The organism is Micromonospora sp. S4605 (assembly GCF_003176715.1).
GTDB lineage: Bacteria > Actinomycetota > Actinomycetes > Mycobacteriales > Micromonosporaceae > Micromonospora > Micromonospora echinaurantiaca.
The window spans coordinates 113,186-168,949 of record NZ_QGSW01000178.1 but is presented as its reverse complement, the minus strand read 5'-3'; the positions used below and the strand labels follow the sequence as shown (position 1 = coordinate 168,949).

At 72.3% G+C, this 55,764-nt stretch carries 54 protein-coding genes and 1 pseudogene (2 of these 55 only partly in view); 24 read left to right on the top strand and 31 right to left on the bottom strand.

The genetic code is table 11. The features are described 5' to 3' along the window. The 11 genes from DLJ47_RS14140 to DLJ47_RS14090 all read right to left on the bottom strand — a co-directional run. Window positions 1–59 carry the start of a golvesin C-terminal-like domain-containing protein gene (locus DLJ47_RS14140; RefSeq protein ID WP_109900466.1) on the bottom strand. It extends 1,006 nt beyond the left edge of the window, so the window shows 59 of its 1,065 coding nt (coding positions 1–59); its start codon is at window positions 57–59; the stop codon falls past the left edge of the window. 203 nt (window positions 60–262) lie between these two features. Then, the gene (locus DLJ47_RS14135; RefSeq protein ID WP_109900465.1) at window positions 263–3,262 is read right to left on the bottom strand and encodes a family 16 glycoside hydrolase; all 3,000 of its coding nucleotides are present in this window, start codon (window positions 3,260–3,262) and stop codon (window positions 263–265) included. Window positions 3,263–3,464: 202 nt separating this feature from the next. Beyond that, window positions 3,465–6,461 carry a glycosyl hydrolase family 28-related protein gene (locus DLJ47_RS14130; RefSeq protein WP_109900464.1) on the bottom strand — a complete coding sequence of 999 codons (2,997 nt, stop codon included), beginning with the start codon at window positions 6,459–6,461 and terminating at the stop codon, window positions 3,465–3,467. 59 nt (window positions 6,462–6,520) lie between these two features. Continuing rightward, entirely contained in the window at window positions 6,521–8,161 is a 1,641-nt protein-coding gene (locus DLJ47_RS14125) for a DUF4127 family protein (RefSeq protein WP_109900463.1), read from the bottom strand. Continuing rightward, window positions 8,158–8,871, bottom strand: a complete 714-nt coding sequence (locus DLJ47_RS14120) for an N-acetylmannosamine-6-phosphate 2-epimerase (protein WP_109900462.1) — start codon at window positions 8,869–8,871, stop codon at window positions 8,158–8,160. The genes DLJ47_RS14125 and DLJ47_RS14120 overlap by 4 nt, the downstream gene beginning before the upstream one ends. Window positions 8,872–8,891: 20 nt before the next feature. Continuing rightward, window positions 8,892–9,788, bottom strand: coding sequence for an ROK family protein (locus DLJ47_RS14115; protein WP_109900461.1), 897 nt, complete (start codon window positions 9,786–9,788; stop codon window positions 8,892–8,894). After that, entirely contained in the window at window positions 9,785–10,627 is an 843-nt protein-coding gene (locus tag DLJ47_RS14110) for a carbohydrate ABC transporter permease (RefSeq protein ID WP_109900460.1), read from the bottom strand. Before DLJ47_RS14110 ends, DLJ47_RS14115 begins: the two co-directional genes overlap by 4 nt. Continuing rightward, the gene (locus DLJ47_RS14105; protein WP_109900459.1) at window positions 10,617–11,564 is read right to left on the bottom strand and encodes a carbohydrate ABC transporter permease; all 948 of its coding nucleotides are present in this window, start codon (window positions 11,562–11,564) and stop codon (window positions 10,617–10,619) included. The genes DLJ47_RS14110 and DLJ47_RS14105 overlap by 11 nt, the downstream gene beginning before the upstream one ends. 8 nt (window positions 11,565–11,572) lie before the next feature. After that, the gene (locus DLJ47_RS14100) at window positions 11,573–12,853 is read right to left on the bottom strand and encodes an ABC transporter substrate-binding protein (RefSeq protein WP_109900458.1); all 1,281 of its coding nucleotides are present in this window, start codon (window positions 12,851–12,853) and stop codon (window positions 11,573–11,575) included. Window positions 12,854–12,875: 22 nt separating this feature from the next. After that, a complete protein-coding gene (locus tag DLJ47_RS14095) occupies window positions 12,876–14,471 on the bottom strand; it encodes an FAD-dependent oxidoreductase (protein WP_109900457.1) in 1,596 nt (531 codons plus the stop codon). 41 nt (window positions 14,472–14,512) lie between these two features. Continuing rightward, window positions 14,513–15,559 (bottom strand): LacI family DNA-binding transcriptional regulator, encoded by a 1,047-nt coding sequence (locus tag DLJ47_RS14090; RefSeq protein WP_109900456.1) that lies wholly within the window; start codon window positions 15,557–15,559, stop codon window positions 14,513–14,515. Between the two features lie 460 nt (window positions 15,560–16,019). On the opposite strand from DLJ47_RS14090, the gene DLJ47_RS14085 reads away from it, so the two are divergent. Continuing rightward, window positions 16,020–17,378 (top strand): hypothetical protein, encoded by a 1,359-nt coding sequence (locus tag DLJ47_RS14085; protein ID WP_109900455.1) that lies wholly within the window; start codon window positions 16,020–16,022, stop codon window positions 17,376–17,378. Between the two features lie 206 nt (window positions 17,379–17,584). On the opposite strand, the gene DLJ47_RS14080 is transcribed toward DLJ47_RS14085, so the two are convergent. After that, window positions 17,585–18,190, bottom strand: a complete 606-nt coding sequence (locus DLJ47_RS14080) for a TetR/AcrR family transcriptional regulator (protein WP_109900454.1) — start codon at window positions 18,188–18,190, stop codon at window positions 17,585–17,587. On the opposite strand from DLJ47_RS14080, the gene DLJ47_RS14075 reads away from it, so the two are divergent. Continuing rightward, on the top strand, window positions 18,132–19,688 hold the full coding sequence (locus DLJ47_RS14075; RefSeq protein ID WP_233257825.1) for an MFS transporter: 1,557 nt from the start codon (window positions 18,132–18,134) through the stop codon (window positions 19,686–19,688). The two genes, DLJ47_RS14080 and DLJ47_RS14075, sit on opposite strands and share 59 nt — an antisense overlap. Before the next feature lie 48 nt (window positions 19,689–19,736). On the opposite strand, the gene DLJ47_RS14070 is transcribed toward DLJ47_RS14075, so the two are convergent. The 3 genes from DLJ47_RS14070 to DLJ47_RS14060 all read right to left on the bottom strand — a co-directional run bounded on the left by DLJ47_RS14070 (window position 19,737) and on the right by DLJ47_RS14060 (window position 22,953). Then, complete coding sequence (locus tag DLJ47_RS14070) at window positions 19,737–21,026, bottom strand: MFS transporter (RefSeq protein WP_109900453.1); 1,290 nt, start codon at window positions 21,024–21,026, stop codon at window positions 19,737–19,739. Window positions 21,027–21,108: 82 nt separating this feature from the next. Beyond that, window positions 21,109–22,488 carry an MBL fold metallo-hydrolase gene (locus DLJ47_RS14065; protein WP_109900511.1) on the bottom strand — a complete coding sequence of 460 codons (1,380 nt, stop codon included), beginning with the start codon at window positions 22,486–22,488 and terminating at the stop codon, window positions 21,109–21,111. A gap of 150 nt (window positions 22,489–22,638) precedes the next feature. Further along, complete coding sequence (locus DLJ47_RS14060) at window positions 22,639–22,953, bottom strand: rhodanese-like domain-containing protein (RefSeq protein ID WP_088993190.1); 315 nt, start codon at window positions 22,951–22,953, stop codon at window positions 22,639–22,641. A gap of 162 nt (window positions 22,954–23,115) precedes the next feature. Here DLJ47_RS14060 and trxA point away from each other — a divergent pair, with 162 nt between their 5' ends. Further along, a complete protein-coding gene (gene trxA / locus DLJ47_RS14055) occupies window positions 23,116–23,484 on the top strand; it encodes a thioredoxin (protein ID WP_109900452.1) in 369 nt (122 codons plus the stop codon). 46 nt (window positions 23,485–23,530) lie between these two features. Here trxA and DLJ47_RS14050 read toward each other — a convergent pair whose 3' ends face one another. After that, window positions 23,531–23,923 (bottom strand): DUF302 domain-containing protein, encoded by a 393-nt coding sequence (locus DLJ47_RS14050; RefSeq protein WP_109900451.1) that lies wholly within the window; start codon window positions 23,921–23,923, stop codon window positions 23,531–23,533. A 256-nt stretch (window positions 23,924–24,179) separates the two neighbouring features. On the opposite strand from DLJ47_RS14050, the gene DLJ47_RS14045 reads away from it, so the two are divergent. The 8 genes from DLJ47_RS14045 to DLJ47_RS14010 all read left to right on the top strand — a co-directional run bounded on the left by DLJ47_RS14045 (window position 24,180) and on the right by DLJ47_RS14010 (window position 31,165). Further along, window positions 24,180–24,449: a metal-sensitive transcriptional regulator gene (locus DLJ47_RS14045; protein WP_088993193.1), complete on the top strand. Its 270-nt coding sequence runs from the start codon at window positions 24,180–24,182 to the stop codon at window positions 24,447–24,449. A 131-nt stretch (window positions 24,450–24,580) separates the two neighbouring features. Beyond that, window positions 24,581–25,981: an MBL fold metallo-hydrolase gene (locus DLJ47_RS14040; protein WP_109900450.1), complete on the top strand. Its 1,401-nt coding sequence runs from the start codon at window positions 24,581–24,583 to the stop codon at window positions 25,979–25,981. A gap of 87 nt (window positions 25,982–26,068) precedes the next feature. Further along, on the top strand, window positions 26,069–26,668 hold the full coding sequence (locus DLJ47_RS14035; RefSeq protein ID WP_088993195.1) for a rhodanese-like domain-containing protein: 600 nt from the start codon (window positions 26,069–26,071) through the stop codon (window positions 26,666–26,668). After that, window positions 26,665–27,564, top strand: a complete 900-nt coding sequence (locus tag DLJ47_RS14030; RefSeq protein ID WP_109900449.1) for a sulfite exporter TauE/SafE family protein — start codon at window positions 26,665–26,667, stop codon at window positions 27,562–27,564. Before DLJ47_RS14035 ends, DLJ47_RS14030 begins: the two co-directional genes overlap by 4 nt. Window positions 27,565–27,685: 121 nt before the next feature. Then, complete coding sequence (locus DLJ47_RS14025; protein WP_109900448.1) at window positions 27,686–28,438, top strand: DsbA family protein; 753 nt, start codon at window positions 27,686–27,688, stop codon at window positions 28,436–28,438. After that, window positions 28,435–29,802, top strand: coding sequence for a cytochrome c biogenesis CcdA family protein (locus DLJ47_RS14020; RefSeq protein ID WP_109900447.1), 1,368 nt, complete (start codon window positions 28,435–28,437; stop codon window positions 29,800–29,802). Before DLJ47_RS14025 ends, DLJ47_RS14020 begins: the two co-directional genes overlap by 4 nt. Next, window positions 29,799–30,194, top strand: coding sequence for a BlaI/MecI/CopY family transcriptional regulator (locus tag DLJ47_RS14015; protein WP_088993199.1), 396 nt, complete (start codon window positions 29,799–29,801; stop codon window positions 30,192–30,194). Before DLJ47_RS14020 ends, DLJ47_RS14015 begins: the two co-directional genes overlap by 4 nt. Next, entirely contained in the window at window positions 30,191–31,165 is a 975-nt protein-coding gene (locus DLJ47_RS14010) for a M56 family metallopeptidase (RefSeq protein ID WP_109900446.1), read from the top strand. The genes DLJ47_RS14015 and DLJ47_RS14010 overlap by 4 nt, the downstream gene beginning before the upstream one ends. A gap of 64 nt (window positions 31,166–31,229) precedes the next feature. Here DLJ47_RS14010 and DLJ47_RS14005 read toward each other — a convergent pair whose 3' ends face one another. Continuing rightward, entirely contained in the window at window positions 31,230–33,476 is a 2,247-nt protein-coding gene (locus DLJ47_RS14005) for an ATP-binding protein (RefSeq protein WP_233257824.1), read from the bottom strand. Window positions 33,477–33,639: 163 nt separating this feature from the next. Between DLJ47_RS14005 and DLJ47_RS14000 the strand changes: the two genes are divergently transcribed. Next, window positions 33,640–34,095 carry a carboxymuconolactone decarboxylase family protein gene (locus tag DLJ47_RS14000; RefSeq protein ID WP_109900445.1) on the top strand — a complete coding sequence of 152 codons (456 nt, stop codon included), beginning with the start codon at window positions 33,640–33,642 and terminating at the stop codon, window positions 34,093–34,095. Window positions 34,096–34,191: 96 nt separating this feature from the next. Next, entirely contained in the window at window positions 34,192–34,656 is a 465-nt protein-coding gene (locus DLJ47_RS13995) for an iron chaperone (RefSeq protein ID WP_109900444.1), read from the top strand. Window positions 34,657–34,722: 66 nt separating this feature from the next. Here DLJ47_RS13995 and DLJ47_RS13990 read toward each other — a convergent pair whose 3' ends face one another. Continuing rightward, window positions 34,723–35,478 carry a PIG-L deacetylase family protein gene (locus DLJ47_RS13990; protein WP_109900509.1) on the bottom strand — a complete coding sequence of 252 codons (756 nt, stop codon included), beginning with the start codon at window positions 35,476–35,478 and terminating at the stop codon, window positions 34,723–34,725. Window positions 35,479–35,563: 85 nt separating this feature from the next. Between DLJ47_RS13990 and DLJ47_RS13985 the strand changes: the two genes are divergently transcribed. Further along, complete coding sequence (locus DLJ47_RS13985) at window positions 35,564–36,463, top strand: alpha/beta hydrolase (RefSeq protein WP_199235847.1); 900 nt, start codon at window positions 35,564–35,566, stop codon at window positions 36,461–36,463. A gap of 41 nt (window positions 36,464–36,504) precedes the next feature. On the opposite strand, the gene DLJ47_RS13980 is transcribed toward DLJ47_RS13985, so the two are convergent. Beyond that, window positions 36,505–36,843, bottom strand: coding sequence for a MerR family transcriptional regulator (locus tag DLJ47_RS13980; protein WP_109900443.1), 339 nt, complete (start codon window positions 36,841–36,843; stop codon window positions 36,505–36,507). A gap of 53 nt (window positions 36,844–36,896) precedes the next feature. Between DLJ47_RS13980 and DLJ47_RS13975 the strand changes: the two genes are divergently transcribed. Further along, window positions 36,897–37,511 (top strand): RBBP9/YdeN family alpha/beta hydrolase, encoded by a 615-nt coding sequence (locus tag DLJ47_RS13975; protein WP_109900442.1) that lies wholly within the window; start codon window positions 36,897–36,899, stop codon window positions 37,509–37,511. A gap of 145 nt (window positions 37,512–37,656) precedes the next feature. Here the strand turns inward: DLJ47_RS13975 and DLJ47_RS13970 are convergent, their stop codons facing one another. The 3 genes from DLJ47_RS13970 to DLJ47_RS13960 all read right to left on the bottom strand — a co-directional run bounded on the left by DLJ47_RS13970 (window position 37,657) and on the right by DLJ47_RS13960 (window position 40,025). Next, window positions 37,657–38,226: a hypothetical protein gene (locus tag DLJ47_RS13970; RefSeq protein ID WP_109900441.1), complete on the bottom strand. Its 570-nt coding sequence runs from the start codon at window positions 38,224–38,226 to the stop codon at window positions 37,657–37,659. A gap of 145 nt (window positions 38,227–38,371) precedes the next feature. Continuing rightward, entirely contained in the window at window positions 38,372–39,076 is a 705-nt protein-coding gene (locus tag DLJ47_RS13965) for a hypothetical protein (protein WP_109900440.1), read from the bottom strand. 106 nt (window positions 39,077–39,182) lie between these two features. Then, entirely contained in the window at window positions 39,183–40,025 is an 843-nt protein-coding gene (locus DLJ47_RS13960; RefSeq protein WP_109900439.1) for a helix-turn-helix transcriptional regulator, read from the bottom strand. Between the two features lie 50 nt (window positions 40,026–40,075). On the opposite strand from DLJ47_RS13960, the gene DLJ47_RS13955 reads away from it, so the two are divergent. Then, window positions 40,076–40,498 (top strand): DUF2000 domain-containing protein, encoded by a 423-nt coding sequence (locus DLJ47_RS13955; protein ID WP_109900438.1) that lies wholly within the window; start codon window positions 40,076–40,078, stop codon window positions 40,496–40,498. A 40-nt stretch (window positions 40,499–40,538) separates the two neighbouring features. Here the strand turns inward: DLJ47_RS13955 and DLJ47_RS13950 are convergent, their stop codons facing one another. Beyond that, complete coding sequence (locus tag DLJ47_RS13950) at window positions 40,539–40,952, bottom strand: DUF2267 domain-containing protein (RefSeq protein ID WP_199235834.1); 414 nt, start codon at window positions 40,950–40,952, stop codon at window positions 40,539–40,541. A 232-nt stretch (window positions 40,953–41,184) separates the two neighbouring features. Here DLJ47_RS13950 and DLJ47_RS13945 point away from each other — a divergent pair, with 232 nt between their 5' ends. The 5 genes from DLJ47_RS13945 to DLJ47_RS13925 all read left to right on the top strand — a co-directional run bounded on the left by DLJ47_RS13945 (window position 41,185) and on the right by DLJ47_RS13925 (window position 44,397). Next, on the top strand, window positions 41,185–41,628 hold the full coding sequence (locus DLJ47_RS13945; protein ID WP_109900506.1) for an OsmC family protein: 444 nt from the start codon (window positions 41,185–41,187) through the stop codon (window positions 41,626–41,628). A 128-nt stretch (window positions 41,629–41,756) separates the two neighbouring features. Continuing rightward, complete coding sequence (locus tag DLJ47_RS13940) at window positions 41,757–42,188, top strand: hypothetical protein (protein WP_146228088.1); 432 nt, start codon at window positions 41,757–41,759, stop codon at window positions 42,186–42,188. Between the two features lie 256 nt (window positions 42,189–42,444). After that, entirely contained in the window at window positions 42,445–42,846 is a 402-nt protein-coding gene (locus DLJ47_RS13935; RefSeq protein ID WP_109900436.1) for a VOC family protein, read from the top strand. Window positions 42,847–42,859: 13 nt separating this feature from the next. Then, the gene (locus DLJ47_RS13930; protein ID WP_109900505.1) at window positions 42,860–43,201 is read left to right on the top strand and encodes a YciI family protein; all 342 of its coding nucleotides are present in this window, start codon (window positions 42,860–42,862) and stop codon (window positions 43,199–43,201) included. Then, a complete protein-coding gene (locus DLJ47_RS13925) occupies window positions 43,198–44,397 on the top strand; it encodes an RNA polymerase sigma factor (protein WP_109900435.1) in 1,200 nt (399 codons plus the stop codon). The genes DLJ47_RS13930 and DLJ47_RS13925 overlap by 4 nt, the downstream gene beginning before the upstream one ends. Window positions 44,398–44,408: 11 nt before the next feature. Here DLJ47_RS13925 and DLJ47_RS13920 read toward each other — a convergent pair whose 3' ends face one another. Further along, window positions 44,409–45,071 (bottom strand): class I SAM-dependent methyltransferase, encoded by a 663-nt coding sequence (locus tag DLJ47_RS13920; RefSeq protein ID WP_109900434.1) that lies wholly within the window; start codon window positions 45,069–45,071, stop codon window positions 44,409–44,411. Window positions 45,072–45,211: 140 nt separating this feature from the next. Here DLJ47_RS13920 and DLJ47_RS13915 point away from each other — a divergent pair, with 140 nt between their 5' ends. The 3 genes from DLJ47_RS13915 to DLJ47_RS13905 all read left to right on the top strand — a co-directional run bounded on the left by DLJ47_RS13915 (window position 45,212) and on the right by DLJ47_RS13905 (window position 46,979). Beyond that, complete coding sequence (locus DLJ47_RS13915) at window positions 45,212–45,613, top strand: helix-turn-helix domain-containing protein (RefSeq protein WP_109900433.1); 402 nt, start codon at window positions 45,212–45,214, stop codon at window positions 45,611–45,613. 113 nt (window positions 45,614–45,726) lie between these two features. Next, window positions 45,727–46,503 (top strand): alpha/beta fold hydrolase, encoded by a 777-nt coding sequence (locus DLJ47_RS13910; RefSeq protein WP_109900432.1) that lies wholly within the window; start codon window positions 45,727–45,729, stop codon window positions 46,501–46,503. A gap of 50 nt (window positions 46,504–46,553) precedes the next feature. Continuing rightward, complete coding sequence (locus tag DLJ47_RS13905; protein ID WP_109900431.1) at window positions 46,554–46,979, top strand: VOC family protein; 426 nt, start codon at window positions 46,554–46,556, stop codon at window positions 46,977–46,979. Window positions 46,980–47,022: 43 nt separating this feature from the next. Here the strand turns inward: DLJ47_RS13905 and DLJ47_RS13900 are convergent. From DLJ47_RS13900 to DLJ47_RS13870, 7 genes and pseudogenes are all read right to left on the bottom strand, one after another. Further along, window positions 47,023–48,526, bottom strand: a pseudogene (locus tag DLJ47_RS13900) (MFS transporter); the annotation flags it as partial. Window positions 48,527–48,581: 55 nt separating this feature from the next. Continuing rightward, window positions 48,582–50,366: an IucA/IucC family protein gene (locus DLJ47_RS13895; protein ID WP_109900429.1), complete on the bottom strand. Its 1,785-nt coding sequence runs from the start codon at window positions 50,364–50,366 to the stop codon at window positions 48,582–48,584. After that, entirely contained in the window at window positions 50,363–50,932 is a 570-nt protein-coding gene (locus DLJ47_RS13890) for a GNAT family N-acetyltransferase (protein WP_109900428.1), read from the bottom strand. Before DLJ47_RS13890 ends, DLJ47_RS13895 begins: the two co-directional genes overlap by 4 nt. Further along, window positions 50,932–52,221 (bottom strand): lysine N(6)-hydroxylase/L-ornithine N(5)-oxygenase family protein, encoded by a 1,290-nt coding sequence (locus tag DLJ47_RS13885; protein WP_109900427.1) that lies wholly within the window; start codon window positions 52,219–52,221, stop codon window positions 50,932–50,934. The genes DLJ47_RS13890 and DLJ47_RS13885 overlap by 1 nt, the downstream gene beginning before the upstream one ends. 23 nt (window positions 52,222–52,244) lie before the next feature. Further along, window positions 52,245–53,801, bottom strand: a complete 1,557-nt coding sequence (locus DLJ47_RS13880; protein ID WP_109900426.1) for a pyridoxal phosphate-dependent decarboxylase family protein — start codon at window positions 53,799–53,801, stop codon at window positions 52,245–52,247. 93 nt (window positions 53,802–53,894) lie between these two features. Next, window positions 53,895–55,151, bottom strand: coding sequence for an MFS transporter (locus DLJ47_RS13875; protein ID WP_109900425.1), 1,257 nt, complete (start codon window positions 55,149–55,151; stop codon window positions 53,895–53,897). 8 nt (window positions 55,152–55,159) lie between these two features. After that, window positions 55,160–55,764, bottom strand: partial view of a siderophore-interacting protein gene (locus tag DLJ47_RS13870; protein ID WP_109900424.1) — the 3' portion only. It continues 94 nt past the right edge of the window; the window shows 605 of its 699 coding nt (coding positions 95–699); its start codon lies beyond the right edge, outside the window — the gene reads right to left on this strand; its stop codon occupies window positions 55,160–55,162.

Here is a 55,764-nt window from a genome sequence, read left to right as displayed (position 1 = left end):
GCGACGCCGGCGAGGGCCGCCAGCAGGGTGCGCCGCCGCAACGCGGAGTCATCGAACATGTGCACCTCTCAGGGGAGAGTCGGGGAGATCATCGATGCGGGCAATATAGCGAAACATCGATGCACATGAAAGATGTCTACGTCCGGCGGTAGAGTGATGGAAGGTTTCCGCCTAAACCGGGGCCGGTGCGGCCGTCCGGGCGTGCCACCCGGACGGCCGGGCCGGCGAACCGGTCCCGGCCGTCCGCGTTCCGTTGGCGGAACTACCGGTCGAGCGGCTCGATCCAGATGTTGCGGTACTGGACCGGGTTGCCGTGGTCCTGCAGCCGGATCGCGCCCGCCGCCGGCCCCTCGGGGCGGCTGCCGCCGGTGGGGCCGAGGATCTCGACGTCGTCGTGCACCGTCACGCCGTTCCAGACCACGGTGACGCGCGGGTTGGCGACCTTCTGGCCGGCCGCGTCGTAGCGGGCCTGCCGGTAGACGATGTCGTACGTCTGCCAGGTCTCCGGCCGCAGCGCCGCGTTCACGTCGGGGGCCTTCTGGTTGTAGATCGCCGCCGCGTCGTTGACCTGCGGCGGGTCGATGCCGAAGGAGTCCAGCACCTGGATCTCGTAGCGGTCCTGCAGGTACACGCCGCTGTTGGCGCGCGCCTGGCCGGTCACGTCCGGCGGGTACAGCGGCAGGTTGAACTCCACGTGCAGACGGAAGTCGCCGAAGGCCTGCACCGTGCGCAGGTCCCCGTTGCGTACCGTCATCGCGCCGTCGGCGACGGCCCACTCGGGTTCGCGCCCGTCGGTGTGCTGCCACTCGGTGAGGTCGCCACCGCCGAACAGCGTGATCCGCTGCCCGTGCGGCCGGACGGCGAGCACGTCGAGGTTCACGTGCCCGGAGTCCGCGGCCTCCTTGCGGTACTCGACCAGGTTGCGGCCCTCGCGCAGGCGTGCCGTCGTGGTGACCGTGCCCCATTCCTCCCAGGTCACTGTGGAGGGGAAGACCGTCTGCTCCACCCGTTCACCGTTGACGTACAGGCTGAGCTGCTTCTCACCCGAGTAGGGGTTCGGGCCGTTGCTGTAGCGCATCGACAGGTCGTAGGTGCCGCTCTCGCGTACGTCGACGGAGATGCGGGTCGACGAGCCGTCCTGGGCGAATCCGGCGGCGAAGCCGGCACCGGAGTAGGCGGCGTGGTCGGTGGCCATCCCGACGCCGACGGTACGACCCTCCTCGGCCTCGAAGAACGTCTGCGGCTGCACCACCCGACCCGGGATCTCGTTGAGCGTGTACCAGGCCTCAGTGTTCCACAGCTCCTCCCCGTCGGCGGAGGAGAACGGACGCGGCGACCGGACGTGCACCACGCGGTTCTCCTTCAGACCCGGAATCCGGAGCTTCACGGTGCGGCGGTCGGCCGACAGCTCGGCCGTGGCCACGTCGAGCGTCTCCAGGTCGAGCTTCGGGCCGCCGTACTGGCTCGTCGCGCCGTAGCGCCACTGCGTCACCTGGTACGCGTCGGCGAGCTGCTGCGCGGTCTCGGCCGACAGCGGCTCGGTGTACTCCAGCTCGAACCCGACGTGCGAGGCGCGCATCCGCTTGACCTCGAAGACCGAGGTGCCGTTGGGGGTGAGCTTCTGCAGGCCGTAGGTGAGCTTGCCCTCCTGACCCCAGTTGCCGCCGGCGCCGAGGCCGCCCACGTAGAGCGCGCCATCGGGGCCGAGGGTCACCTCGTTGATGCCGGACTCCAGGCCCTGCGTGTGCCGGAACACCGCGCCCTGGTACTGGCCCTCGACCTGCTCCAGGAAGACGCGCTGCAAACCCCCGTAGGTGACGTCGCCGACGACCAGTTGCCCCGCGTACGGCCCCTGCTTCAGCAGCACCGGCGTGGACGGCGAGTTGGCGATCTCGTTCTGCGGGAGCCAGACGACGGGGCGCGTCACCGCCTCGTCGTCGAACGGGCCGGCGGGCGTCGTGTAGTGGTTGTAGAACGCCCCCTGCCTGATCTGGACCAGCTTCGACGCGGGTAGCCAGCCACCCTGGTTGTCGGTGACGAGGACCTCGCCCGCCGGCCCCCAGCCGATCCCGTTCGGAGTACGCAGCCCGCCGGCGACGTACGTGATCTCGCCGGTCCTGGCGTTCACCTTGATCGAGGTGCCGCGGTTCGGGGCCGGCTGGGGCACGGTGGTGGCGCCACCGTAGTTGATGGCCACCGAGAGGTTGAGGTAGAAGTACCCGTCCCGGTGGAGCAGGCCGAACGCGAACTCGTGGAAGTTGCGGCCCCAGGGCCAGGTCGCCACGGTCTGGTAGTCGTCGGCGTCGCCGTCGCCATCGGTGTCGCGCAGGGCCGTCAGCTCGTGCTTCTGGCTGACGTAGACGGTGCCGTCGACCACCGCCACGCCCTGGGGTTCCCGCAGCCCCTGCGCGAACCTGCGGTAGGTCACCTGGTCGGGTCCGGTGGTCCCGGTGGCGCCCTCGACCACGTAGACCTCGCCGGTGGCGTTGTCGGTGCCGCCCCAGGTGGAGACGACCAGGTCGCCGTCGGGCCGGAAGGCCAAGCCGGTGACCTGCGGCTGGAACCCGTCGGGGCGCAGGTCGGTGAGGGTGTAGCCCGGGTGCACCCGGTCGAGCGGCAGGCCGTCGCCGGCCGAGTCGGTGGCGCCCTCGCAGTACTTCCACCCGGGTGCGGTGACGCGTACGACGCCGGCGTCGGTGCTCAGCGCGGTGGTCGGCACCAGCTCGAAGCCGTCGGCGCCGGGGACGCGCCACTCGAGCCGCAGCACCTGCCCGCCACCGTTCTCGAAGAACTCGACGAACAACGGGTGCAGGCCGGCGGTCAGGGTGACCGACCCGTCCTTCGAGGTCTCGCCGTGCAGACCGTCGTGGTCGACGACGAGCTGGTCGCCGATGGTCAGGCGCGACCCGTCGTCGCTGGTCAGCCGGAACGTGTAGGCACCGTCGGCGGGCACGGTGAGGTTGCCGGTGACGTGGCTGATGAAGCGGTCGGCGAGGCCGAACTCGTCCGTGCTGGTCCAGTTGATCTGCGGCATGAGTTTGTCGACGTTCGGGGTCTGCGCGGCCTTGAGGGTGCACAGCGCCGACAGCGGGACGCCCATGTCGTACGAGCGGAGGGTGACGCCGGGCTCCTGCGGCGGGACGTCGGCGGCGACGGGTGCGGCCGTCGCCGGGGTGGGGAGTGCGGCGAGCAGGGTCGCCAGGGCGGCAGCTGCCGCGGTGAGGATCGGGCGGCGTCGTCGCCGTCGGTTCGGTGTGGTCATGGTTCCTCCTCCCGGCAGGGAAGAAGCCGTGCCACTTTCTCCCCCACGACCAGTCACTACGATTTCGCTGCGCGAAAGATCGATCGCAGACACTAGCACTTTCCATCGATCCAAGGAAACTTTTCGATGTTCGGGAGAAAGTCCGGTGTGGGCGCTCCGGCCGGAGGTGGCCGGTGACGTAGCGACAGGTGCCAACCAACGGTCAGCGGAGGCCGTAGACCTCGACCTCGAAGACCCGCGCCAGACCGTCGGTGGGACTGGGCTCGGTGAACACGACGCGGACCTGCTCGACCCCCGTCGGTGCGCCAATCAGGTCGACGTTCGCCGGGCTGGCGACGTTCTGCTCGACCGAACCGACCGGCCGCCAGGTTCCCTCGACCAGGACCTCCACCCGGAAGGCCCGCACCCGCAGCGCGTCGGAACCGGCCACGCCGCTGTAGAGGGCGAGCCGGGACAGCGTCGCGGGCCGGCCGAGGTCGAGGGTGAAGGTCGGCGACGGGTCGCCAGATCCGGAGATCCACCGGGCGCCGGTCCGGTTGCCATCCACCGCGTTGACCGCGACGTTGGTGGAAAGCACCGAACTGGCCGTCACGTCGGCGTCCCGAGCGAGATTGTCCCCGCCCGTACGGACCTGCAGGGTCAGCGGTATCTCCAGTCGGTGCCCGCCCCGCGTGTACGAGACCGTCAGCGGGAGCTGCCCGTCCTGCTCCGCATCGGCGGGCACTCGCACCTCGATGGTGGCCGTGGCCGCCTGCCCGTCGGGCAGCCGCTCGACGTCCTGCCGGGTCCGCGTCTGCCACCCGACGGGCGCCTCGGTGCGGACCGCGAGTCCGGTGACCGGACCGGGACCGTCGTTGCGGACCCGCAGCACGGCGGTGCCCGACCGGCCGGGTAGGACGGTGATCCGGGAGTCGTCCAGCCCGGCGTACAGTCCGGCCGGGGCGGGTGGCTCGTTCGCCGAACCGACGGCCAGGTAGGCGACGTCCAGCTCCGGCACCGTGCGTCCGGTCGCCACGTCGGCGATGGTGGCCCCCCACCTGGTGTTCGCCACGTTGGTGGGGCGGTAACCCCGGGTGCCGCGGATCACGATCCCGCTGCTGTCGCGGATGCCCATCGCGTACGGGTAGGGCCCGAGGACCGTCGCCACCCGGAAGAACACCGTGTTGGCGAAGAGCACGTCGTGGACGTCGTCCAGTTCGACCGCCTGGGAGCGCCACCCGTAGATGTGGTCCTCGGTCTGCAGAGCGTGCAGCTCCCAGTTGCGCACCCGGCGCAGTACGACCTCGCGGTGCTCGTGGTGCTCCACCGACACCTCGTACATGCGGCCCCGGACGGCGGTGTCCTCGACCAGGAACCCGTTGTCGGCCCAGCCCGCCACGCTCCAGATGTTGGCGAAGGTCCCGCCGCCACCCTTGACCCAGAAGCTGTACTTGTGCCGGCCCCGGTACTGGTAGCCGGGGTCGCCCGCGCCCGGGTCGTCAGGGTCGGTCTCCTCCGAAGCCCACTTCACGAACTGGGTCGCGATGTCGGCGAGATGGCTGTGCGCGCCGGACTGCCAGAGCACGTGCACGGAGCCTGCGGTCTGCCGCGCCGAGTCCAGGCCGAGACCGATGACCTGGTTGGTACCGCCGGGCGGGGTCTGGATCATCGGTCGGGGACGGTCGGGGTCGGCGAACGCCGCGTGACCATCCGGCAACGTGAGCCACGTCTGGCGTGGGTGCAGGCCGATCAGGTTGCTCTGCGGTCGCAGCCGCAGCGTGTCCCCGATCAGATACTCGCCCATCGGCACGTACACGGTGTCGTGCTGGTCGATGGCCTGCTGGAAGATGGCGTGGTCGTCGCTGGTGCCGCTGCCCACCGTGACGCCCCTCGCGGCCGCGAACTCGGCCAGGTTGACCCAGTCGTCGCTCGGCGGCGGCAGGGGGATGTCGGAGCGCAGCAACCGGTGGAAGCTCGCCGGTGCGGCCGGTGTCGCCGAGACCAGCACCTGGTCGCTGCGCCGCTCGCCGTCACCGAGCGCGTCGCTGACGCGCAGCCCGAGCGTGGCGTCCCGGACCAGGTAGGACGGGCCGGGGCCGGCCCAGGTGCGTCCGCTCGGGGCGGTGGTGAGGAGGGCACCCACCCCGGCCACTCCGGTCTGGACGACGTTGAGCTGGTTCTGGGCACGAACCAGCTCCGGCTCCTCGGTTGCCGGGACCGAGTCGCTGTCGTTGAGTGTGATCGCCGCCCCGGCGATGTCCTCGAAGACGGAATCCTGCACGTAGAGCCGCTGTGTCTGGCCGGGGGTGGCGACGATGCCGGCGGGCGTGTGGGCGATGCGGTTGCGGATCAGGCTCAACTTGCTGTCGGTGTGCAGCTTGACGGCTGCGTCGCGTTGTCCCTCGAACGTGGTGTCGAGCACTGTCGTCTGCCAGCCCGGTGAGGCGGCGTAGGCCAACATGCCGAACCGGCCGCCGTGGACCTTGACCCGCTGGATCAGGTTGGCGTTGTGGTCGATGCCGGCATAACCGTCGCCGACATGGATGTCGAGGTCCTGCAGGAGGAACATCTGGGCACCGCTGAACCGGACCGCCACGGCCGCCGGGTTGCCCGCGCCGATGCGGATGTCGAGGTTGACCAGGCCGGTGCCGAAGGTGTCGTTGTTGCCGAAGGTGCGGGCCGTGCCGGGCTGGAAGGGCCGGCGCACGGCCGCGAACAGGAAGGACTCGGTGCCGTCCTGGAAGCCCGGGGTCGATTCGCCGAGGTGGAACTCGGGCCGGGTGGCTCCGAAACCGATCACGCGTACCGAGGCGTGCAGGTCCACGCGTCGGGAGAGGCGATAGCGGCCCTCCGGCACGAAGACCACCCCGCCGCCGTCGCCGACGGTCACGTCCCGTGCCCCGCCGACGATGTTGCCCAACCAGTTCTGCCCGCCGCGGCGGGACGCCTCGTCGATCGCCGCCTGCAGCGAGGCCGTGTCGTCGCCGATGCCGTCGCCGTGCACCGGGAACTGCTCGCTGCCGAGGACGACCGCCGTCGGATCGGTCGGCATCGTCCGGTAGACCGACGTCGACGACGCGGGTCGAGCCGCGGCGGCGGGGCCGGTCGGCGGGACCGCCGCCGTCGCGGCCAGGAGGACGAGGCCGGCCACCAGGCCGACCGCCGTCCGTCCGGGCGCGGGTCGGACCGCGACGGCCCGCCGGGGTGGGGATTCGATCATCGGTACGTCTCCCTACGGTGGCTCGGACGAGGAGGCGGACGGCGACGGCGGCCGTCCGGTCAGGACAGTCGTAGCCGGGGCTCCAGCGTCACCTCGAAGAGTCGGTCCCATGGCAGCTCGACCCGGATCGACTCCACGCGCGTCAGGGGTGCGGTGAACGTCTTCGCGCCCCGCCGGCCCAGCGGGACGTGGTGCCCGGCGAAGTGGTCGGCGAAGTAGCGCTCGGTCAGCGGCACCAGCCGGTCGCGTACCCAGCCGTCGAAGTAGCTCTTCTGTTCAGCGGAGAGCGCGAGCGGATTCCAGCCCTGGTCGCGGGCGTGCGCGTACGCCTCGACCTGCAGCACGTTCTTCCACCCGTCGTCCTTGACGAACCGGTAGAGCAGGTACTCGGCGTGCGCCCGGGCGGGTCCGCGCAGTTCGGGCACGCCGTACCCGCTGCCGGAGGAGCGCAGGTGGGCCCAGCGGGCGGTGCCGTGCCCCAGCGCCAACCCGAGCGCGTTGCCCCCGGTGTTCCACCCCGAGTACGACAGCAGGGTCACCAGGTCCAGCCGGGCCTCCATCCGCGCGACCAGGTCGTGGTCCGCCTTGTTCACGATCAGCGGGTCCACCACGATCACCGGGATGCCGGCGGCCAGCAGCGCGCCGATCCGCCCGACGAAGGCGTCCAGGTCGGTGGCCCGTTGCGCGGGCGCCGCCGAGGGGGTGTTCACGGCGAGCACGATGTCCGCGTCGCCGTCCACCACCCGTCCACCGACGGCACTCACGTGCCGGCGGATGTTCTCCGCGAACGGGATGCCCTCCAGTTGGGCGGTCCACTCCTCGCCGGAGATCCCGGCGTACTCGACCCGGTAGGTCGGCGCCGCGCCGGCGGCGAGCACCCGCGCGACCAGCAGTGCGTCGACCTCGTCCGCGCCAGGGAAGATCTCCACCCGGTCGCCGACGCCGAGCCGGGCCACCAGCGCCTCCAGTTCGACCCGCTCCGCCCGGGCCAGGCCGACGGGCGCGGTGTCGTCCTCGGAGAGCACCAGGTGGTCGATGGTTCCGTCGGCGACCCACTCGACCATCAGCCGGTTGACCTGGTGGTTGCGGGCCCGCGCGGCGAGGTAGTCCTCGACCACCTGGTCCGGGATCTGGGCCCGGACGGTGTCGAGCCGGGCCCGCAGCTCCTCCTGCCCGAGGTTGACCACCTGGTCGTGCAGCTTCGCCCACTCCACCAGCAGGTCCCGGTACGTGTCCAGGTCCGTGCCGGTGCTGGTGATGGCGAGCCGCTGGATGGTGTCGTGCACCTCGATCACCGCACCTGGCCGGGTGGCGCGCAGGTTCCGGATCGCGGCCAGGTTCGCCAGCGCGGCGGCCAGGGTCGGTGCGGCGGTGCGGGAGGCGATCAGGCCGCCGTAGGCGAGCATGCTGACCGAGATCACGTACCCGTCGACGCCGCCGATGGCGCCGAGCCAGCGGGCGATGGCGGCGCCGTCGCCCGGGGTGAGGAAGCGGCCCAGCAGGTCCCGGGGCGGCAGCCGCACCTCGGCGCCGGCGCTCGCCGCGGTCAGCTGCGGGCAGTAGGTGTTGACCGGCCGGTCGTCCAGCGGCACCAGCGCCACCGCCCGCCGCCGGTCGCGTCCCGCGGCGGACGCCGGTCCGCCGATCGTCGCGGCGGCCAGCCCGGCGACGCCGGTGGCCAGGAGGGTCCGTCTCTTCATCTGCTCTCCCTGTTCTCCGGGGCGTCCCCCGCGCGAGGGGTCGCCGGTATGAGCCGGCGGGTGATCCACAGCGGCGAGGTGACGGCGTTGCCCGTCACCACCGCGTGGGCGCCGGTCTCGAACGCCCGCCGGATCTGCTCGGTCGTGCGGTACCGCCCTTCGGCGAGCACCGGCACCGGAAGCCGTGCGACCAGTCGCGCCAGGAGTTCGACGTCGGGCTGGTCCGACCGGGGACTGGCCGGGGTGTAGCCGGACAGCGTGGTGGCGACGGCGTCCGCGCCCGCCTCGACGGCGGCGACGCCCTCCGCGACGGTGGAGACGTCGGCGAGCACCAGCGCGTCGGTCCGTTCCCGGACCGACCGGACGGTGTCGGCGAAGGTGCGCCCGTCCGGTCGCGGCCGGTCCGTGGCGTCGACCGCCACGATCTGCGCCCCGGCGAGCGCCACCTCGACCGCGTGGGCGGCCGTCGGGGTGATGAAGACGTCGTCCGTGCCGTGCTTGTACAGCCCGATCACCGGCACGTCGACCAGGGCGCGGACCGCGCGGACGTCGTCCGGCCCGTTGACCCGGACCGCGACCGCGCCGCCCCGTACCACCGACGCGGCCACCCGGGCCTGGACGTACGGGTCCCGCATCGGGTCGTCCGGCTCGTCGGGCAGGGGCTGGCAGGACACCACCAGCCCGCCGGCCAACTCGTCGAGGGCGTTCACCTGTCTGGTCCTCTCAGTCGTCACGGTTCGGCCAGGGCCAGGCGGGCCGCCCCGACCACGACCGCGTCGGCTCCGAGCGCGGCGGGCAGCAGCGGCACGTCGGCCCAGCCCGCCGGCAGTTCGGCCGCGTAGGCGGTGGATGCCGCGGGCAGCAGGGTGTCGGCCGCGCCACCGGCGAGCACGACCGCCTGCGGATCGAGCAGGGCCACCAGCCCGGCCAGGGCGGCACCCAGGGCGGCGCCGGCCCGGTCCCGCACCTGCCGCGCGGCGACGTCCCCGGCGGCCGCCCGTTCCGCCACGGCCTGCCCGGTGACGGGCGAGCCGGTCTGCTCGGCGTAGGCGGCGGCCAGGCCGGTGCCCGAGGCGATCGCCTCCAGGTGCCCGTACCGCCCGCACCCGCAGCGCAGCCGTTCGGCGCCCGGGGCCGGCAGGTGCGCGATCTCGCCGGCGGCGCCGCGGGCGCCGTCCTCGATCCGGCCGTCCCGGACGATCGCCCCGCCCAGCCCGGTGCCGACCGCCACCAGCAGGACGTCGCGGCAGCCCCGCGTGGCACCGGCCCAGCATTCGCCCAGCGCGGCGGCGTTCACGTCGTTGGTTACCCGGACCGGTCGACCCAGCCGCCCGGCCAGGGCGTCGACGACCGGGGTGCCGGTCCAGCCCGGCAGGCTGTCGGTGGCGTACCGGATGGTGCCGGTCGCCGGGTCGACCGTGCCGGCGGTCCCCACCCCGACCGGTCCGGGGCCGGCCGCGTCGAGCAGGTCCGCGGCCAGCCGCGCGGCGGTGTCCAGGACGGCCGCGGGCCCGGACCGGGCCGGGGTGGGCGCCCGACGGCGCGCGAGCACCGCCCCGTCCGGCCCGACCAACGCCGCGGCGGTCTTCGTGCCGCCGATGTCGACGCCGACCACGGCTTCGCTCATCCCTTGAGGCCGGTGTGCGCGAGGCCTTCGACGAACTGCTTCTGCGCGATGACGAAGACCACCAGCACCGGCAGCGCGGTCATCGAGGCCGCGGCGAGCTGGACGTCCCACATCGGGCCGCCGTAGGCGTCGACGAACTGGGTGAGCGCCTGCGGCAGGGTGAACTTCTCCGGCGAGGAGAGGAACACGATCGGTTCCAGGTAGAGGTTCCAGCTGTGCAGGAAGGTGAAGATGGCGACCGCGCCCAGGGCGGGCCGCGACAGCGGCAGGGCGATCTTCCAGAAGGTGGCGAACCGGCCGAGCCCGTCGACCCGGGCCGCCTCCTCCAGTTCGCCGGGAAGGCTGATGAAGAACTGCCGCATGATGAAGGTCGCCAGTACGCTCGGCGCGCCGAGGATCGGCACCAGGATCAACGGCCAGTGGGTGTCGACCAGGCCGAGCTTGAAGAACATCTGGAACAGCGGCACGATCGTCACCTCGCTCGGGATGAGCAGGCCGGCGAGGACGACCAGGAACAGCACGTTCTGCCCGCGGAACCGGATCCGCGCGAAGGCGTACCCGGCCAGGGCCGACACAGCCAGCGTGCCGACGGTGACCACCAGGGCGATGTAGAGGCTGTTCAGGTACTGCTGGCCGAACGGCTGCAACTCGAACACCCGCTGGTACGCGTCCAACCGCGGGTTGACCGGCAGCAGCTGCGGCGGGAAGGCGAAGATGTCCGACACCGGCTTCAGCGACGAGGTGACCATCCACCAGGTCGGGAAGACGAACGGAACCGCCAGGACCAGCAGCACCCCGTAGAGCATCAGCTTGGTCCGCGGCGACAGGTCACGACTCATGGAAGACCCACCTCTTGCGCATCTGCCACTGCAGCACGGTGAGCGCGAGCACGATGGCGAACAGCACGATCGACAGCGTGGCGCCGTAGCCGAAGTGATGGAACTGGAAGGCCTGCTGGTAGAGGTAGTAGACGAGCACCGTGGTCGAGGTGCCCGGACCGCCCTGGGTGAGCACCGCGATCTGCGCGAAGACCTGGAGCGAGCCGACCACGGTGATGATCGAGGTGAGCAGGATCGTCGGGCTGATCAGCGGCACGGTGATCCGCCAGAACTGGCGCATCCGGCTGGCCCCGTCCACCTCGGCGGCCTCGTACAGCTCCCGGGGCACGCCCTGCAGGGCGGCGAGGAACAGCACCATGTTCAGGCCGACGTTCTTGAAGACCTGCACGACGATGACCGACACCATCGCGGTGCCGTCGCCGCGCAGCCAGTTCGGGCCGTCCACCCCGACCGTGTCGAGCAGCCCGTTGACGCCGCCGTCGTCCTGCAGCAGGAAGCCCCACACGATGGTCCAGGCCACCAGCGAGACGACGACGGGGGAGAAGAACAGGGTGCGGAACACGATCGTCCCGCGCAGTCTCTGGTGCAGCAGGACCGCCAGCAGTAACGCCAGGGCCAGGTTGAACACCACCAGGCCGACGGAGAACAGGCCGGTGGCCCGCAGCACCGAACCGAGGTTGGGGTCCTCCGCCAGCGCCGCGTAGTTGTCGGTGCCGACGAACTCGAACGTGCCGGCGAGCACGTTCCACTCGTGCAGGCTGTACCAGACGACGAGGATCAGCGGCAGGATCACGAACACCGCGCTGCCGATCAGTTGCGGCGCGATGAAGAGGTATCCGGTGAGGTGGTCGCGGCGGCGGCTGGTCCAGAACGGCCGCGCCGGGACCAGGGCGGGCCGGGCCTGGACCGGGCCCACCCTGGTGTCCGTACGGGTCATCGGGTTCCTTACTTCGCCAGCAGCGGCTGGATCTTGGCGCAGACCCCGTCCAGGACGGCCTTGACGTCCGCGTCCGGCTTCCACAGCGGGTCCAGTCCGGCGCGGACCTGCTGGCTGAGCTCGGCCTGCCCGGCGTGGCTCGGCTTGACGACACCGCTGGTGATGCCGTCGATGACGACCTTCTGCAACTGCTCCGGCTTCAGCTTCGGGTTCGTCTTGGCCAGCGTCTCCGCGGTCAGCTGGGACTGGCGCGGCGGCGGGAAGAACTGGGCCAGCTTGGCCGAGTTGGTGGGGTTGGTCAGGAACGCGAGGAAGTCGGCGGCGACCTCGGCGTGCGGGCTGCGCTTCATCACCCCGATGCCGGCCTGCCCGACCACCGCGTACGGCCCCTTCGGCCCGGCCGGCAGGGGCACCAGGTCCCAGGCGAAGCCGTCGTCCTTCAGCAGCGAGGCGCGGGAGATCTGGGTGACCGTCATGGCGGCGTCACCGGCGAAGAAGTCGGCGGTCGTGCCCGGGCCGGGCAGCGCCTTCGTGGTGAAGATCGCCTTGTGCAGGGTGGTCATCGCGTCGACCATCTCCGGGCTGGCGAAGCCGCAGGACTTGCCGTCCTCGCTCCAGGCCTGGGCGCCCCAGCCCGTCCAGAAGGTGGACAGGTTGTCCCAGCCCTTGTAGTCGAAGTCGCGGATGACCAGGCCGGCCTTTCCGGTGGCGGTCTGGGTGGCGCCGGCGGCGGCCAGCGCGGCGTCCCAGGTCCACTGGCCGGCGGCGATGAGCTCGGCCGGGGTCTTCTGGCCGGCCTGCTTCAGCAGGTCGTTGTTGACGAAGACACCGAACGGCGAGGTGGAGAACGGGTACGCGTACAGCTTCCCGTCGTGCTGCCAGAGCTTCAGGGTGGCCGGGGAGATGTCGTCGTACTGGTAGCCCTCGGCATTCTTGAGAGTGTCGTCCAGCGGCAGCAGCGCGCCCGAGGCGACGAAGTCGGGGGCCGAGTTCTCGAACACCCACGCCAGGTCGGGGGCGTTGCCGCCGGCGATCTGGGTGGTCAGCGTCGTGGTGTAGTTCTCGAACGGCAGCGGGTCGAACTTGATCTCGGCGACGTCGGGGTGGCTCTTGCGGTACTCGTCGGCGATCTCGTTGAACAGCTTCAGGTGCGCCTCGTTGGCCGACCAGACGGTCACCCGGAGGCTGGCCGGGCCCTTGTCCTCGGCCTCGCCGCCGCCGCAGGCGGACAGAGCGAGGGCGCCGGTCAGCGCCGCGGCGACAACGCGTAGGCCCTTTCCTGTTCTCATATCCTTCTCCTCACCGGGGGTTTCAGTAGCCCGCGATCTGCGGCCAGCGCCGTTCGACGCCGGCGGCCGAGACACGGTCGGTGAATTCGGCCAGCAGGCGGGGGGTGCCGCGGACCGCGCGCGGGGACTCGCCCCGCGCCAGACAGAAGTCGGCGAGCAGCCCGGCGACCTCGCCGACGTTCCACTCGACCGGGTGCAGCCGGTAGCTGCCGTTGGTGATGTGCGTGGTGCCGATGTTCTTGCCGGCGGGCAGCAGGTTCTCCACCCGTTGCGGGATCAGCGCGCCGAGCGGGATCTCGAACGGGCAGGAGCCGACGTCGATGTAGTTGTCGCCGCCGGTCGACGGGTGCAGGTCGATGCGGTACATCCCCACCCCGATCGAGTCGGGGTACTGGACGGCGCCGTGCTGGCCCCGCACGGCCAGCGAGAGGTCCTGCTCGACCACCGTGTACTCGGCCCGGATCCGGCGGGACTCCCGGATGTAGGGCGCCTGCGCCAGGCCGTCCCGGCTGCCGGTCACGTCGCCGCGCAGCCGCAGCCCGGGGAAACCGGTGCCGCCGTCGGGCCGGGGCGCCTCCGTCTGCAGCCAGTACAACACCGAGTACGACAGCTCCCGGGCCTTGGCCAGGTGCCACGACGCGTTCGGCACGTCGATCACCGGGCCCTCGAAGTAGTCGATCATCGGCCAGTTCACCAGGGTGATGTCGCTGCCGTACGACCCGTCGGTGAAGTTGCGTCGGGCGGCGATCCGCCGGAACGTCCACAGGTTGCCGTCGCCGGGGTTGAGGCGTTGATCGGCGTTGACGCTCAACGGGTCGTCGTCCGGGTTGGGGGTGAAGCTGCGCTCGACGATCTCCAGGGTGCGCGGGTGCGGCGACCGCCAGGACAGCAGCCGGTCACCCCAGAAGTCGGGCTTGTAGTCCCGCCAGAAGTCGTAGTCGGCCGGGCGGTCGATGGTGTGGTCGCCGTCGACGTGGTCGATCGCGAAGCAGACCGAGACGGCCTGCATGTTCATCGGCTGTGCCTCGGCGGGTGCGCTCGGTTCCCCGGTCTGCGCCTGCGACTCGAACCCGGTGACGTACTCGGTGCCGGTCAGCGGCAGCAGCTCGCCGGTCTCGGTGGCGTCCAGGATGTACGGCGCGGTGACGTCGATCCGGTCGTCGCGGTCCCGATGGGCCAGCGTGACGCCGGTGACCCGGTCCCCGTCGGTCTCCGCGGCCACCGGCCGGTACGGCTGGAGCACTGTCAACCGGCCGGCGCCGCGGTACGGGGCGAGCATCTGTTCGAGGACGGCGACGGCCACCCGGGGCTCGTGGCAGAGCCGGCTCACCCAGCCGGCACCCGGATTGAGGTCGGTCCAGCCGCGGGAGCGCTCGGTCAGCGGGTAGTAGCGGCGGTAGTAGTCGCGGATGCCGTTGCGCAGGGCGCGGTAGCTGGCGGTGGCCCCGAACTGCTCAATCCAGGAGTGCTCGTCCGGCGGGACGGCCTGGCTGGTGAGCTGCCCGCCAAGCCAGTCGAACTCCTCGGTGAGGATGACGGACCGGCCGGCCCGGGCCGCGGCGAGCGCGGCGGCCACGCCGCCCAGTCCGCCCCCGACGACGAGGACGTCCGCACGCATCTGTACCACTTGCTTCCTTCCAGTTGGACGGCCCGACCGCCTCAGCGGCGGTCGGCCGCCGGATCGGGGGTGCCGAGGGTGTCGCCCTCGACGAGTTCGCAGGGGAGGAGTCGTTGCTGCACGCCGGCGGCGCTGCCGTCGATGACGCCGCGCAACACCTCGACGGCCTGCCGGCCCATCTCCTCGCGGGGGATGCGGAACCCGGTGAACGCGATGTCGGTGGGGACCGGCACCGTCGGGTCGCCGAGCGTGATGACCGACAGGTCGCCCGGCACGGTCAGCCCGCGCCGCCGGGTGGCCGACTCGAGCGCCGCGGCGGTGGCGTAGTCCTCCACCAGAGCGACGGTCGTCCCGTCGGCGAGCAGGTCGTCGAGGACGGTCTCGGCGTCCCGGGCGGTCGCGGTCAACTGCCGGGCGCTCTCCGCTGTCGACGTGGCGGCGTCGAACCCGCGGCGGCGGTCCTCGGAGGACTCGGCGGTGCCGCCCATGCTCAGGTAGGCGAGACGTCGGTGGCCGCGGCGCAGCGCCAGCTCGACGAGCCGGCTCACCGCCGTGGCGTAGTCCGCGCCGACGTAGGGGACCGGCCCACCGGCGTCGTCGCGGCGACCCACGGCGACGTACGGGTATCCGTCGCGGTTGAGCCGCAGCAGCTCCGCGCCGTCGATCTCGCGTCCGAGCAGGATGCACCCGTCGGCCAGGCGCAGCCGGTTGTCCTGGTGGAAGATGCGTCGCCGGCCCTCGACCACCGGTGCGCTGGTGAACAGCAGCAGGTCGCAGCCGACGCGCTCGGCGTACTCCTCGATGCCGAGCAGGAACGGGTGGAAGAAGTCCCGGCTGCCGCTGGGGAACGCGGGCTCGTAGGTGAAGACACCGATGATCCGGTTGAACCGCGCGGCCAGCCGGCGGGCCACCGGGTCCGCGGCGTACCCGGTCTCGGCGATCGCCCGCAGCACCCGGTCGCGGGTCTCCGCGGCGATCCGGACCTCGGCGTCGGCCCGGTTGTTGAGCACCAGGGACACCGTCGCCTGACTGACACCCGCCAAGCGGGCGATGTCACGCTGGGTGACGCGTCTGGGGGGAGTGGCCACGACGGGTCCTTCCGGTGCGGCTAATGCGTATTAGCGCTCGGCGTTGGCAAGGAGCCTGGCTCGCGCCGTCGCCGGTGTCAAGAGGGTGACGCGAGATTTCGACCAGATGAAGTCCCTGGAGTAATGCGTATTAGTGGTTGATGGCCGGTTGGCGGTGGTCCGGCCCGGTCAGCCGGGGGACGACGGCCAAGGTGGAGGGTGCCACCTCTTGACAGGACGCCGTCCGAGCACGCAACATTCGAGAAACATAGATGCTAATACGTATTAGCACCGCGGGCCGGTCGGACGGTCGACGGGTCGGGTCCTCGCACGCCTTAACTCAGCGTCACTGCAGGTCGATCGGCACGTCGCGGCGGAGTGACCCGCCGCGGTGTGGCCGCCGGCGTCGTGCGCCCAGGACCGGGCTCCGGCCATCCGATCAGGACAGTCCAGCGTTCGACCGATCCGAAGAGGAAGAGGCATGACGAGAGCACCTGTCTCATCACCCCGCCGCGCCGTCACGGCGGCGGCCGGCGCCGGCCTGCTCGTCGCCGCCCTGGCCGGCGCCGCGCCGGCCACCGCCGACCCGGCCGTCGACTTCCCGCAGTTCACCTACGCGGGAACCGCCTTCGACAAGAGCACCCACGACTACAACCCGACGAACGAGTTCATCTTCCCGAGCGTCATCCGGGCCGCCGACTACTTCCCGAACCCGCTGGGGACGTACTACATGTACTACGCCCCGCACGAGCGACCCGGCGGGATCGCCCTCGCGTACGCCGACTCGATCGACGGCCCCTGGACCGAGTACCAGGCCAACCCTCTGATCAGCAACACCTGGCTGCCGCACTACCCGACCGTCAGCCACGTGTCCTCCCCGCACGCGGTGTGGGTGGAGGGGGAGGGCAAGCTGTTCCTCTACTACCACGGCGAGAACTCGATCACCCGGTACGCCACCTCCGACGACGGCATCCACTTCAGCTACGGCGGGACAGCGGTCGCCCGGGACGAGACGACCGGTGGCGAGACCTCGTACGCCCGCGTGTTCGAGCAGTCCGTGCCGCGCCTGGGAACCCGCTACCTGATGGTCTTCATGGACAACCCCACGGCGGCCCTGCCCGGACCGACCGGCCCGGTCTCCCGCCGGATCCGCTGGGCCGTCTCCAACGACGCGCGAACCTGGGCCATCCAGCCCGAGCCGATCGTGACCCCACAGGGCATCGAGGGCCCCAACGCGTCCGGACCGTTCGTCCTGCGCTGGAACGGCCGCAACCTGGTCATCTTCCACGCCGCCGACGGCAACATGCACGCCGTCGACGTGGGGGAGAACTTCGACCAGGAGATCCACCTCGGCATCGTCCACGACTCGATGAGCGCCGCACCCGACCTGGGCCGGTCGGCCGCACCGACGTTCTACGTCGACGGACGCACCATGCACATGTACTACGAGGCCGGCGGGCGGCTCACCGCGACGATCGGGCACGCGGTCGCCACGCTGCCCGAGCCGGTGCCGCAACGGCAGCTGGACTGTGCCGTGGACCGGCCGGTCCTGTGGCCGCCGAACCACGAACTGGTCGACGTGGCCGTGACCGTGGACCTGCGCGACGGCGTACTCGGCCCGAACGCGTTCGCCCTCACCAGCGTGACCGGCGGCGACGCCGCGGACGTCAGCGACTTCACCGTGGGCGCACCCGACACCGCCGGCAAGCTGCGGGCGGAACGGGCCGGCAACGGCGGGGACCGGGTCTACACGCTGAGCTACGGCGGCCACGACGAGATCGGCCGGCCGGTCGGCTGCACCGTCACCGTCACCGTCCCGCACGACCAGGGCGTGCGCTAGACCGACCTCGCGTGAGCCGTTTCGGCGCGTCCCACTCTGTGCGATACCGCACAGAGTGGGACGCCGCCCGAACGGGCTCGGCGGTCGGTGCCGGGGCACCGGGCATACGGGCAGTCCCTCGAACGTCTCCGCGAGCTACGCCGGAGGTGACCGACGCGGGACGGACCTCGGCGTACGCCGGCCGCACCGCCCGGCCCCACGCGTGCTCAGCTGGGAACGCGACCTCCGGGCGGCGTGAAGGCGGCCAGGACGGTCGCTGTGATGAACGACGCGGCCTGGTCAGCGTCGAGGCGCCCGGCGTTGATCTCGTCGGCGGCGTTGTGCATGACGCTGTGCATCACGCCGACCAGCCATGACGTGGACAGGTCGCGGCGGAACACCCCTTCCTCCTGGCCGCGCTTCACGAGGCCTTCGACGCGTTCGACCGGGCCGGCGTGCAGGTCGCGGATCCGGCCGGGTGGAAGGACTCCCTGGGCGGCGAGCAGCAGCGAGCGGGACTGGTTGACCAGTTGCCAGCTGGAGTGGACCAGCCGGCCGAGCGCCTGCCGGGTGTCGCCGGTCAGGTCTACCGCATCGAGTGCGGCGTGGCCCTGTTCGATGGCGCTGGCGAGCGCGGCCTCGACGAGGTCGTCCCGGTTCGGGAAGTGGCCGTAGAGGGTGACCCGTCCGACGCCGGCTGCCTTCGCGATCTCGCTGACACTGGCATCCGGGTTGCGGCTCAGGGCGTTCACCGCGGCCTCGAGTATCGCCGCGATGTTGCGCTGCGCGTCCGCTCGCCTGACCGGCGACCTCGCTGGCGTCGGACCCGTCACGCAAACCCCCTTTGTTGAACAGCGCTGTACGAGTTACTGTACCCGACACAAGTCAAACACTGCTGTTCGAATTGGAGGCGACGCCGTGACCGCTCAGGCCGTCGACCAACCGGAAAACACCGTCACCGACCCCCGCCGCTGGCGCATGCTGGCACTGCTCGGCGTCGCTCAGTTCATGCTCATCCTCGACGTCACCGTGGTGGCGATCGCGCTACCGCACATCGGCGCGGACCTCGGCCTGCACCGCGACACGCTGACCTGGGTGGTCAGCGCCTACACGTTGATGTTCGGCGGCCTGATGCTGCTCGGCGGGCGAGCAGCGGACCTGTTCGGTTCCCGGCGCGTGGTGCTGCTCGGCTTGCTCGTGTTCACCGTCGCGTCGCTGGTCACCGGTCTGGCAGCCGGGGCCGCGATGCTCATCGGCGGTCGCGTCGCGCAGGGCGTCGGCGCGGCGATGCTGTCACCCGCGGCGCTGTCCGTGGTGACGAGGATCTTCCACGGGAACGAGCGCAACAAGGCGCTCGGCATCTGGTCGGCGCTGGGCGGTGGCGGGTCGGCGATCGGTGTCCTGCTCGGCGGTGTCCTGACCGCTGGGCCTGGCTGGCAGTGGGTGTTCTACATCAACGTGCCCATCGGCCTGGTCGTGCTGGTGGCACTGGCCCGGATGCTGCCGGCGGAGCTGCCGCACGCGGCGCGGGCGCGCCTGGACGTTCCGGGCGCCATCCTGGTGACGGCCGCGACGGGCACGGCGATCTACGCGCTGATCAACGCCGGCGACCGGGCCTGGTTGAGTGCCGCGACCCTCGGGACGCTGGCCGGTGCGGTCCTCCTGTACGTCCTGTTCGCGGTCCTGCAACGCACCGTGCGGTCGCCGCTGATGGACCTCCGGATCCTGGCTCGTCGGTCGGTCGCCGGCGGCACCTTCCTGATCCTGGTGGCGACCGCGCTGATGATCGCCGTGTTCTTCCTGGGCTCGTTCTACCTGCAGCACCACAAGGGCTACGGCGCGCTGCGGACCGGGCTGCTGTTCCTGCCGGTCGCCGTGGCGACCATCGTCGGTGCGCAGGTCGCCGGCCACGTCGTTGGCCGCCTCGGCGCCCGGCCCATCGCGATGACGGGTCTCGCGATCGCGGCTCTCGGCACCGCGGTACCCGCGTTCTGGGACGGTTCGGCCGTGGTGGTGACCGGGATCAGCGTCGGCGCGGCGGGAATCGGCGCCGCCTTCGTCGCCGCCTCCACGACCGCGCTGGGACAGGTCGCCCAGCACGAGGCGGGAATCGCGTCGGGTCTGCTCAGCACCTTCCACGAGTTCGGCGCCGCCCTCGGCGTCGCCGTGGTCTCCAGCATCGCGGCGGCGAGCATCTCCGGCAGCGGCAGCACCGGCTTCGCCCGTGGCTTCACCTTCGCCGCGATCGTGGCCGCGGCCTCCGCCGTCCTGGCACTGCTCGTCGTCCCGGCCGTGAAACCACCAGCAGGCGTACAAGCCCACGCGCACTGAGCGGCGGCAGCCTGACTCCGTTCCCCTGTATCCCGCCGGTCCGGTCGCTCAGGCCGCTCCGGCGGGCCGGGCGGCGACCCGGCCCACGTGGGTCTCGTACATCCGGACGGCGACGAGCAGACCGGACGCGGCGGTGAGGGCCGCCACCGCCCAGGTGGCCCCCCGGATGCCGACGAGGTCCGCGAGCAGTCCGGCCGTCAGGGCGCCCACGGCGAATCCGGCGTCCCGCCAGAGCCGGTAGACGCCCACGGCGCGAGCGCGCCACGCCGGATGGGCGACGTCGCCGATCGCCGCCAGCAGGGTGGGATACACCATCGCGGTGCCGGCGCCGAGCAGCGCCGCACCCGTCCCCCACGCGCCGAAACTGTCGCCCCCGGCGATCAGCCCGAGCGCACCGGCCTGGATCAGCATCCCGCCGACGATCAGCGGCTTGCGGCCGACCCGGTCGGAGAGCGGACCGGTGAGGAGTTGGCCGAGCCCCCACACCGCGGGGTACAGGGCGGCCAGCACACCGATCCGGGGCAGGGAGAGGCCCGCGGCGGCGAAGAGCACCGGGAACAGTCCCCAGGCGAGGCCGTCGTTGAGGTTGTTCACCAGGCCGGCCTGGCTGGCCGAGCTGAGGGCCGGTTCCCGCCAACTGACCAGCTTCAGGACCTGCCGGGTGGTTAGGCCGCCGTGGTGGGCCCCGCACTGGTGGGTGGCCGCCTCGTGGTGGGCGTGGCCTCGCGTCTCCCGGACGAGCAGCACGGACAGGCCCAGGCCCACCGCGATGTAGGCGGCACCGAGCAGGAAGGGCGCGGGGCGCAGCCCGTACCGCGCGGCGAGGGCTCCGGTGGCCAGCGCCGTCGCGGCCACCGCGAGATAGCCGGCGGCCTCGTTCAGCCCCATGGCGAGGCCGCGCCGGTGCGGCCCGACCAGGTCGATCTTCATGATCACCGTGGTGGACCAGGCAAGTCCCTGGTTGACGCCGAGCAGCACGTTGGCCGCGACGACCCAACCCCAGCTGGGCGCCCAGATGAGCAGCAGCGGTACGGGGATGGCCACCAGCCAGCCGGCCAGCAGCACGGGCTTGCGGCCGTACCGGTCGGAGAGGGTGCCGGCGAAGAAGTTGGTGACCGCCTTGGTCGCCCCGAAGGCGAGGATGTAGGTCAGGGCGGCGGTGTAGGCGGTCAGCTGGAACTCCCGCTCGCCGAGCAGCGGCAGCACGGTGCGCTCGGTGCCGAGCACTCCGCCCACCAGCGCGTTGACCGCGACGAGCAGGAGGAACTGGGCCGCGTTCGCCCGCAGCCCCAGCCTCGGCCCGACGGGGGTAGCCGGCGTACGCAGGTCGCTGCTCATCCGTTCTCCTCAGCCGGTACGGACGGGTGACCGAGGGCCGGAGCCCTCGGTCACCCACATTCCAGGTTGTCCCGCCCGGCGGTCAGACGCCGGCGTGCAGCGTCTGCCAGGCGCCGTACCCGCCGAGCAGGTCGGAGACATCGGTCCGACCCGCGGTGCGGAGCAGGCTGGCCGCGACGGACGAGCGGTACCCGCCGGCGCAGTGCACGACGACCGGGCGGTCGGTCGGCACCTCGTCGAGGCGCCGGGGCAGCTCCGCGACCGGGATGTGCAGCGAGCCGTCGACGGCGCCCTGCTCCCGCTCACCGGCGGTGCGGACGTCGAGCACCACCGGCGGCTCGGGGGTGTCGAGGGCCGTGCGCAGGTCGCTGGCGGTGAGCCGGCTGGCCCGCGCCATGTCGGCGACCATCTCCAGGAAGGCCCCTTCGGGCTCGCGCAGGTAGCCGACGACCTGGTCGAAACCGATCCGGGCGAGGCGTACGACGATCTCCTCCTCGCGGTCCTGCGGGGCGACCACGAGCACCCTGCGGTCCGGCGCGACCACGCTGCCCGCGGTCTCGGCGAACCGGCCGTCGGCCGGGACGTTGATCGCCCCACGCACGTGGCCGGCGGCGAACTCCTGCGGGTCGCGGGCGTCGATCACCGCCGCACCCTCGGCCCGGGCCCCGGCGAACTCGGCGGCGCTGAGCGGCCGGGGGGCCTTGCTGTGGTCGAACAGTTCGCGAGCCTTGCGGTTGAGTACCGCGTCGAACGCGAAGTAGCCGGGCGCGGCCGGCTGCCCGCCGGTGACCAGCGCGAGGAACTGCTCCTCGCCCATCGGGGCGCAGGCGTAGTTGGTGCGGCGCTGCTCGCCGATGGTGGACTGCCGCTCGGTGGAGAGGTTCTTGCCGCAGGCGGATCCCGCGCCGTGTGCGGGGAAGACCCGTACCTCGTCGGGCAGGCCCATCAGCTTGCGCTGCACGCTGTCGTAGAGCATGCGGCCCAGCTCGTCGGCGGTGACGCCGAGCGAGGCGAGCAGGTCCGGCCGGCCGACGTCGCCGATGAACAGGGCGTCGCCGGTCAGCACGCCGTACGGCACGGCGTCGTCGGCCCGCTCGTAGACCAGGATGCTGATGGATTCCGGCGTGTGGCCCGGGGTCTCCATGATCTCCAGGGTCACGTCACCGAGGCTGATCCGGTCGCCGTCGTGCAGCTTGCGGCTCGGGTACTCGGTCTCGGCCCGGTGTCCGTAGCCGATCCAGGCTCCGGTGGCCGCGGCGACCTCGAGGTGGCCGGCGAGGAAGTCGGCGTGGAAGTGGGTGTTGACGACCCCTTCGATGGTCAGGCCGTGCGCCCGCGCGTCGGTCAGGTATTCGTCGATGTCCCGACGCGGGTCGACGAGCACCGCGCGTCCGGTGGTGTCGTCGGCGACGAGGTACGACGCCTGGGACAGGCAGTCCAGGTAGTACTGGGTGAACAACATGGTGCTGAACTCCTTCGCAGTGATGACCGGCGATGCGCCCAACGATAGCGCATACCCCAGGGGGTATCTCCCGGGTCGAAGGTCCCGCCCTTCCGGGGCTTCGCGCCCAGGGTCTGTCAGATCAAGCGGCCCGGCTGGCGGCTCTTCGCCTCACGCGTCCGCCCCGGTCGCCACCGGACGGCCGCTGCGGATCCACCCGCCGGTGCCACCGCCGACGGAACGGGCGTCGATGCCGGCACGGGCCAGGAACTGCGCGGCGGTCAGGCTGCGGTTGCCGCTGGCGCAGATGACATACACCGGGCGGCTGCGGGGAAGGTCCCCGACCGCCGCGGGCAGCTGGGCCAGCGGCACCGACCGGGCGCCCGGCACGTGACCCTCGACGTACTCGAACGGCTCTCGGACATCCACCACGACGGCGCCCGCGGCGTGCGCGGCGGCGAAGTCCGCCAGGTTCACCTCTCGCATCGTGCCTCCTTCTCCGAATACCCCCGGGGGTATGACGTCGACCGTAACTCAGGTCGCCTGCCCGCGCATTCCTTCCTGCTGCACGGGTGGTCAACGGGAATATATACCCCCTGGGGTATGTTGCCGGGGCTGGAGAACGCCGTCGAGACACGGAGGTGGGACATGGCGAGCGTGGCGTTGACCGCGGCCGACTTCGAGGAGACCGTGAGCCGGGACGGGATCGTCCTGATCGACTTCTGGGCGAACTGGTGCGGCCCCTGCCGCAGCTTCGCGCCGGTCTTCGAGAAGGCCAGCGAGAAGCACCCGGACATCGTGTTCGGCAAGGTCGACACCGAGGCGGAGCAGGGCCTCGCCGCGGCGGCCCAGATCCGGTCGATCCCGACACTGATGGCGTTCCGGGACGGCGTCCTGGTCTTCGCCCAGCCCGGCGCCCTGCCGGCGGCCGCGCTGGAGCAGGTGATCCAGGCCGTCCGCGACCTCGACATGGACGAGGTGCGGGCGAAGCTGGCCGCGAGCGCCGCCAGCCGCTGACCCGGCGAATGCGGGGTGCGGGCCGAGGCCCGCACCCCGCCGGGCGTCAGTGCGACACGGCGTCCAGCGCCGCCCGCAGCCGCGCGGCGGCCTCATCCGCCACCGCCGGCAACTCGGGCGCGTCGCTGAGCCGCACCATCACCTGCGGGTCCATGGCCTGCACCAGGGTGCTGTCCGGTCCGTCGGCACGGACGACGACGTTGCACGGCAGGAGCAACCCGATGCCCGGATCCGCCTGCACCGCGCGGTGCGCCAGGGGAGGGTTGCAGGCGCCCAGGATGACGTACTCCGCCAGCTCCACCCCGAGCTTCTCGCGCAGCGTCGACCGCAGGTCGATCTCGGTCAGCACCCCGAAACCCTGGTCCTTCAGCGCCGCCCGGACGCGCTCCAGGGTCGGGGCGAAGCCGGCGGACACTCGGATCGTCATCGCATAGCTCATGGTTCTCTCCTCGCTTGACATCATGCCGGCCGGAGGGGCCGGCCGGCGGCGATGCGCCGATGCCGGGCCGCTCAGGCCAGGCCGCGGAGCATCCCGTGCCGCTCCTGGGTTGACGGGTCGGCCGCCGGCAGCGCCTTCGTCGACGGCGGGAATCCACCGGCGGCCCTCGGGGTTGGGCATACCGTGGGGGGTATATCCGAGCCGGCTGGCGGGGTGGGTACCCCCTGGGGTATGTTGGAGTGCAGGAGGTAGTGCGGTGAAGCTTCGACCTGAAATGACCAGCGAGGCCCTGACCCGGCTCAAGCGGGCGCGCGGCCAGCTCAACGCGGTCATCGAGATGATGGAGAGCGGTCAGGACTGCCGTGAGGCACTGACCCAGCTCGCTGCGGTGTCGAAGGCGATCGACCGCGCGGGCTACAAGATCATCGCTTCGGGCATGCGGCACTGCAACGCCGCGCGCGACCGTGGTGAGACGCCGGAGATGACCGAGGAGGAGCTGGAGAAGCTCTTCCTGGCGCTGGCCTGAACGGAAGATGACCTGACCCACGCCGCGTAGGCGCGGCGTGGGCGGGTAGGCGTCTGCCGGATCGAGTTGGCGCAGAACTCTGTTTCCTGCATACCCCCCCGGGTATCTAGGGATTGGGAAGGAGAACGGCAATGGCAGTAGAGGTGTCCGTCATCGCGACGTCCTCGCTCGGCGACCGCAGCTACCTGGCCTCGGACGGGCAGGTCGGCATCGTGGTCGACCCGCAGCGCGACATCGACCGGGTCCTGTACCTCGCCGGCGCGAAGGGGGTGCGGATCACCCACGTGGTGGAGACGCACATCCACAACGACTACGTCTCCGGCGGACTGGAACTGGCCCGGGTGACCGGCGCCCACTACCTGGTTGCCGCGGCCGACGAGGTTGGCTTCGATCGTCGTCCGGTCTCCGACGGCGACGTGGTGCCCGTCTCGGACGGCCTGCGCCTGCGCGTGGTCGCCACCCCGGGCCACACCTTCCACCACCTGTCGTACGTCCTCGACGAGGCCGTCGACGGTGACTGGCGCCCGGCGGGCGTCTTCACCGGCGGGTCGCTGCTGTTCGGCACGACCGGGCGCACCGACCTGCTCGGCAAGCAGCACGCCCACGAGTTGGCCCACCACCAGCACGCCTCGGCGCAGCGGCTGGCCGACCTGCTGCCCGACGGGGCGCAGGTGTGGCCGACGCACGGCTTCGGCAGCTTCTGCTCAGCGAGTCAGGCCGACGCCCCCGAATCGACGATCGGTCGGGAGAAGCAGGCCAACCCGGTGCTGCGCCTCGCCGCCGACGAGTTCGTCACCGAGACGCTCGCCGGACTCGACGCCTACCCGGCGTACTACGCCCACATGGGCGTGGCGAACTTCGCCGGCCCGGCCCCGGTGGACCTCACCCCGGTGACCCGGGCCGACGCCGCCGCGCTGCGCGAGCGGATCGCCGCCGGCCAGTGGGTCGTGGACCTGCGGCACCGCAAGGCGTACGCGGCGTCGCACCTGGCCGGCACGGTCAGCCTCGGGCTCGACGGTCCGATGTCCACCTGGCTCGGCTGGCTGATCGACTGGGGAGTGCCGATCACCCTGCTCGCCGAGACGCCGGAGCAGGTCGCGGACGCCCAGCGCGAGCTGGTCCGGATCGGCATCGACCGGCCGGCCGCCCAGGCCACCGGCGAGGCCGAGCGGTGGGCCGCCGAGCCCGGGCAGCTTCGCGAGCTGCGGATGGCCGACTTCCCGGCACTGGCCGCCGCCCACGCGGGGGACCTCCCGGCCGGTTTGCCGGCCCCGGACGTGGTCCTCGACGTGCGGATGACCAACGAGTGGCGCGCGGGGCACATCGGGGGCGCGGTACACATTCCGCTGCCCGACCTGCCCAAGCAGCTCGCCGACGTGCCCGCCGGCGCCGTGTGGGTGCACTGCGGCTCCGGCTACCGGGCCACCGCGGCGGCGTCGCTGCTGGCCAACGCCGGCCGCGAGGTCGTCGTCATCGACGACAAGTTCGACCGGGCCGAGGCGGCCGGCGTCGCCATGGCCGACAACGCCTGACCCGTACCCGAGCCCGGCCGGCGTCACCGCGCGCCGGCCGGCACACCCCTGCCGTCACATCCGTCGCTTCTTCCTGAATGAGGAGTCATGAGCACTTCCGAGACCACCAGCCCCGCCACCCTCGACGCCACCAGCCTGCGCGAACTGATCGCCGCCGGGCGGCCGCCGCGGCTGCTCGACGTCCGCACCCCGGCGGAGTTCGAGACCTCCCACATCCCCGGCGCCTACAACGTTCCGCTGGACCTGCTGAAGGAACACCGCGAGGAACTGCGCAACCACCTCGACGAGGACGTCGTCCTGATCTGCCGCTCCGGTGCCCGGGCCACCCAGGCCGAGCAGGCGCTCGCCGGGGTCGGCCTGCCGAACCTCAAGGTCCTCAACGGCGGCATGCTGGCCTGGCAGGCGGCGAACGCCCCGATCAAGCAGGGCAAGCAGCGCTGGGACCTGGAGCGTCAGGTTCGCCTCGTCGCCGGCTCGATCGTGCTGGCCAGCGTCCTGGGCTCCATCTTCGTGCCCGGCCTGAAGTGGGTCGCCGGGTTCATCGGCGCCGGCCTCACCTTCGCCGCCGTCACCAACACCTGCGCCATGGGCATGCTGCTCGGCAAGCTGCCGTACAACCGGGGCGCCAGCTGCGACCTGGACACCATCGTCGGCCAACTGCGGGACGGCACCGGGGAGCGCGCATGAGCGCAACCCTGCTGCTGACCGTCGCGCTGGCCGTCGTCATCGGCATCAGCCTCGGCCTGCTCGGCGGCGGCGGCTCCATCCTCGCCGTACCACTGCTGGTCTACGTCGCCGACCTGCCGGCCAAGGAGGCCATCGCCACCTCGCTGCTCGTCGTCGGCGCCACCAGCGCCGTGGGAATGCTGCCGCACGCCCGGGCCGGCCGGGTCCGGTGGCGCACCGGCCTGATCTTCGGCCTCGCCGGCATGACCGGCGCCTACGCCGGCGGCCGGCTCGCCGAGTTCATCCCGGCCGGCATCCTGCTCACCGGGTTCGCGATCATGATGCTGGCCACGGCGGTCGCGATGATCCGCGGCCGGCGCTCCGCCGAGGGCAAGCCCGCGCCGCACGAGCTGCCGGTCCTGCGGGTGATCCTCGACGGTGTGGTGGTCGGTCTGGTCACCGGCCTGGTCGGTGCGGGCGGCGGATTCCTGGTGGTGCCCGCCCTGGCGCTGCTCGGCGGCCTGCCGATGCCGGTGGCCGTCGGTACCTCGCTGGTGGTCATCGCGATGAAGTCGTTCGCCGGCCTCGCCGGCTACCTCTCCAGCGTGAGTATCAACTGGGGACTGGCCGCCGCCGTCACCCTCGCCGCCATCCTCGGCAGCTTCGCCGGCGGCCGGCTCGCCGGGAAGATCCCCGCGGATGTCCTGCGCAAGGCGTTCGGCTGGTTCGTCGTGGTGATGGGCGTCTTCGTCCTCGCCCAGCAACTGCCCGGCGACCTGCGGAGCAACCCGCTGCTCTGGGCCGGCGTCGGCGTTGCCGCCGCCATCGCCGTGGCGCTCGCCCTGGGCGGCAGGCGCAGGTCGGGACCGCGCGAGCCCATCGCATCGGTGCCGGCGGGATCCTCGTCCCGCCGCTGATTCCCCGGTCACGAGGGACGTCCGACAGCTCCGGACGTCCCTCGTTTCTACTAATTCCTCTAGTACTAGACTGGCTAGTACTAGCTCTAATAGTAGTCGTGATCCCGTGGATGGAGGAGACGTGCCAGGTACGACGAAGCCGTCGCGCAGGAGTGACCGCCGGACGGCCCCGATCCGCCGCGCGGCCGGCTGGCTGGCCCCGGTGGTGGTCATCGCGATCGTCGCCGTGCTGGCGACCCTCGCCCGGCCCGCCGACCAGCCGGCCGCTCCCGCCGACGGGGGCGCGGCCGCCGGATCGGGCGGTGGTCAGGAGGCGAACCCCTTCGCCGCTCTTGCCCGCCGGACACCCGGCGACCCGCTCGCCCTCGGCGAGCCGGACGCCCCGATCGTGATCATCGAGTACGCCGACTTCCAGTGCCCGTTCTGCGGGCGGCACGCCCGGGAGACCGAACCGAAGCTGGTCCGGGAGTACGTCGACAAGGGCCTGGTTCGCATCGAATGGCGCGACCTGCCCTACCTCGGCGCGGAGTCGACCGACGCGGCCGCCGCCGGCCGCGCCGCCGCCGCGCAGGGGAAGTTCTGGGAGTTCCACAGCGCCGTGTACGCCAAGGAGCGCCGGGTGAACAGCGGTTCCCTCGACGAGGGCGCGCTGCGTGACATCGCCACACGGATCGGGCTGAACCTCACCAGCTTCGACGCCGATCGCGGTTCCACCGCAACCCGGGCGGCCGTCCTGCGCGACCAGCAGGAGGCGACCTCGATGGGCCTCACCGGCACTCCGGCGTTCATCGTCGGCGACACCCCCGTCATCGGCGCCCAGCCGTACGAGGCCTTCAAGCAGGCCATCGACGAGCAACTGGAAGGGGTGAAATGAGCGACATCGGCTACCTCGCCGCCCTGCTGGGCGGAGTCCTCGCCCTGCTCAGCCCGTGCAGCGCCATGCTGCTACCCGCCTTCTTCGCGTACGCCTTCCAGCACCCGCGACAACTGCTGGCCCGGACCGGGGTGTTCTACCTCGGCTTGGCGGCGGTCCTCGTACCCCTCGGCGCCGGCTCCTCCGTCGTGGCCGGCGCCTTCTTCCAGCACCGCGACACGCTCATCCTGGTCGCCGGCTGGTCGATCATCGCCCTCGGCGTGATGCAACTGGCCGGCAAGGGCTTCGCCTTCGGGCCGGCGCAACGGTTGATGGGCCGCATCACCGGCGAGTCCCCGCTGTCGGTGCTCGCCCTCGGCGCGGTCTACGGGCTCGCCGGATTCTGCTCCGGCCCGATCCTCGGCGGGATCCTCACCGTCGCCGCCACCTCGACGCGACCCGCTACCGGCGGCGCCCTGCTGGCCGTGTACGCCCTGGGCATGACGGCGCCCCTGCTGCTGCTCGCCCTGGTCTGGGACCGCTGGCGCATCGGCCAGCGGCGCTGGCTGCGCGGCCGTCAGTTCTCGCTCGGTCGGCTGCGCCTGCACACCACCTCGACAGTCTCCGGTCTGCTCTTCGTCGCCCTCGGCGTGCTCTTCCTGGCCTTCGACGGCACGGCGGCGCTGGCCGGCGGCTTCGGCCTGACCGACATCGAGGGCGCCGCGCAGGAGTGGGTCACCGCGACCGTCGGCGGCGTACCGGATGAACTGGTCCTCCTTGTCGCGGGAGCGGCCGCGGTCACCGTGCTGCTGCTGCGCCGGCGTGCTGCCCGCACGCCGGACACCGATGCCACCCCACCGGCCCGGACCGGAGTGGCCGGGCCGACCGTCACCGCCGGCCCGGCGGCCTGGCCGGCGCGACGGTGGGTGGCAGCGGTCGCCGGCGCCGTGACGACGACGGTGGTGATCGCCGTGCCCACCGACCTGATCGACACCCCGTACTTCAGCCGCGACGTGGCCGTCACCTGGTGGGCCTGGCCGGTGCTGGTGGTGACCGCCGCGCTGTCCGGGCTGCTGCTGGCCACCTACGTCGCGGCCCGCGCTGGAACCGGCGAGGCAGCGGCGGGCCGTGGGGAGCCGCGGACCGGCGTGCTCGGGGCGACCCTGTCCCTGTTCGCGGTCGGCTGTCCCGTCTGCAACAAGATCGTCCTGGTCGCGCTCGGCTACAGCGGCGCGATGAGCTGGTTCGCCCCGGCGCAGCCCGTACTCGCCGTGGCCTCCGTCGTCCTGCTCGCCTGGGCCCTGCGGCGTCGGCTCGCCGCCGAGCGGGCCTGCCCGGCTCCGGCCATGTCGGTGCCGACCGCCGCCGGTAGGGTCGACCGGTGAGCCGACCTCGACGGACGGACCCGGGCAACGACCGCCCGCTGGGTCCACTCGAATCCGCGGTGATGAACGCGTTGTGGGAGGCGCCGGGTCCGCTCACCGTGCGGCAGATGGTCGACGCGATGGCGGACCGCGGCCTCGCCTACACGACGGTGATGACCGTCCTGGACAATCTGCACCGCAAGGGCTGGGCGGAGCGCGACCTCGCCGGCCGCGCCTACCGCTACCGTCCGAGGACCAGCCGGGAGGAGCACGTCGGACGGCTCATGGCGGAGGCGCTCTCCTCGGCCGCCGACCAGCAGGCCGCACTGGCCCGGTTCGTCGACGCCATGACGGCCGAGGAAGCCGCCGCCCTGCGCGAGCTGCTTCAGCGGCGCGGAGACACCGACTCATGACCAGCCTGGCACTGCTGGGCTGGGCGGCCGCGGTGGTGACCCTCGCCCGCCCCGTCCTCACCGCACCGTGGTTGGCGTCTCAACCACGGCTCGCGGTGTGGCTCTGGCTCGGCGCGGAACTCTCCGTCGCCGGCGCCGTCCTCGCCGCCGGGCTGCTCGTCGCCGTACCGCCGGCCGCGCTCGCCGCGGGCCTGGCCGGCATCGTCGCGGCCTGCAAGCAGGCGTTGGCGGACCTCGGCGCGCCCAACGCGACGCTCGCCGTGGTCGGACTGGTCGCCACCTCGGTCCTCGCCGCCCGCCTACTGGCCGCGCTGGTCGTCACGTTCACCACCGCCCGGCGCTGGCGTCGTCGCCACCGCGCCGCACTCCTACCGCTGGCCCGGCAGGACGTCGGTGCGGGTTGGACGGTCGTCGAGCACACCGCGCCCGTGGTCTACTGCCTGCCCGGCCGCCCGGGGCAGGTCGTCGTCACCAGCGCCGCGCTCGACGCGCTCACCGAGGCCGAGTTCGCCGCCGTGCTGCGGCACGAGCGGGCCCACCTGCGCGGCCGACACCATGTCCTCGTCGCCCTCGCCGTCGCGTTCCGTCGCGCCCTGCCGGGGCTGCCGATGGCCGATGCGGCCGAGACGGAGATCCGCCGGCTGGTGGAGCACCTGGCCGACGACCGGGCGAGCGAGCGGCACGGGCGGCACGCCGTGGCCACCGCCATCGTTCAACTCGCCGACCGCACTCCTCGGCACGCTCTCGGGGCGGCCGGCGCCGCTGACCGGGTACGGCGGATGCTCGCCCCGCCGACCCGACCCCGGGCCCGTCACCGCCTCGTCGCCGCCGGTGCCATCGGGCTGCTCCTGGCCGGCCCGCCGGCCGTGGCGGTGGCCTCCGCCGGCCTCGCAGTCGAGCACGCGACCTGCTCGACCGGTTCCTCACCGACGGCGGCCGGTCCGGCCGCGAGCCAATCGCCCGGCGGCTGATCAACCCGCCCGGAACCGCTCTGTACGAGTAACGCCGGACGGACAACGGCCCTGCGGCGCTGGCTCAGCGGGCGGCGAGCAGCTCGTCCCGCGCCGCGCCGGCGAGCTTCTCGTCGTAGGGCCGGCCCAGCTCGCCCGCGAGCTCGATGGTCCGGTCGAGCAGCGCCAGCGCCTCGTCAGGGCGACCCGCGACGCGGCACGTCTCGGCGTAGCTGTGCAGGAAGTCGATCTCCAGCTGCACCTCGGCCAGCGATTCGAGCAGCTCGAAGGCCCGCCGGTGGTGTTCGAGCGCCTCCTCGGGCGAGCCCATGATCCGCAGCGCGACTCCGAGGTAGTTGTGGCACAACGCCTGGTTGTGCTGGAGGTTGTGCTGCTCGGCCAGCCGTAACGCGTCGTGCAGCGTGCGCAGCGACTCCGCCGGGTCGTCCGGCGCCAGGGCCAGGCCCAGGGTGACCAGCCCGGTGATCTGCGCGGGCCCGTCCGCCAGGGCGACGGATGCCCGGGCGAGTTCGACGGCTTCACCGCCCCGCCCGAGGTGCAGGGTCACCCATCCGTCGAAGGCCAGCGCCTGGGACTGCCCGGCGCGGCGCCCGAGCTTCTCGAACAGCTCGCGGGCCCGCCGGAAGTGCCCCTGCGCCGCTTCGAGGTCACCGAGATCCCGGCGGGCGAAGCCGATGCGCAGCGCCAGCGCGGCGGCGGTGTCGTCGTCCGGCCCTGACCGCTCCGCCGACTCGTAGGCGGACAGCGCCTCGGTGAGGCGTCCGGCGGCGGCCCGGGCGTAGCCGAGGTCGGCGAGCAGCGCCGCCCGCTGCTGGTCGCGGCCGAGCCGCGCCGCGGCGGCCGCGGCCCCGTCGAGCAGGCGTACCTGGTCGTCGGTGCCGCGATGCCGGAAGAACCAGACCCGCATCGCCTGCGGCAGGTCGGCCGCCACCTCGTCCACACCGAGCCGAACGGCGGCGTCGAAGCAGGCCACCAGGTTGGCGTACTCGACGTCGAACCAGGCCATCGCCTTCGCCGGATCTCCCGGCGCGGGTCGCGGGCGGTGCGGCGAGGGCAGCGTCTGCTCGTACGTGACGGCCAGCGTCAGGTAGTGCCGCAGGACCCGGCGCACGGCCGCGTCGGCCTGTGGCTCCTCGTCGGCGGCGAGGTCCGCCGCGTACTGCCGGATCAGGTCGTGCATCCGGTACCGCCCGGGCGAGGGCTCCTGGACCAGGTGGGCGTCGACCAGCTCGTCCAGTGCCGCGCCTACCCGGCCGGGCGGCAGGTCGGTGAGCGCCCCCACCGCCGACGCGTCGAAGTCGGCCCCCGGCAGGACGCCCAGCAGCCGGAACACGCGGCGCTGGACCGCGTCGAGCTGCCGCAGCGACATCCCGAACACCGAGTCGAAGCGGTTGGCGGTGTCGCTCAGCCGCTCGGCCAGCACCGCCACGGTCCAGCCCGGCCGGTGGCGAAGTCGCGCGCCGGCCATCCGTAGCGCCAGCGGAAGCCCGCCGCACTGCGCCAGCACCTGGCCGACCGCATCCTCTTCGGTCAGCGTGAGCCCGGCCGCCCGGCCGAACAGGTGCGCCGCGTCGTCGTCGGTCAGCGGCTCCAGCGACACCGGCGGCACCCCGTCCAGGCTGACCAGCCGGTGACGGCTGGTGACCAGGACCGCGGACTTCCCGGCCCCGGGCAGCAGCGGGCGCACCTGTTCCGCGTCGACCGCGTTGTCGAGCACGACGAGCACCCGCCGACGGGACAGCTCCGACCGCCACAGCGCCGCGCGTTCGGCGACGCCGGCCGGCGGATGCGTCACCTCCAGGGCGGCCAGCAGCCGGCCCAGCGCGGTCTGCGGATCCAGCGGCTCCTGGCCCGGGGTGAAGCCGTGCAGGTCGAGGTAGAGCCCGCCGTCCGGGTACGTCGCGGTGAGCCGGTGGGCCACGTGCACGGCCAGGCTGGTCTTTCCGACGCCCGCCATGCCGTCGACAGCAACCGCGGCAGTCGTGCGCAGCAGCTCCTCGACCAGCGCGGACTCAGCTTCCCGGCCGGTGAAGTCGAACAGGTCGGCCGGCAGGTCGTTGCGGCGCGGAGCGGGCGCCGCGCCGGCCCTGGACGCCTCGGCCCACACCGCGCGCAGGGGCCGGGGGTCGCGGCCCACGGCCCGGCACAGCGCCACCACGGCCTCCCACGGCGGCACGAGCTGACCGGTCAGGTACCGCGACAGCGACGAGCTGCTCAGCCCCGCCTGGCGGGCGAGGGCACGCAGGCTGAGCGCGCTCAGCTCCTTGATCCCGGCGAGCTGAGCCACCAGTCGCTCCTGGGGGCTGGACACGCGCAACACCGTACCGTCCCGGCCCACGACGCCGGATCTGCGACCTGTCTGTGCTGCTCAACCGGCTTCTGCGTGTCCCACGGTGTCCCACGGACGGCACGCGGTGCGGCCCACCGCTGATCGGATGACTCCCGTCAGCGACACCGACGACGAAGGAGAAGCGATGTCGACCGAGCGCATGCCGAACCCGGCGGTTCTGGTTCCCGAGGCGATGGAGGCCCTGATGGCGGTCAACCGGGCAGTCGCGGGCGTGGGGGTGGACGGCAAGGTGCTGGCCCTTAGCCACCTGCGGGCCAGCCAGATCAACGGCTGCGCCCCCTGTGTCGCCGGGGGCGTCCACCAGGCGCGCCAGGCCGGCGCGAGCGCCGACCAGGTGCACGCCGTCGCCGCCTGGCGGGAGACGCCGTGGTTCAGCGACGAGGAGCGGGCCGCGCTGGCCCTGACCGAGGCCGTGACCCGGCTCGCCGACCGGTCGGACCCGGTGCCGGACCAGGTGTGGGACGTGGCCGCCACGTACTTCGACCAGAAGGAACTGGCCGCGCTGCTGCTCACCATCGCCATGACCAACGCCTTCAACCGGCTCAACGCGCCGACCCGCCAGCAGGCGGGCACGTGGTGATCTGATCACCCGCCGAACAGATCCATGAACCCGGTGGAGTGGGGGCTCCACCGACCAGCACCGCCCGAAGCCACTTACCAGAAAGAGGAAGCCGCGATGTCGACCAGGGCCAAGACCACCACCGCCACCGCCACCGCCAACAAGTACGACGGGTTCACCGACGACGAGCGCAGCGCGATGAAGGAGCGCGCCAAGGAGCTGAAGAGCGCCGCACGGCGGGGCGCCAAGGCCGACCCGGAGACCGACGTGCTCGCCAAGATCGCCGAGATGGCGGAGTCCGACCGGGTGATCGCCGAGCGCCTGCACACCGTGATCAAGGCCAGCGCGCCGGGTCTCACCGCCAAGCTGTGGTACGGCATGCCCGCGTACGCCCGCAACGGCAAGGTGGTCTGCTTCTTCCAGAGCGCGGCGAAGTTCAAGACGCGGTACGCGGTGCTCGGCTTCAGCGACGAGGCGAACCTCGAGGATGGCGTCATGTGGCCGACCTACTTCGCGCTGACCGAGCTGACCGCCGACAGCGAGGCCCGGATCGCCGCGCTCGTGAAGCAGGCGGTGAGCTGAGGTCCGCGCGCTCCGCGGCGGGATGTCGGGCGGGTCTGCCCGACATCCCGCCGCGGCCGGCCGGGCTCAGAGCCAGGGTGGCGGACCCTCGAAGGTGAGTGCGTGCACGTCGAACAGGACCGCCGCCTCGACGCCCAGCGCCGGCCCGCCCTGCCGCGCCGCCCAGGTGAGGAACGGCCCGGGTTCCGGGCCGGCGACGCCCAGACCCCTGGTGTACTCGGCGTGCGCGGCCAGCGAGGCGATCCCCCGCTGCAACGGCTCGCCGGTGACGTCCACGCCGTGGGTGGGGCGCTCGGCGCCGGCGAAGCAGACGTAGCGCACGCCGCCCCAGGGTGGCAGCCCCTCGTCCACCAGCTCCGGGAAGATCCACCGGTTGCCCGCGTCGCGGGCGGCGTCCAGTGTGGCCAGTCCCACCGCCCGGTGGTCGGCCTGGTTGGTCATGCCGCCCACCATCCGGATGGTGAACGCGCCCGAGACGATGACGTCGGGCCGGTGCCGGCGGATCGCGCGCACGATGTCGCGGCGCAGCTCCGGACCGTACTCGACGACCCCGTCGCGGTGGTCGAGGAACTCCACGACGTCCACGCCGACCTCCCGGGCCGCGGCGCGTTGCTCCTCCTCGCGCAGCGGCCCGGCCTGGTCCGGGTGCATCGCGTCGATGCCCGCCTCACCCCGGGTGGTCAGCAGGTAGGTGACCTGCTTGCCCTGCGCGGTCCAGCGGGCGATCGCCGAGGCCGCGCCGTACTCGATGTCATCAGGGTGGGCGGCCACCGCGAGGCAGCGCTCCCAATCCTCCGGCAGTGCCGGTAGCAGCTCATCCACGGTCCACACCGTAGCCGCCGGCGCGCCGGGCCGGCACCGCCCGTGTCGGCACCGTCGGCCTCGGTGGAGCAGTGATAATGATCGCGTGGACCCCGACCGGCTGCACCCGCAGGCGCGGGCGGCGATACACGTCCAGCAGCGTGTCCCGCTGACCCGGGCGACCCTGCCGGCGGCGCGGCTCAGCATGATCCAGGCGACCCCGGACGAGGTGGGCGGCGGACCGCGGATCCGGTCCGTGGTCACCGTCGACGCCGGCGGAGTTCCCGCCCGCCTCTACCGCGACAGCGATTCCGGTGCGCTGCCGGTGGTCCTGTACGCGCACGGCGGCGGGTGGGTGATGGGCAACCTGGACACCCACGACGGGCTGTGCCGGCACTTGGCGGCCGCGTCCGGCTGGGCGGTGCTCTCCGTCGACTACCGGCTCGCCCCCGAGCATCCCCACCCGGCCGCGGTCGACGACATGGCGCGAGCACTCACCTGGGTGCGTGGGCCCGGGGCGGCCCGGTACGGGCTCGACCGGGGCCGGACGGCGGTGGCCGGTGACTCCGTGGGCGGGCACCTCGCGGCGGTGACCGCCCGCCGCGCCCGCGATGCCGGGATCCACCTCGCGGGACAGCTCCTCATCTGCCCGGTCCTCGACCCCGCCGCCGACTATCCCGCGCTCGACGAGTACGGCCTGGACCGGGAGGAGATGCGGTTCTTCTGGGACGCGTACGCCCCACCCGGGGTGGACCGTACCCAGCCGGATCTGGACCCGCTGCGGGCCGACCTCACCGGCCTGCCGCCCGCCGTGCTGATCACCGCCGAGCTCGACCTGTTGGCCGCCGAGGGGGAACGGTACGCCGCCCGGCTGCTGGCGGCCGGCGTTCCCGTCACCGCTGCCCGGTACCAGGGGCTCAACCACAACTTCCCGCGGAAACTGGCCATCTTCGACGCGGCCCACATCGCCCTGGCCCAGCTGGCCGCCGCGTTGAAGCGTTGGTGAGCGGTCGACACCGCACCGGTGCCGAGGCAGGTCATGCTGCCTCACTCCAGGTGTGCCGCAAGCTTGCCGACCTGTTCGGACAGTCGGTGCAGCTGGTTGCTCAGCTCCTCCCTGCGCCGTTGCAGATGGGCCCGGAGCTCGTCGCACATCTCGAACTCCGGTCGGGGGCCACGAGCGCAGGGAAGGAAGCGGCGGATCGCGTCCGAGTTCAGTCCAGAGTCCAGCAGCGCGGTGATCTGACGCACGACCAGCGGCGCGTCGTCGGCGTACTCCCGATAGCCGTTGGCGCTCCGCCTCGGGACGAGCAGCCCCTGCTCCTCGTAGTAGCGGAGCGCTCGCCTACTGACCCCGGTCATCGCGGACAGCTGCCCGATGCGCATTCAACAACTCCCTTCTTGACCTTGACGCCGACGTGAGCCCTTACGGTCTCGCTGTGCCTACCTCAACCTCACCTACCACGTCTGAGCTTCCCGTCCGACGGGTCTTCATCGTCCATGGCTACGGGGCGACGCCCGACGACCACTGGTTCCCGTGGCTACGCGACCTGCTCACCGCCCACGGGGTCGAGGTCACGGTGGTCCGGCTCCCCGAGCCCCAGGCGCCTTCCGCGGCCGACTGGCACAAGGCTGTCAGCACCGCCGTGGACCGGGTCGACGACGAGACCTGGATCGTCGCGCACAGCCTGGGCGCGATCACCGTGCTGCGGCGCCTCGCCGAGTTGCCCGCCCCGTGGTCCCTGGGCGGTGCGGTCTTCGTCGCGGGCTTCACCGGGAGACTCGAGGTGCTCCCCGTCCTGGACACCTTCCTCGCCGACGACGTGGACGTCACCGCGATCGCGCCGAACATCCGACACCGCCACGTGATCCATTCCGACGATGACGCCATCGTTCCGCCGCGCGCCTCGGTGGCCCTGGCCGACCGGCTGCGGGCACGTACCCATCTCGTCCGGGGCGCCGGCCACTTCCTGGGCAGCGAGGGCGTCACCACCCTGCCGTTGGTGGCCGAGATCCTCGAACTGGCCTCAGCGACCACGACGTCGCGGCGCTGAAACTCGGCGGACGCGGGCGAGCGGTCACGGACGCTGGCCGCTGCCCGTCGGGTCGCGTGCGCCGCCGGCGTACACCGCCGGCGGCGCCGCGGCCCGCACCCGGGCCACGTCCCCGGTCAGGTCATTCGCCCAACGGAGCAGCGCGCTAGTGCCACTCCGTCAGCCGGGGGCGCCCGGGCAACTCGATGCGGCCGGTGGACCACTTCAGTGCCGCCCACGGGTCCACGCCGGCCAGTTCCTGCGCCGCCTCCGGAAACAGCCGAGCGAGCACCCGGGCGCACACGTCCCGCGGTGGATCGACAGCGAGGCCGAGGCCCTGTGCGATGTCGTCGCCGTGCAGCAACGCTTCCACGCACCCCATCGCGGCGAAGCCCTCCGGATCGGCCTGACCGCTGGGGTGGTAGGCCCGGACATCCGGCCCGGACACGCGTACGGTGGCCGCCAGCATGCGGCCGCCCACCTCGGCGAACTCCAGTACCTCTGCCGGCGAGGCGTCCTGGTCGGCGTTCGCCATGAAGCGCACGAACCGCTTCTCCGGTCGGGCCAGGAGCTGACCGGCGAACGAGATCAGGCAGTCGCCGAGGTGCTCGGCGGTGTGCCAGCAGTCCCACTCCAGACTGCCGGCCCGCGCGGACCACTCGAGCGCGGTCGCTGGTCGCAGGCTGGCAACGACAGTCGACAACGCCGCGTCGAGATCATCGGCGGTGACCACCATGACTTCCTCCAGGTCTTGCCAGGCCGATGCCGCACCGGCATCAGTCAGTGGCAGGCAGCTTGCCCGAAGGGTGTGACGAACTGACCGGCGGCGGCGGCCGGTGCCCCGAGCCGGCCTTGCCGTCGACGGCAGGTGGCGAGGCTGCTCACGCGTCCAGCACGGTGAGCCACTCGGCGGTTCGGGGGCGGTAGCCGTGCCGGTCTACGAGTCCCCGGACGATCGCCGGCACGTGACCGGCGCCGTAGACGACCGCGACGTCGATCCGCTCCGACGAGCGGGTACGGACCAGTTCGGCGAGCGCGACGAGCAACCGCTCGTCCCGGTCGCCGCCGAACGTGCGCTCGAAATGATCAGCGAAGTCGCTGTCCGAGTACAGCTCGTCCCGCGCGCTGGGTAGGTCGTTCAGCTCGACCTCCGGCGAGAGCAGCCGTCGCGTGCCACCGAAGAACTGGGCGACGGCCACGATCGGCAGGAGGCACCACAGCTGTAACCGGTAGCGCAGCGGCATCGCCCGCCAGCCCTGGGCGAACTCCGCCGTCGTCACGTCCGGGTTGATCACCTCCACGCCGAGCGACCGGTAGGCGATGTTGTCGACCACCAGCCCGGAACGCTTGTTCGCCGGCATGACCCGGTAGGTGAGCGTGACGGCCCAGGCGAGGACCGAGCGCCCCCGGACGCCCTCGACGACGAGCAGGTCACACCGCCGCAGCCGCTGCGTCACCGCCGCGTAGAACTCCGGGCTCGCGACATGGAGCATGGGGAACAGCACGAACTCCAACTGGCTGCCGGGGCGCCGGAGGCGCAGCACCGCAGACCGGGTCCCGATGATGCTGTGCTCGATGATCTGCATGCCGCCACCCACCGTCCGTCGGCACTGCGCTTCACGGTAGGTCCGCGGAACAAGCGGGCAGTCCTCCCGCCTGGACGAGCAGCTGGCAGGAGCGGGACCCCGGGAATCAGGAGTACCGCCGGTCGTCGACGGCGGCGCGCCCGGTCGCGGGAAGGCTCGCGTATCGGGTCGGGCTGACACCGAGGTGGCGCTTGAAGTGCCGGGTCAGGTGCGACTGGTCGTGGAACCCGGCCGCGGCGGCGACCTCGGCGGGGCGCCGGCCGGCGAGCAGCAGCCGGCGGGCCAGCTCGATGCGGCGGCTGGTCAGGTACGAGTGCGGCGGCAGCCCGTACGTCCGGGTGAACGCCCGGACCAGGTGGGTGGGGTGAGCGTGCAGCAGCCCGGCGGCCTCGCGCAGGGTGACGCCCTCGGCGGTCCGGGCGTCCAGCAGCTCGCGCAACCGGACGGCGAGGACGTGGGCGGCCGGCTGGTCCCCGGTCGGGATGTGCCGGCGTAGGTGCAGGTTGAGCCGTTCCAGGATGAACGCGAGGCGGCTGTCCGCCTCGAACCCGTCGCCGGGCCGGGCGAGCGCCTGGTGGAGCTGGTGGATCCGCCGGCGTAGCTGCTGGTCGGGCAGGTTCGGCCGGTCGACGGCCGCGCCGGTCGCCGCCGCGTCGAGCACCGACGGGTCGAGGTAGAGGACCCGCTTGCGGAAGCCGTGCCGCGTGGCGGAGCGGCCGTCGTGCGGCACGTGTGGCGGTAGGAGGGTGACCGACGGCCGCAGGGCGCCGTGCCGATGCCGGTCGAGGTCGAAGCGGATCGCGCCGTCGTCGACGATCAGCAGCGTCCACACGTCGTGCGTGTGTGCCGGGTAAGCGTGGTCGACGAAGTGCGCGTGGAACACCTCGGCGATCCCGGGCACCGCCGGTCGCCAGGCGCTGACGTGCGAACCCGCCGGCCGACTGGCCATGCTAAGAACGTACAAGACGGGGATCGTCCCGGGCGGGCAGCCTCGAAGCCATGAGTGAGCCGATCCGCTTCGACACCAAGATTGCCGTTCTGATCCGGGACGACCTCGCGGCCTGGCAACGGCTGAACGTCACCGCCTTCCTGGTCAGCGGCGTCGCCGGCGCCGCGCCAGAACTGCTCGGCGAGGAGTACCTCGACGCGGACGGCATCCGCTACCTGCCCATGTTCCGCCAGCCGGTGCTGGTGTTCGCCGGGGATCGGGAGACGTTGACCAGTGCGCACGGGCGCGCGCTCACCCGCGGGCTGCGCATCTCGATCTTCACCCAGGAGCTGTTCGGCACCGGCAACGACCGGGACAACCGGGCAGCCGTACGGGCGGTGTCCCGGGAGAAGCTCGACCTGGTGGGGTTGGCGCTGCACGGTCCGCGGAGTGCGGTGGACAAGGTGGTCAAGGGGGCCAGCCTGCACCGATGAGAGCCGACGCCCGAAGGTGGGCCGGACGGCCGGTGGACGATCAGGCGGGCGGTTTCCCCGTGCCGGCGGGCACCAGTTGCCGGATGTCGGTGGGAAGTGCTGCCTGAAGGCGCTCCATGATGCGGCCCTGCGTCGCCTCGCCGACGACTTCGAGCACGACCCGAGCGGCCTCCGCTGCCTCCGGACGGTCCATTCCCGCCCGATCGGCCACCCGCCCGACGAACTCCTCCCGGTCGAACCGGAGTCCGCCGCTGGGCGACTTCGCCGTCTGCCGCAGGTATTCGCCGATCTCGCGAGGAAGTTCGGCGGCGATGTTCTCGGCCAGCCCGTCCGGCACCCGCTCGCCGAGCGTCTGCAGCGTCGCCCGGATGGCGGACGTCGCCGCACCGATGTCGGCGAGTCGCGCCCTCGCCTGGACCTGGCCCACCAGCTCGTGATGTTGCACGTCGGTCACCTCCCACGTCCGCTTCCTGTCGTACGCCCGGACGCCGGGTCGACCGGCGCCGCGGCGTCGGCGGTCAGCGCCCGGCCCCGGTCGTCACCTCAGCCCAGCTTGCGTCGCGGATACCCCCGATGCCGGCCCTGACACCACGAGGCGGCCCGCCTCCAGCAGGCGGAACGCGGTGATCGGTCAGCCAGGCCGGCCGGTGGCGCGGAAACCGGCAGGCGTGGGTAGCGTGCGGGTCATGAGTGAGGACACCTTCCGCTCGGTGAACATCGAGCGCACCAGCGTGGGCAAGTACGTCGTGCGGAACGTCCGTGGCGGATCGCTGCCGATGGGTACGGGGGAGGACGGCGACTTCACGCCGGTGGAGCTGCTGCTGGCGGCGATCGGCGGCTGCACCGCGATCGACGTGGACCACATCACCAGCCGGCGCGCCGAGCCGATCCAGTTCTCCGTCGACGTCACCGGCGACAAGATCCGGGACGAGACCGGCGGAAACCGGATGGAGAACCTCCGGGTCGAGTTCACCGTGACGTTCCCGGCGGGCGCGGACGGCGACCGGGCGCGCGAGGCGCTGCCCCGGTCGCTGCAGCAGTCGCACGACCGGCTCTGCACCGTCTCCCGTACCGTCGAACTCGGCACCCCCGTCGCCACCGTCGAGGCTGCCGGTTCCACCGGGGACTGAGGTTTTCGGACGTCGTCCTGGCTGGCGGTCGATTTGTCACGCGACCGTCACGCCACCGCGCGGGGGCCGTCATGGCGCCGGGCATTCCTGGTGAGAGGAACCTCATCGCCGGGGGCAGGTGAATCATCATGGCCGGCCAGGGCAGGGTACGCCGGGTGGCGATCAACGCCGGACTGGTCCTGGCCGCCTTGCCCTCCGCCGGCTGCACCTGGGACCCGGCGCCACAGCCGTCCCCGCGGCCGGCCAGCACGAGTCCGTCGAGCACCCTGGCCCGGGCCGAGATCGGCGACCGGCTGACCGTCACCGCCGCCGTCGAGCGAGTCGTCGACGACGCCGCCTTCGTGGTCTGGGACGTCGACCTGGCCGACGACTCGCTGCTGGTGCTGACCCGTCAGGTCGTCGAGGCGGCGCCACCGCAACTGGTCACGGTCGAGGGCACCGTCGTCCGGTTCTCGTACCGGGACCTGCTCGGCCGTCCCGGGCTCGGTCACCCGGACGCCTATCGGTCGTTCGAGGGGCGGAAGGCGTTGGCGGCCGATCAGGTGACCGTGTGGCGGTGACCGACCCTGGGTCCCCGGCCGTCGACCACGACAGGCGTCCCGCGCCGGACGTCCAGTGTTGTCGACCGCCGCGCGGCCGAGCCCAACCGTCCGGTGACGGGGGTTCGCCGCTCGTGCTGGTCACCAGCCGTGGTGCCGACGGGCGGACGGCGGGTGCCTCGCCGGGGTCGGCGGAAGAATCCTGGTCAGGTGTCGTATCGGGCCGGCCGCCCGTCGTCTAGGAGGTGGAAGCGCCAACCGATCAAGGAGCGAGCGTATGAAACCGGTCCTGAACACCCTGGACATCGTCGTGGCGGACATCGCCGCGTCGATCGCGTTCTACCGCCACCTGGGCCTGGACTTCCAGGTCGATCCCAGCTACGCCGAGCACGCCGGCTGCGACCTGCCCAACGGCCTGCACCTCATGCTGAACGAGGAGAAGTTCACCTCGACGGCCCGCCCCGGCTGGACCCGGGCCGCGGGCAGCCCGCCGATCTTCCTGGCGTTCCAGTTCGACACGCCGACCGAGGTCGACGCCACGTACGCCGAACTCGTCGCCGCCGGATACACCGGCTCCCGGGAACCGTGGGACGCCTTCTGGGGTCACCGCTATGCCACCGTGCTCGACCCCGACGGCAACGGCGTCGATCTGTACTGTCCGCTGCCGGGCCGTGGCTGAGAAGGTGGATGACATGAGGTACGTGCTGATGTTCGCCGACACCGAGCAGTTCGCCGCCGACCTGGCCGCAATGGACGAGACCGAGCGGGAACGGGCCTACGGGCGGGTGCGGCAGTGGTTCGCCGACAACGCCGACAAGATCAGGGGCCACACCCACCTGATGCCGCCGCACACCGCCACCACGGTCCGGCTGGAGGGCGGCGACCCGGTGATCACCGACGGACCGTTCGTGGAGGGCAAGGAGGTCATCTCCGGGTTCGCCGAGATCGACGTCGCCGACCTCGACGAGGCGCTGCGCCTGGTCAGGTCGTGGCCGGCCTGCCCGCTGGTCGAGATCCGGCCCATCGCCGGGTGAGCGCCGCCGCCGAGGCCGAGCTGGCTCGCGTGGTACGCGACCACGCGGGCCGGCTCGCGGCCTCCCTGGTGTCGCTGATCGGGGACTTCTCCGCCGCCGAGGATCTGGTGGCCGACGCGGTCGAGGCGGCCCTGCGGCACTGGCCGACCGAGGGCATCCCGGCCAACCCGGAGGGCTGGCTCTACACGGTGGCGCGGCGGCGCGGCCTGGACGTGCTGCGCCGCCACGCGCGCTACCGGGACAAGCTCGTCCTGGCGGCGTGGCCACCGCCGTCGGCGGAGCCGGACGACCGGCTCCGCCTGATCTTCACCTGCTGCCACCCGGCGCTGCCGCGCAGCGCGCAGATCGCCCTCACCCTGCGCGTGGTGTGCGGCCTGACCACCGCCCAGATCGCCCGCGCGTTCCTGATCCCGGAAACCACGGTGGCGCAGCGGATCACCCGCGCCAAGCGGAAGATCGCCGACGCGGGAATCCCGTACCGGATCCCGGACACCGATGAACTCGGTGCCCGGCTGGCCCAGGTGCTGGCCGTGGTCTACCTGCTGTTCAACGAAGGCTACCTGTCCAGCACCGGCGACCGCGTGCAGTCGCGGGACCTGGCCGACGACGCCGAGTTCCTCGCCGCGATGCTCGCCGGTCTGATGCCCACCGAGCCCGAGGTCCTCGGCCTGCTGGCCCTGATCCGGCTGCACCGGGCCCGCGCCGCGGCCCGCTTCACCAGCAGCGGCGAGATCGTCCGGCTGCCCGAGCAGGACCGCAGCCGGTGGGACCGGCAGGCCATCGCCGACGCGGCCCGGCTGATCGCCAAGGCCGCCGCGGCCCGGCAGCCCGGCCCGTACCAGCTGCAGGCCGCCATCGTGGCCGTGCACGCCGAGGCACCGAGCTGGGCCGACACCGACTGGCAGCAGATCGTGCTGCTGTACACCATGCTCGACGGCCTGGCGCCGTCACCGGTCACCAAGCTGCACCGGGCGATCGCGTTGCGGTACGTCGCCGGGCCGCGGGACGCGTTGAGCGAGGTCGACGACCTCGCCGACGCGCTGGCCGGCTACCACCTGTGGCACGCCACCCGCGCCGAACTGCTGCGCGACCTCGGCAACGCCGACCAGGCACGCGCCGCCGACGCGCGGGCGTTGGAGCTGACGGCCAACCCGGCGGAGCGGTCGCTGCTGCGGCAGCGGATCACCTGGGCGTGACCGGGTACCGCTCAGCCTGCCTGGGGCGGAGCCGGTTTGCGGGCGTGGATGCGCTCGACCGTGCCCGCCTTGAGCCGTTCGGTCGCCACGACCTCGAATCCGGCGGCCTCCACCAGGGGTAGCTGGCGGCGGGTGAAGTGTTCCCCGGCCGCCCGGATCGTGACCCGCTCCAGCAACCACTGGGCGGCGCGGATCGGCCGCCAGCTGCTACCGATGTGGTCCACCAGCAGCAGCGTGCCGCCCGGCACCAGGACCCGGTACATCTCGGCGATCGCGGCGGCCGGGTCGGGGATGCTGCACAGCGACAGCGCGCACGCCACCGTGTCGAACGACGAGCCGGCGAAGGGCAGCTGCTCGGCGTCGCCTTCGCGCAGGTCCACCTCTCGGCCGAGATCGGCGGCGCGCGTACGCGCGATGGCCAGCATCGCCGGACTCAGTTCGAGCCCGGTGACGGTGATGTCGGGTCGGTAGTGGGGCAGGTTCCGGCCGGTGCCGATCGCGACCTCGAGCACCCGTCCCTGCGCGCGCTGACCGAGCCACTCGCGTCCGCCGGCGAACCAGACCCGCTCGAAGAAGGTGATCTGCTTGTCGTAGCTGGGCGCGGTTTTGTCCCACACCCGCCGCTGCCGCGCGGTCGGGGTCTCGCCCGTCCCGGGCCCTGCCGTGTCGGTCATGACGATCCTCGTCTGTCTGCGGGCTTCCCAAGTTACAACGGCCGTGCGATCAGCACCGCCGGCCGGCGACCGCCGCGGCGGATGCCGTCGGCCGGCCACCGGTTGGCGGACATCCACCGGCGGCGAGTGAGAATGAACCGGTGAACCGTCCGGCCGCGCCGTTGGCGAGACATCTGCTACGGGTGCGCGATCTGATCGACCGCGCGTACGCCCAGCCGCTCGACGTCCGCGCCCTGGCCCGTAGTGCCTCGGTCTCGCCGTCCTACTTCAGCCGCAGCTTCAAGGCCGCGTTCGGGCAGACCCCGTACCAGTACCTGATGAGCCGGCGCCTGGAACGCGCGAAGGCCCTGCTACGCGCCGGGGAGCTGTCGGTCACCGAGGTCTGCCTCGCGGTCGGTTTCACCAGCCTGGGATCGTTCAGCGCCCAGTTCCGCCGCATCGTCGGCGAGAGCCCCACCGCCTACCGTCGGCGCGACGGTCAGCAGACGCTGGCCAGGCTGCCCGGCTGCTACGTCCGTATGTGGACCCGTCCACACCACTGACGGCCGGCGGCGGCAAGTGGGTCGTTTTCGAGAAGCCGGACGAGCCGCTGCCTTCGTACCGTCGTGATCAGGACCGCGGACGAGCCGCGGCGACGGCACGGACGGGAGCCGCGATGCAGAGGACCACGTCAGCGGACGGTACGACGCTCGCCTACGACCAACTGGGCGAGGGCCCGGCGCTGATCCTGGTGGCCGGCGCGGCCTGCGATCGCGGCGTCAACGCGCCGGTCGCCCAGGCGTTGGCCAAGACCTTCACGGTGCTCAACTACGACCGTCGGGGACGCGGCGACAGCGAAGACACACCACCGTACGCGGTCGCCCGGGAGGTCGAGGACATCGCGGCACTCGTGGCGGCGGCCGGCGGAACCGCCAGCGTCCTCGGGTTCTCCTCGGGCGCCGCGCTGGCCGCCGAGGCGGTCGCCAGCGGGCTGCCCATCGAGCGGCTGGTCATGTGGGAACCGCCGTTCAGCACCGACCCCGACGGCCCACGGCGGGCGAAGGAGTACGCCGGCCGGCTCGCGGAGCTGCTGGCGGCCGACCGGCGGGGCGACGCGCTGGCGCACTTCATGACGCACGTGGGTGTCCCGCCCGAGGTGATCGCCGGCGCCCGCCGGTCGCCGTACTGGCAGGCCGGTCTCCGGTTGGCTCCCACGCTGGCCCACGACGCCGCCATCCTGGCCGACACCACCATCCCGACGGCCCGCTACGCCGAGATCGCCGTGCCCACGCTCGTCCTGTCCGGCTCGGCGAGCCCCGAGTTCCTGCGGACGGCCGCCGAACAGACTGCCGGAGCGATCCCGGGCGCCCGGCACGCCGTGCTGCCCGGCCAGGACCATAATGTGGCGGGCGAGAGCCTCGCGCCGGTCGTCGCCGCCTTCGCCGGCCGCTGAGTCATCCGCCGACGCGGCTCGGTCAGCGATCCGTCGACAGGGAGCATCTGGTGATCACAGGTATGGCGTTGGTGTGCGTCAACGTCCTGGACATGGACGAGGCCCGCGACTTCTACGTCGGGAAGCTCGGCTTCGAGATCGACATCGACCAGGTACAGGACGGTTTCCACTGGATGGTCGTCCACGCGCCGGCCCAGCCGGAGGTGCCGCTGATGCTCGTGCTGCCCGGTCCGCCGGTGGTGGACGGTGACGTGGCGAACCAGCTCCGGTCGCTGGTGGCGACCGGGCACATGAGCGTCGGTGCGTTCGCCACGCAGGACTGCTGGGCCAGCTACCGGGACCTGCGGGCCAGGGGTGTCGAGTTCATCGAGGAGCCGGAGGAACGTTTTTACGGCATCGACGCCGCCTTCCGCGACCCGTTCGGAAACCACTGGCGGCTCACCCAGCGGAAACCGATAGTCACACCCCCACGGTGATCCGACGCCGGCTGGTTCCCACCGGTCCGTGCCCGCGTTCCCGCTAGTCCGTGCCCGCGTGGGCCGGGACGGCGGTGGGTGAACCGGACCGCTCGGCCCGGTGCAGCAGCCCGGCGGCGACCAGCCCGCCAGCCAGGACGGCCACCGCACCCACGGTCTGGCCGGTGGCGAGCGCGTCGGCGTAGGCGACGGTGACCGCCTCACGGTCCGGCCCGGCGGCGGCGAGGGCGGCCGGGAACGATCCGGCGCCGGCCAGCGCGGCGGGCAGCAGCGCGGTGAACCGGGCGTTCAACACGGCGCCCAGCACGGCGATGCCGAGACTGCTGCCGACCTCCGTCATGGTGCCGTCGACCCCGGCGCCGGCGCCGGCCTTCTCCGCCGGGATGGCGCTCATCACCGCCTCGACGATCGCCGGGTTGGCCAGCGCACAACCGGTACCCATCACCAGCAGCCCGGCGAGCAGCACCCCGTAGCCGTCGGACGGGCCGTGGGTGACGAGCGCGAGACCCGCCGCGAGCAGCCCCATGCCGACCGCGATGGCGGCCGGCAGGCCGAGCCGGCGGATCGCCACGGCCGCGGCGCCGCTGACGTTGAGCAGCACGATGGACAGGGCGAACGGGGCCATCCGCAGGCCCGCCTCCCAGGCCGGGTAGCCGCGGACGAACTGCAGTTGCTGGGTGAGCAGGAACAGCGCGCCGGTCGCCCCGAAGGTGATCAGGACGACCCCGGAGACCGCGCCGACGAAGCGGCGGTTCCGGAAGAAGTGCATGTCCAGCATCGGGTCCGGGACCCGCTGCTCCCAACGGACGAAGAGCCAGAGCAGGACCAGACCGGCCGCGGCCGCGCCGAGCACCTCGGCCGACGCCCAACCCCGTTCCGGCCCGGCGATGATCGACCAGACGATCGCGGTCAGGCCGGCGACGGAGAGCACCACCCCGCCCAGGTCGAGGCGACCGCCGGCCGGATCGCGGGACTCGGGGACCAGCGCCCGGCCCGCCACCAGGCAGACCAGCACGATCGGGACGTTCATCAGGAAGATGGCACCCCAGGGCAGGTGCGCCAGCACGGCTCCACCGATCGGGGGCCCGGCGGCGAACCCCAGCGCGCTGGTGGCCGCCCAGATGCCGATCGCCCGGGACCGCTCGGCCCCGGTGAAGACCTGCATGGCGACCGCCAGCGTGGCGGTGACCAGCAGGGCCCCGCCGACGCCCATCCCGGCCCGGGCCGCGATCAACTGCTCGGCGGTCCGCGCGAGCCCGGCGGCCAGCGAACCGAGCCCGAACAGGACCAGCCCGGCGAGCAGCATCCGGCGGCGTCCGTACCGGTCGACGGCGCTGCCGGCGGTGAGCAGCAACCCCGACAGCACCAGCGCGTACGCGTTGATCATCCACTGCACGTCGGCGGTGCTGGCGTGCAGTTCGGCGGTGAGCACCGGCACCGCCACGGTGAGGACGGTGTTGTCCAGCACCACGACGAGCTGGGCCAGACAGAGCACGGCCAGGATCAGCCACCGGGTGCGGGACGGCGGTGGCGGCCCGGCCGACCGGACCGGCGCCGCCCGGCCCGTCGAGCCGGGCGGCGCGACGGCAACCGGATCGGCGCTCATCGCTTCGGCGCGAAGCGGGCGAGCGGGTTGGCCAGGGTGCCGGCGAACTGGAGCGCGGCGGACGGATCGGCCAGGTCGACCATCTGCTGGTTGTTGCGCAGTTGCAGGCGGTTGAGGCAGGACAGCGCGAACTCCGCGGCGAACAGGTCGTGGCGGCGCAGCCGGTCGGCCAGGTGGGGCACGCTGTCGGCGTAGTCGGCGGCGCACTCGGCGACCGTCCGCCAGAAGTCGTCCTCGGCCAACACGCCCTCGGTGTGCAGGATGGCCGCGAGGTGGCGCAGGAAGCAGTCGAAGACGTCGGTGAAGATCGACAGGATTCTCTCGTCCTCCGGAATGGCCGCCCGGATCCGTCGTACCCGCTCGGGCAGGTCCGCCTCCGGGTCCATCACCACGATCTCCTCGGCGATGTCCTTGAAGACCACCCGCTCGACCGCGCCGGCGTGCAGGACGAGGATGACGTTCTCGCCGTGCGGCATGAACGCCAGGTCGTAGGCGTAGAGGCTGTGCAGCAGCGGCACCAGGTAGGCGTCCAGGTAGCGGCGCAGCCAGTCCGCCGGCGCCAGGCCCGACTCGGCGATCAGGGCCTCGGCGAGCGAGCGGCCGTCCCGGTCGACGTGCAGCAGCGAGGCCATGGTGGCGAGCCGGCGGCCGGGCTCCAGCCCGCCGACCGGGCTCTCCCGCCAGAGCGCGGCCAGCATCTTCCGGTACGGGGAGTACCGGTCGGTGGTCGTCTCGTACTGGCGGTGCCGGAAGCCGATCGCGGCCCGCTCCCGGATGATCGACAGGCGGGTGCGCTTGAGCACCGGATCGTTGTCGATCAGGTCGGCCAGCCAGTCGTTGATCGCCGGGGTGGCCTCCATGTACGCGGCGGACAGCCCGCGCATGAAGCCCATGTTCAGCACCGACAGGGCCGTCTTGACGTAGTGCTTCGTCGGGTCGGTGACGTTGAAGAACGTCCGGATCGACTGCTGGGCGAGGTACTCGTCCGGCCCTTCGCCGAGGCAGACCAGCCGGCGCCGGGCCACCTCGCCGGCGAAGGTGACGGCCAGCTTGTTCCACCACTGCCACGGGTGCACCGGGATGAGCAGGTAGTCGGCCGGGTCGAGGCCGAGCCCGGTGAGCACGCCGGCGAAGTGCTCGACCGTGTCGGCGCCCAGCTCGGCCCGCACCAGCGTGTCGTAGTCCAGGTCGGCGGCGCAGGTGAAGGTGGTGTGGTCGCGGTGCGCGGCCAGCCAGAGCAGCCGGACGGGCGCGGCCGCCTCCGGGGCGTAGCGGTGGTACTCGTGCACCCCGAACCCGATCCGGCCGTTGTTCGCCACGAAGCACGGGTGGCCCTCGGTCATGCCCGTCTCGATGGCCTGGAAGTCCGCCCGGGCCAGCTCCGCGGCGCTCACCGACGGCTTGCCGAGCTTGTACGCGGTGCCGGCCAGGGTGGAGGTGATCTCCTCCAGGTAGACCGGCAGGATCGCGTCGGTGAGCCCGAGCGCGCCGCGCAGTTCCAGGCACAGGTCGACGGCGTCGAGCGGCAGCTCCTCGCCGTCCCGGTGCCGGGTGATGCTCTCGGCGTCGACCTGCCAGTGGTCGAGGGCGAGCCGCTGGGCGGCGAAGCGGTACGCCACGGCGCCGTCGTCGCTGCGGACCAGCCACCGGCCGTCGTCGGTCGGCTCGGGGACGACGAGGCGCTCGTGGGCGAACTCGGCGAGGGCCTTGCGGACCAGCAGCCGGTTGGCCGTCGCCCAGGCGTCAGGGGTCAGGTGGTCCACGGCGGCGGTCGCGTTCACGCGGGCACCCCTTCTCGGGTCGCGGTCAGGAACTGGTCCCGGGTACAGGCGCTGAGCAGCGCCTCCTTCTCGGGCTTGCGGATCGGGCCGACGACGGTGAAGCCCACCGCGGCGTTGAGCGCGTGGACGGCGGTGTTGTGGACGTCCGGTTCGACCACCACCCGCCGGGTGGCCGGGTCGGCGAAGAGCCACGCCATCACCGTGGTGATCACCGCGCGGGTGAAGCCGTGCACCGGCCGCTCGGTGGGGGCGCAGAGGAAGTGCATGCCGACGTCGCCCGCCGCCGGGTCGTACAGGCCGACGAGCTCGACCCGGGCGGGGTCGTACCGCTCGGCGAGGAAGGCCGGTTCGCCGCGCCACAGGCCCAGGTACGCGTCGTGGTGCGGGTGCGCGGCGATCCGCCGGTACTCGGCCGCGACCTGGGCCACGTCGGCGTCCTGCATGAGCCAGAACGCGGCCTTGGGGTGGGTGACCCAGCGGTGCAGCAGCGGGGCGTCGGCGTCCGGGTCGAGGGGGCGCAACGCGAACTCGCCGAGCCGGGCGTCGACCCGGGTGAACACGGCCATCACGCCACCCCCGCCGGCGCGCCGAACTCCTGGAAGGCGATGCTCTTCTCGATCGGGTAGTGCTCGCGCCCGGTCAGCTCCCGGATGATCCACGAGTTGCGGTACGGACCCATGCCCAGGTCGGGGGAGGTGATGCTGTGCGTGTGGGTGCCGGCGTTCTGCAGGAAGATCTCCCGGCCGGTGTGGTCGATGCTGTAGTTGCGGGCCACGTCGAACCGGCCGTGGCCGTCCCACCGGATCCGGTCGCGGATCGGGGCCAGGAACTCGGGAACCCGGTAGTGGTAGCCGGTGGCCAGCACCAGCCCCTCGGTGTCCAGGGTGAAGTCGCGGCCCTGCTCCACCTGGCGCAGCCCGAGGGTGTACGTTCCGGTCGCGGCGTCGTGGGTGGCGCTGGTCAGCTCGGTGTTGGTGAGCAGCCGGGTCGGCACCGGCCCGTGCACGCTGTGGGCGTAGAGCTGGTCGTAGATGTCGTTGATCAGGTCGGCGTTGATTCCCTTGAACAGCCCCTTCTGCTCGGCCTCCAGCCGGTAGCGGGTCGGCTCGGGCAGCGCGTGGAAGTAGTCCACGTAGTCCGGTGAGGTCATCTCCAAGGTCAGCTTGGTGTACTCCAGCGGGAAGAACCGGGGCGAGCGGGTGACCCAGTTCAGCTGGTAGCCGTGGCCGCCGATGTCGCCGAGCAGGTCGTGGTAGATCTCCGCGGCGCTCTGCCCGCTGCCCACGATCGTGATGCTGCGCTTGGCCCGCAGCGCCGCCCGGTGCTCCAGGTACCGCGAGTTGTGGATCAGGTCGCCGCCGAGGCCGGCGCAGGCGTCCGGGACGTACGGCGGGGTGCCGGTGCCGAGCACCAGGTGCCGGGCCCGGTGGGTGACCGGCCCGTCCGCCGTTTCGGCGCGCACCACGTAGCGGCCGTCGGACTCGTCGTACTCGACGGCGGTGACGGCGTGTCCGAAGCGCAGGTTCGGCAGCTTCCCGGCGGCCCACCGGCAGTAGTCGTTGTACTCCGCGCGCAGCGGGAAGAAGCTCTCCCGGATGTAGAAGGGGTAGAGCCGGCCGGTCTCCTTCAGATAGTTGAGGAAGGAGTACGGCGAGGTCGGGTCGGCGAGGCTGACCAGGTCGGCGATGAACGGCGTCTGCAGCCGGGTCGACTCGAGCAGCATCCCGGGGTGCCAGTCGAAGCCGTCCCGGGCCTCCAGGAACACCCCGTCCAGGTCGTCGATCGGTGCGGTCAGGCAGGCCAGGCCGAGGTTGTACGGGCCCAGGCCGACGGCGATGAAGTCGTGGGTCGACATGCGGTTCTCCAAACGGCGGGGCGTCAGCCGACCGGGCAGGACAGCTCGGCGGCGGAGCTGGCGCGGGCGTACCAGGCGGCGTGCTCGGCGATCAGGTCGAGGACGTGGGCGATGTCCGCCACCGTGGTCTCGGGGTTGAGCAGGGTGAACTTCAGGTAGTGGGCACCGTCCACCTTGGTGCCGGCCACCAGGGCGGCGCCGGAGGCGGCCAGCGCCTCCCGGGCGTGCAGGTTCGCCTCGTCGGTCAGGCCCGGGCCGGCGCCGTCGGGGAGGTAGCGGAACACCACGGTGCTCAGCTGCGACCGGGCGGCCACCTGGAAGCGGGGATCGGCGTCGAGCAGGTGCCAGGCCTCGGCCGCGAGGTCGACCACCCGGTCGAAGAGCGCGCCGATGGCGTCCGGGCCCATGATGCGCAGGGTGAGCCAGAGCTTGCACGCGTCGAACCGGCGGGTGGTCTGGATGCTCTTGTCGACCTGGTTGGGGATGCCCTGCTCGGCGGCCCGGGCGGGGTTGAGGTAGTCGGCGTGCCAGGTGGCGTGCCGCAGCATCCGGCCGTCGCGGACCAGCAGCGCGCTGGAGCTGACCGGCTGGAAGAACGACTTGTGGTAGTCGACGGTCACCGAGTCGGCCCGCTCGATGCCGTGCAGCAGGTGCCGGCGGGTGGGGGAGACCAGCAGGCCGCAACCGTAGGCCGCGTCGACGTGCAGCCACACCCCGGCCGCCGCGCAGATCTCGGCGATCTGGGTCAGCGGGTCGATGGTGCCGAAGTCGGTGGTGCCGGCGGTGGCCACGACGGCCATCACCACCAGGCCCTCGCGCCGGCAGCGGTCGATCGTGCGGGCGAGCTCGTCGGTGCGCATCCGCCGGCCCGCGTCGGTGGGCACGGTGAGGACCGCGTCGCTGCCCAGCCCGAGCAGCTTGGCGGCCTTCTGCACGCTGAAGTGTCCGGCGGCGGAGGTGACGATCCGCAGTCGGGCGAGCACCTCCGTCCGGGCCGGGCGGGTCGCGGCGGCGCCGACCACCCGGCGGTACGCCTCCTCGCGAGCCAGCAGCATCGCCTGCAGGTTCGACTGGGTGCCGCCGCTGGTGAAGACGCCGTCGGCGGCGGCGCCGAGGCCGATCCGCCCGGCCGTCCACTCGATGAGCCGCCGCTCCATCAGGGTGGCCCCGGCGCTCTGGTCCCAGGTGTCCAGCGAGGAGTTGACAGCGCTCAGCACCGCCTCCCCGAGCAGCGCCGGGATCACCACCGGGCAGTTGAGGTGGGCCAGGTAGCGGGGGTGGTGGAACCACACCGCGTCGCGCAGCCAGAGCTCGTTCAGTTCGTCGAGGGCGGCGTCGGTGTCACCCAGCGGCCGGTCCAGGTCGATGCCGGCGATCAGGGGGGCCAGCGCCTCCGGCGTGACGCCGGTGAACGGCCGGTCCGCGCCGGCCACCCGGTCGGCCACCCGGTCCACGCCCTGGCTCAGCACGCGCTGGTAGCGCGCGACCGAACCGGCGTTGAACAGGTGGGCCCGGGCGGCGGACAGGTCGGGGACGGCCCCGGTCGACGAGCTGTCGAGCGTGCTTCCGGTCAGGCTCATGCAGGTCCTCAGGTCGAGGTGGACATGATGGGCGCCGAGCGCCGGAGTTAGGTTAGCCTAACCTAATAGCTCGTCAAGCAGGGGGTCGGCGGTTCATCCCACCGGGGCCACGTCACCCACGGCCGGGCGCTGGTCGGGCGCCTCGACCAGCAGCCGGCGGGGGCGGTGTCGCCGCTGGTGTGCGATGCCGAGTACGACGCCGGCGGCCACCAGCACGATGGACGCGACCGCGACCGGGGCGTAGCCCACGCGTTCGGCGGCTGCCAGCCCGACCGAGGACGCCACGAACGAACAGACCAGCCCGAACGACGACAGCACGGTGAAGTCGGTGCCGCCGGTGTCGGGCCGCGAGTAGTCCATGTTGACCGTGTAGAGCACCACGTTCGCCACCGTGTACGCGGCCAGGAAGCAGCAGAGGGCGACCACCGTCCCGGCCAGCGGTGCGCGTCCGTTCATCAGCGGCAGCAGCAGCACCGTCGACAGCCCCAGCGTCACCCCGCCGGCCACCAGCATCCAGCTCCGCCCGAGGCGGGCGATGCCGAAGCCGGCCAGCAGACCGGCCACGATCGCCGGGGCGCTGGTCACCACCCCGGTCACCACGCCGATCCGGCCCAGCGACCAGCCGGCGTCGACCAGGGCCGGCGTGACCAGCGCGTACGCCATCCCCGCGCCGACGTAGACCAGCGGCACCACCCCGAAGGTCCACCACCGGCAGCCGGGCTGGCCGAACACCGACAACAGCGCCCGGTAGGCCGCGCCGACCCGGGGGACCCGGTCGGTGCGGGCGGGCTCCCGGAAGCGCCACACCACCAGCAGCCCGACCGTGGTCAGGGCGGCCAGCAGGCCGATCGCCGGTACCCAGCCGAACCGGTCGTAGACCAGTACGCAGGCGCCGCCGCCGAGCAGGTTGCCGAGATAGCTGGCGGCCACCTGGATGCCGTTGCCCACGCCCCGGGCCGACTCGGTCAGCAGCCGGACGGCGACCGCGTCCACGGCGATGTCCTGGGTGGCGGAGAAGAAGACGTACGCCGCGCAGATGGCGACCACCGGGCCGAGTTGCTCGGCGGGACGGGTGAACGGCAGCAGCGCCACCAGGGCCAGCACCAGGGCGGCCTGGAGCACCAGCAGCCAGGACCGGTAGTGGCCACGGTGGCGTGACCCGTAGCGGTCGAGGATCGGCGCCCAGAGGACCTTGATCGGCCAGATCAGGCCGACGACCTGCAACAGCGCCAGGGTGTCCAGCGACGTCCCGCCGTCGCGCAGGATGGCGGTCAGCCCGACGGTGATGAAACCGATGCCGAGGTACTGGGTGACGTACAGCGCGGTCAGCGTGCCGAGGCGGCCCCTCACGTGGCTCTCTAGTAGCCGAGCGAGGTGAGCTGGTGCTTGTCGACGCCCAAGGTGCGCCGGATGTGCCGGGTGATGGTGCGGGTGCTGGCCGCCTCGCAGGCGACCCAGTAGTGGGCCGAGTCGCTGGCGGGCAGCGCGGCGCAGACCGCGTCGACCAGGTCCTGTCCGGTGTCCCGGCGGGGTATCCAGGTGACGCCGTGGTGCGCCCGGGTCCGTGGCGCGAGCGCCTTCTCGCCCTCGTGGGCGTACTCCAGCCAGACTGTCGCCGGGATGTCGGCGCCGGCGTCGAGCAGGCTGTTCACCGCCGGCAGGGACGCCGCGTCACCGATCAGGTAGAGGTGTTCGGGCGCGGGGTCCGGCAGCCGGAACGCGCTGCCCTGAACGGTCGCGTCGATGGTGTCGCCGACCTGCGCCGTGGTGGCCCACCGGGCGGCGCAGCCGTCGTGGAGGGCGAATTCGAGGGTGAACCGCCCGGTGGCCGGGTCGGGGTCCACCAGCGTGTAGGCGCGCTGGTGCGCCCGACCGTCGTTGTCGAACCACAGCCGGATCCACATCGTCGGGTGGACCCCGCACGCCTCCAGCAGGCCGCCGTCGTCGAGGAGCAGCCGCTGGT

Excerpts from the sequence above, each read along its gene's own strand:
- DLJ47_RS13910 (WP_109900432.1), top strand. The coding sequence starts at position 45,727 with ATGCAGAGGACCACGTCAGCGGACGGTACGACGCTCGCCTACGACCAA.
- DLJ47_RS13940 (WP_146228088.1), top strand. The coding sequence starts at position 41,757 with ATGGCCGGCCAGGGCAGGGTACGCCGGGTGGCGATCAACGCCGGACTG.
- DLJ47_RS14110 (WP_109900460.1), bottom strand. The coding sequence starts at position 10,627 with ATGAGTCGTGACCTGTCGCCGCGGACCAAGCTGATGCTCTACGGGGTG.
- DLJ47_RS14115 (WP_109900461.1), bottom strand. The coding sequence starts at position 9,788 with ATGAGCGAAGCCGTGGTCGGCGTCGACATCGGCGGCACGAAGACCGCC.
- DLJ47_RS13890 (WP_109900428.1), bottom strand. The coding sequence starts at position 50,932 with ATGGCCGTGTTCACCCGGGTCGACGCCCGGCTCGGCGAGTTCGCGTTG.
- DLJ47_RS13935 (WP_109900436.1), top strand. The coding sequence starts at position 42,445 with ATGAAACCGGTCCTGAACACCCTGGACATCGTCGTGGCGGACATCGCC.
- DLJ47_RS14075 (WP_233257825.1), top strand. The coding sequence starts at position 18,132 with ATGTTGCGCTGCGCGTCCGCTCGCCTGACCGGCGACCTCGCTGGCGTC.
- DLJ47_RS14070 (WP_109900453.1), bottom strand. The coding sequence starts at position 21,026 with ATGAGCAGCGACCTGCGTACGCCGGCTACCCCCGTCGGGCCGAGGCTG.
- DLJ47_RS14085 (WP_109900455.1), top strand. The coding sequence starts at position 16,020 with ATGACGAGAGCACCTGTCTCATCACCCCGCCGCGCCGTCACGGCGGCG.
- DLJ47_RS14125 (WP_109900463.1), bottom strand. The coding sequence starts at position 8,161 with ATGAAGAGACGGACCCTCCTGGCCACCGGCGTCGCCGGGCTGGCCGCC.
- DLJ47_RS14020 (WP_109900447.1), top strand. The coding sequence starts at position 28,435 with ATGAGCGACATCGGCTACCTCGCCGCCCTGCTGGGCGGAGTCCTCGCC.
- DLJ47_RS14135 (WP_109900465.1), bottom strand. The coding sequence starts at position 3,262 with ATGACCACACCGAACCGACGGCGACGACGCCGCCCGATCCTCACCGCG.
- DLJ47_RS14050 (WP_109900451.1), bottom strand. The coding sequence starts at position 23,923 with ATGAGCTATGCGATGACGATCCGAGTGTCCGCCGGCTTCGCCCCGACC.
- DLJ47_RS14100 (WP_109900458.1), bottom strand. The coding sequence starts at position 12,853 with ATGAGAACAGGAAAGGGCCTACGCGTTGTCGCCGCGGCGCTGACCGGC.
- DLJ47_RS14040 (WP_109900450.1), top strand. The coding sequence starts at position 24,581 with ATGGCAGTAGAGGTGTCCGTCATCGCGACGTCCTCGCTCGGCGACCGC.
- DLJ47_RS13885 (WP_109900427.1), bottom strand. The coding sequence starts at position 52,221 with ATGTCGACCCACGACTTCATCGCCGTCGGCCTGGGCCCGTACAACCTC.
- DLJ47_RS13955 (WP_109900438.1), top strand. The coding sequence starts at position 40,076 with ATGAGTGAGCCGATCCGCTTCGACACCAAGATTGCCGTTCTGATCCGG.
- DLJ47_RS13970 (WP_109900441.1), bottom strand. The coding sequence starts at position 38,226 with ATGGTGGTCACCGCCGATGATCTCGACGCGGCGTTGTCGACTGTCGTT.
- DLJ47_RS13930 (WP_109900505.1), top strand. The coding sequence starts at position 42,860 with ATGAGGTACGTGCTGATGTTCGCCGACACCGAGCAGTTCGCCGCCGAC.
- DLJ47_RS14000 (WP_109900445.1), top strand. The coding sequence starts at position 33,640 with ATGTCGACCGAGCGCATGCCGAACCCGGCGGTTCTGGTTCCCGAGGCG.
- DLJ47_RS13945 (WP_109900506.1), top strand. The coding sequence starts at position 41,185 with ATGAGTGAGGACACCTTCCGCTCGGTGAACATCGAGCGCACCAGCGTG.
- DLJ47_RS13920 (WP_109900434.1), bottom strand. The coding sequence starts at position 45,071 with ATGACCGACACGGCAGGGCCCGGGACGGGCGAGACCCCGACCGCGCGG.
- DLJ47_RS14095 (WP_109900457.1), bottom strand. The coding sequence starts at position 14,471 with ATGCGTGCGGACGTCCTCGTCGTCGGGGGCGGACTGGGCGGCGTGGCC.
- DLJ47_RS14130 (WP_109900464.1), bottom strand. The coding sequence starts at position 6,461 with ATGATCGAATCCCCACCCCGGCGGGCCGTCGCGGTCCGACCCGCGCCC.
- DLJ47_RS14010 (WP_109900446.1), top strand. The coding sequence starts at position 30,191 with ATGACCAGCCTGGCACTGCTGGGCTGGGCGGCCGCGGTGGTGACCCTC.
- DLJ47_RS13965 (WP_109900440.1), bottom strand. The coding sequence starts at position 39,076 with ATGCAGATCATCGAGCACAGCATCATCGGGACCCGGTCTGCGGTGCTG.
- DLJ47_RS13960 (WP_109900439.1), bottom strand. The coding sequence starts at position 40,025 with ATGGCCAGTCGGCCGGCGGGTTCGCACGTCAGCGCCTGGCGACCGGCG.
- DLJ47_RS14035 (WP_088993195.1), top strand. The coding sequence starts at position 26,069 with ATGAGCACTTCCGAGACCACCAGCCCCGCCACCCTCGACGCCACCAGC.
- DLJ47_RS14030 (WP_109900449.1), top strand. The coding sequence starts at position 26,665 with ATGAGCGCAACCCTGCTGCTGACCGTCGCGCTGGCCGTCGTCATCGGC.
- DLJ47_RS13980 (WP_109900443.1), bottom strand. The coding sequence starts at position 36,843 with ATGCGCATCGGGCAGCTGTCCGCGATGACCGGGGTCAGTAGGCGAGCG.
- DLJ47_RS13880 (WP_109900426.1), bottom strand. The coding sequence starts at position 53,801 with ATGAGCCTGACCGGAAGCACGCTCGACAGCTCGTCGACCGGGGCCGTC.
- DLJ47_RS14065 (WP_109900511.1), bottom strand. The coding sequence starts at position 22,488 with ATGTTGTTCACCCAGTACTACCTGGACTGCCTGTCCCAGGCGTCGTAC.
- DLJ47_RS13995 (WP_109900444.1), top strand. The coding sequence starts at position 34,192 with ATGTCGACCAGGGCCAAGACCACCACCGCCACCGCCACCGCCAACAAG.
- DLJ47_RS14060 (WP_088993190.1), bottom strand. The coding sequence starts at position 22,953 with ATGCGAGAGGTGAACCTGGCGGACTTCGCCGCCGCGCACGCCGCGGGC.
- DLJ47_RS14105 (WP_109900459.1), bottom strand. The coding sequence starts at position 11,564 with ATGACCCGTACGGACACCAGGGTGGGCCCGGTCCAGGCCCGGCCCGCC.
- trxA (WP_109900452.1), top strand. The coding sequence starts at position 23,116 with ATGGCGAGCGTGGCGTTGACCGCGGCCGACTTCGAGGAGACCGTGAGC.